The 57671-nt window shown below is 29.9% G+C and carries 49 protein-coding genes and 1 riboswitch (2 of these 50 cut by a window edge); of the genes, 8 read left to right on the top strand and 41 right to left on the bottom strand.

What is annotated here, in order from left to right; translation table 11 throughout:
- The 8 genes from OIF33_RS13570 to OIF33_RS13605 form a co-directional block, all read right to left on the bottom strand.
- A protein-coding gene (locus OIF33_RS13570; RefSeq protein WP_322504799.1) for an NAD(P)/FAD-dependent oxidoreductase crosses the window boundary here: on the bottom strand, positions 1-469 show its beginning. 962 nt of this gene lie to the left of the window's left edge; the window shows 469 of its 1431 coding nt (coding positions 1-469); the start codon lies at positions 467-469; its stop codon lies off the left edge, out of view.
- Positions 470-634: 165 nt separating this feature from the next.
- Positions 635-2137 carry a glycerol kinase GlpK gene (glpK, locus tag OIF33_RS13575; RefSeq protein ID WP_322504800.1) on the bottom strand — a complete coding sequence of 501 codons (1503 nt, stop codon included), beginning with the start codon at positions 2135-2137 and terminating at the stop codon, positions 635-637.
- Between the two features lie 19 nt (positions 2138-2156).
- Complete coding sequence (locus OIF33_RS13580; protein WP_322504801.1) at positions 2157-2717, bottom strand: glycerol-3-phosphate responsive antiterminator; 561 nt, start codon at positions 2715-2717, stop codon at positions 2157-2159.
- Positions 2718-2758: 41 nt separating this feature from the next.
- Positions 2759-3466: an MIP/aquaporin family protein gene (locus OIF33_RS13585; RefSeq protein ID WP_322504802.1), complete on the bottom strand. Its 708-nt coding sequence runs from the start codon at positions 3464-3466 to the stop codon at positions 2759-2761.
- A gap of 267 nt (positions 3467-3733) precedes the next feature.
- A complete protein-coding gene (locus OIF33_RS13590) occupies positions 3734-4177 on the bottom strand; it encodes a hypothetical protein (protein WP_322504803.1) in 444 nt (147 codons plus the stop codon).
- Between the two features lie 261 nt (positions 4178-4438).
- Positions 4439-5182 carry a 2-phosphosulfolactate phosphatase family protein gene (locus OIF33_RS13595; RefSeq protein WP_322504804.1) on the bottom strand — a complete coding sequence of 248 codons (744 nt, stop codon included), beginning with the start codon at positions 5180-5182 and terminating at the stop codon, positions 4439-4441.
- Between the two features lie 29 nt (positions 5183-5211).
- Entirely contained in the window at positions 5212-6147 is a 936-nt protein-coding gene (locus OIF33_RS13600; RefSeq protein ID WP_322504805.1) for a TIGR01212 family radical SAM protein, read from the bottom strand.
- Between the two features lie 95 nt (positions 6148-6242).
- Positions 6243-7325, bottom strand: coding sequence for a hypothetical protein (locus OIF33_RS13605; protein ID WP_322504806.1), 1083 nt, complete (start codon positions 7323-7325; stop codon positions 6243-6245).
- 156 nt (positions 7326-7481) lie between these two features.
- Between OIF33_RS13605 and OIF33_RS13610 the strand changes: the two genes are divergently transcribed.
- A complete protein-coding gene (locus OIF33_RS13610) occupies positions 7482-8540 on the top strand; it encodes a GerAB/ArcD/ProY family transporter (protein WP_322504807.1) in 1059 nt (352 codons plus the stop codon).
- A gap of 86 nt (positions 8541-8626) precedes the next feature.
- Here OIF33_RS13610 and OIF33_RS13615 read toward each other — a convergent pair whose 3' ends face one another.
- The 9 genes from OIF33_RS13615 to murI all read right to left on the bottom strand — a co-directional run bounded on the left by OIF33_RS13615 (position 8627) and on the right by murI (position 18537).
- On the bottom strand, positions 8627-9943 hold the full coding sequence (locus tag OIF33_RS13615) for a peptidoglycan-binding domain-containing protein (protein WP_322504808.1): 1317 nt from the start codon (positions 9941-9943) through the stop codon (positions 8627-8629).
- Positions 9944-10038: 95 nt separating this feature from the next.
- A complete protein-coding gene (locus OIF33_RS13620) occupies positions 10039-11808 on the bottom strand; it encodes a S8 family peptidase (RefSeq protein ID WP_322504809.1) in 1770 nt (589 codons plus the stop codon).
- 2 nt (positions 11809-11810) lie between these two features.
- Positions 11811-13517: a S8 family peptidase gene (locus OIF33_RS13625; RefSeq protein ID WP_322504810.1), complete on the bottom strand. Its 1707-nt coding sequence runs from the start codon at positions 13515-13517 to the stop codon at positions 11811-11813.
- Positions 13518-13530: 13 nt separating this feature from the next.
- Complete coding sequence (locus OIF33_RS13630) at positions 13531-15261, bottom strand: S8 family peptidase (RefSeq protein WP_322504811.1); 1731 nt, start codon at positions 15259-15261, stop codon at positions 13531-13533.
- 137 nt (positions 15262-15398) lie between these two features.
- Positions 15399-16070 (bottom strand): XRE family transcriptional regulator, encoded by a 672-nt coding sequence (locus OIF33_RS13635; protein WP_322504812.1) that lies wholly within the window; start codon positions 16068-16070, stop codon positions 15399-15401.
- A gap of 1 nt (position 16071) precedes the next feature.
- Positions 16072-16446: a DUF3783 domain-containing protein gene (locus OIF33_RS13640; RefSeq protein WP_322504813.1), complete on the bottom strand. Its 375-nt coding sequence runs from the start codon at positions 16444-16446 to the stop codon at positions 16072-16074.
- 28 nt (positions 16447-16474) lie between these two features.
- Positions 16475-16987, bottom strand: coding sequence for a peptidylprolyl isomerase (locus OIF33_RS13645; RefSeq protein ID WP_322504814.1), 513 nt, complete (start codon positions 16985-16987; stop codon positions 16475-16477).
- Positions 16988-17227: 240 nt separating this feature from the next.
- Positions 17228-17497, bottom strand: a complete 270-nt coding sequence (locus tag OIF33_RS13650) for an STAS-like domain-containing protein (protein ID WP_322504815.1) — start codon at positions 17495-17497, stop codon at positions 17228-17230.
- A 257-nt stretch (positions 17498-17754) separates the two neighbouring features.
- Positions 17755-18537 carry a glutamate racemase gene (gene murI, locus OIF33_RS13655; RefSeq protein WP_322504816.1) on the bottom strand — a complete coding sequence of 261 codons (783 nt, stop codon included), beginning with the start codon at positions 18535-18537 and terminating at the stop codon, positions 17755-17757.
- A 306-nt stretch (positions 18538-18843) separates the two neighbouring features.
- Between murI and OIF33_RS13660 the strand changes: the two genes are divergently transcribed.
- The gene (locus tag OIF33_RS13660; RefSeq protein ID WP_322504817.1) at positions 18844-20745 is read left to right on the top strand and encodes a glutamine synthetase; all 1902 of its coding nucleotides are present in this window, start codon (positions 18844-18846) and stop codon (positions 20743-20745) included.
- 51 nt (positions 20746-20796) lie between these two features.
- Here the strand turns inward: OIF33_RS13660 and OIF33_RS13665 are convergent, their stop codons facing one another.
- The 4 genes from OIF33_RS13665 to OIF33_RS13680 all read right to left on the bottom strand — a co-directional run bounded on the left by OIF33_RS13665 (position 20797) and on the right by OIF33_RS13680 (position 26944).
- Positions 20797-21081, bottom strand: coding sequence for a hypothetical protein (locus tag OIF33_RS13665; RefSeq protein ID WP_322504818.1), 285 nt, complete (start codon positions 21079-21081; stop codon positions 20797-20799).
- A gap of 248 nt (positions 21082-21329) precedes the next feature.
- Positions 21330-21974 carry a VanZ family protein gene (locus tag OIF33_RS13670; protein WP_322504819.1) on the bottom strand — a complete coding sequence of 215 codons (645 nt, stop codon included), beginning with the start codon at positions 21972-21974 and terminating at the stop codon, positions 21330-21332.
- A 704-nt stretch (positions 21975-22678) separates the two neighbouring features.
- The gene (gene carB / locus OIF33_RS13675; protein ID WP_322504820.1) at positions 22679-25882 is read right to left on the bottom strand and encodes a carbamoyl-phosphate synthase large subunit; all 3204 of its coding nucleotides are present in this window, start codon (positions 25880-25882) and stop codon (positions 22679-22681) included.
- Positions 25883-25894: 12 nt separating this feature from the next.
- On the bottom strand, positions 25895-26944 hold the full coding sequence (locus OIF33_RS13680; protein ID WP_322504821.1) for a carbamoyl phosphate synthase small subunit: 1050 nt from the start codon (positions 26942-26944) through the stop codon (positions 25895-25897).
- 656 nt (positions 26945-27600) lie between these two features.
- On the opposite strand from OIF33_RS13680, the gene OIF33_RS13685 reads away from it, so the two are divergent.
- Complete coding sequence (locus OIF33_RS13685) at positions 27601-28488, top strand: hypothetical protein (protein WP_322504822.1); 888 nt, start codon at positions 27601-27603, stop codon at positions 28486-28488.
- A gap of 223 nt (positions 28489-28711) precedes the next feature.
- Here the strand turns inward: OIF33_RS13685 and OIF33_RS13690 are convergent, their stop codons facing one another.
- The 13 genes from OIF33_RS13690 to OIF33_RS13750 form a co-directional block, all read right to left on the bottom strand.
- Entirely contained in the window at positions 28712-30184 is a 1473-nt protein-coding gene (locus OIF33_RS13690) for a 4Fe-4S dicluster domain-containing protein (RefSeq protein ID WP_322504823.1), read from the bottom strand.
- A gap of 87 nt (positions 30185-30271) precedes the next feature.
- Positions 30272-30889: a DNA-3-methyladenine glycosylase gene (locus tag OIF33_RS13695; RefSeq protein WP_322504824.1), complete on the bottom strand. Its 618-nt coding sequence runs from the start codon at positions 30887-30889 to the stop codon at positions 30272-30274.
- Between the two features lie 203 nt (positions 30890-31092).
- Positions 31093-32370 carry a PTS sugar transporter subunit IIC gene (locus OIF33_RS13700; protein WP_322504825.1) on the bottom strand — a complete coding sequence of 426 codons (1278 nt, stop codon included), beginning with the start codon at positions 32368-32370 and terminating at the stop codon, positions 31093-31095.
- 89 nt (positions 32371-32459) lie between these two features.
- Positions 32460-33788, bottom strand: a complete 1329-nt coding sequence (locus tag OIF33_RS13705; protein WP_322504826.1) for a 6-phospho-beta-glucosidase — start codon at positions 33786-33788, stop codon at positions 32460-32462.
- 435 nt (positions 33789-34223) lie between these two features.
- Entirely contained in the window at positions 34224-35315 is a 1092-nt protein-coding gene (locus OIF33_RS13710; RefSeq protein ID WP_322504827.1) for a DUF871 domain-containing protein, read from the bottom strand.
- 16 nt (positions 35316-35331) lie between these two features.
- The gene (locus OIF33_RS13715) at positions 35332-36228 is read right to left on the bottom strand and encodes an N-acetylglucosamine kinase (protein WP_322504828.1); all 897 of its coding nucleotides are present in this window, start codon (positions 36226-36228) and stop codon (positions 35332-35334) included.
- A 77-nt stretch (positions 36229-36305) separates the two neighbouring features.
- Positions 36306-36611, bottom strand: a complete 306-nt coding sequence (locus OIF33_RS13720; RefSeq protein ID WP_322504829.1) for a PTS lactose/cellobiose transporter subunit IIA — start codon at positions 36609-36611, stop codon at positions 36306-36308.
- A 79-nt stretch (positions 36612-36690) separates the two neighbouring features.
- Entirely contained in the window at positions 36691-36996 is a 306-nt protein-coding gene (locus tag OIF33_RS13725) for a PTS sugar transporter subunit IIB (protein ID WP_322504830.1), read from the bottom strand.
- Between the two features lie 234 nt (positions 36997-37230).
- Positions 37231-39984 (bottom strand): sigma 54-interacting transcriptional regulator, encoded by a 2754-nt coding sequence (locus tag OIF33_RS13730; RefSeq protein ID WP_322504831.1) that lies wholly within the window; start codon positions 39982-39984, stop codon positions 37231-37233.
- Positions 39985-40181: 197 nt separating this feature from the next.
- Positions 40182-41429 carry a glutamate-5-semialdehyde dehydrogenase gene (locus tag OIF33_RS13735; protein WP_322504832.1) on the bottom strand — a complete coding sequence of 416 codons (1248 nt, stop codon included), beginning with the start codon at positions 41427-41429 and terminating at the stop codon, positions 40182-40184.
- Between the two features lie 3 nt (positions 41430-41432).
- Positions 41433-42242 (bottom strand): glutamate 5-kinase, encoded by an 810-nt coding sequence (gene proB, locus OIF33_RS13740; RefSeq protein WP_322504833.1) that lies wholly within the window; start codon positions 42240-42242, stop codon positions 41433-41435.
- Between the two features lie 86 nt (positions 42243-42328).
- Complete coding sequence (locus OIF33_RS13745) at positions 42329-43207, bottom strand: SDR family oxidoreductase (protein WP_322504834.1); 879 nt, start codon at positions 43205-43207, stop codon at positions 42329-42331.
- A gap of 66 nt (positions 43208-43273) precedes the next feature.
- Positions 43274-44047, bottom strand: coding sequence for an SDR family oxidoreductase (locus tag OIF33_RS13750; protein WP_322504835.1), 774 nt, complete (start codon positions 44045-44047; stop codon positions 43274-43276).
- A gap of 182 nt (positions 44048-44229) precedes the next feature.
- Between OIF33_RS13750 and OIF33_RS13755 the strand changes: the two genes are divergently transcribed.
- On the top strand, positions 44230-45522 hold the full coding sequence (locus tag OIF33_RS13755; protein WP_322504836.1) for an NCS2 family permease: 1293 nt from the start codon (positions 44230-44232) through the stop codon (positions 45520-45522).
- A gap of 90 nt (positions 45523-45612) precedes the next feature.
- Positions 45613-45879 (top strand): hypothetical protein, encoded by a 267-nt coding sequence (locus tag OIF33_RS13760; protein WP_322504837.1) that lies wholly within the window; start codon positions 45613-45615, stop codon positions 45877-45879.
- Between the two features lie 74 nt (positions 45880-45953).
- Here the strand turns inward: OIF33_RS13760 and hcp are convergent, their stop codons facing one another.
- Entirely contained in the window at positions 45954-47603 is a 1650-nt protein-coding gene (gene hcp / locus OIF33_RS13765) for a hydroxylamine reductase (RefSeq protein ID WP_322504838.1), read from the bottom strand.
- 305 nt (positions 47604-47908) lie between these two features.
- Here hcp and OIF33_RS13770 point away from each other — a divergent pair, with 305 nt between their 5' ends.
- Positions 47909-49258, top strand: coding sequence for a YjiH family protein (locus OIF33_RS13770; RefSeq protein WP_322504839.1), 1350 nt, complete (start codon positions 47909-47911; stop codon positions 49256-49258).
- Positions 49259-49299: 41 nt separating this feature from the next.
- Here OIF33_RS13770 and OIF33_RS13775 read toward each other — a convergent pair whose 3' ends face one another.
- From OIF33_RS13775 to OIF33_RS13790, 4 genes are all read right to left on the bottom strand, one after another.
- Entirely contained in the window at positions 49300-50589 is a 1290-nt protein-coding gene (locus OIF33_RS13775; RefSeq protein ID WP_322504840.1) for a homoserine dehydrogenase, read from the bottom strand.
- A gap of 32 nt (positions 50590-50621) precedes the next feature.
- On the bottom strand, positions 50622-51488 hold the full coding sequence (locus OIF33_RS13780; protein ID WP_322504841.1) for a homoserine O-acetyltransferase/O-succinyltransferase family protein: 867 nt from the start codon (positions 51486-51488) through the stop codon (positions 50622-50624).
- Complete coding sequence (locus OIF33_RS13785; protein WP_322504842.1) at positions 51489-52775, bottom strand: O-acetylhomoserine aminocarboxypropyltransferase/cysteine synthase family protein; 1287 nt, start codon at positions 52773-52775, stop codon at positions 51489-51491.
- A gap of 137 nt (positions 52776-52912) precedes the next feature.
- Positions 52913-53022, bottom strand: a riboswitch (SAM riboswitch).
- 91 nt (positions 53023-53113) lie between these two features.
- Positions 53114-53896 (bottom strand): staygreen family protein, encoded by a 783-nt coding sequence (locus OIF33_RS13790; protein ID WP_322504843.1) that lies wholly within the window; start codon positions 53894-53896, stop codon positions 53114-53116.
- Between the two features lie 132 nt (positions 53897-54028).
- Between OIF33_RS13790 and OIF33_RS13795 the strand changes: the two genes are divergently transcribed.
- Together OIF33_RS13795 and msrA are read left to right on the top strand one after the other, a co-directional pair.
- The gene (locus tag OIF33_RS13795; RefSeq protein WP_322504844.1) at positions 54029-54622 is read left to right on the top strand and encodes a sugar O-acetyltransferase; all 594 of its coding nucleotides are present in this window, start codon (positions 54029-54031) and stop codon (positions 54620-54622) included.
- Positions 54623-54955: 333 nt separating this feature from the next.
- Complete coding sequence (gene msrA / locus OIF33_RS13800) at positions 54956-55429, top strand: peptide-methionine (S)-S-oxide reductase MsrA (RefSeq protein ID WP_322504845.1); 474 nt, start codon at positions 54956-54958, stop codon at positions 55427-55429.
- Position 55430: 1 nt separating this feature from the next.
- Here the strand turns inward: msrA and OIF33_RS13805 are convergent, their stop codons facing one another.
- A complete protein-coding gene (locus tag OIF33_RS13805; RefSeq protein WP_322504846.1) occupies positions 55431-56918 on the bottom strand; it encodes an N-6 DNA methylase in 1488 nt (495 codons plus the stop codon).
- A 127-nt stretch (positions 56919-57045) separates the two neighbouring features.
- A protein-coding gene (locus OIF33_RS13810; protein WP_322504847.1) for a YhgE/Pip domain-containing protein crosses the window boundary here: on the bottom strand, positions 57046-57671 show its final stretch. It continues 1531 nt past the right edge of the window; the window shows 626 of its 2157 coding nt (coding positions 1532-2157); its start codon lies off the right edge, out of view — the gene reads right to left on this strand; its stop codon occupies positions 57046-57048.

Here is a 57671-nt window from a genome sequence, read left to right on the forward strand (position 1 = left end):
AAAGAGCTATTGTAAATTCATATGCTCCAACAATTCCTCCTGTTTGACAGAATAAAGCACTTTTTACCTCTTTATTTAAGTTTGGCTCCATTTCTAAAACTTCTTTTGAAGTTAAAAGTCTTATACCTTCTACTCCATTTTTAATTCCTCTATTATATAAAACCTCTAATTCTTTTTGGTCATCATCATCAAATCCTATAATTAGTGAACCATTTCTTTTAAAAGGAACGGATAAGTCCTCGCAAAGCTTATCAAACATCTTATTTCCTTCAACATTGTATTTTGCCATTAATGTTCCTGGCTCTGGATCATATCCTGAGTGAACAATTGCTGAATTTGCTTTAGATGCTCCCATAGCAACGTCATTTTCTTTTTCTAATTCTACAACTTTTAAATTATACTTTGTTAGTTCTCTAAATATTGCTCCACCTATTACTCCGGATCCTATAATTGCTACATCATAAATCATTAAATATCGCTCCCTCTTATAAAAATAAAAAAGAGCTGAACTCAAAAAAGACATACGAATATCCTTTTTGTGTTTAGCTCTATTCTCTCTTCTACACAAAATTAAAAATTTTCTATTAACTTCTCTTTAATTATATCACACTTTTGTAAATGTTTCCACACTTTTTTAATCATCAAGTGCCCAGTCTTTTGATTTTTCAATAGCTTTTTTCCATTTTTTATAGTATTTATTTCTCTTTTCCTCAGAAATAGTTGGCTCAAACTCTTCACTTGCAAACCAGAATTTAGCTATTTCCTCTTTATCTTTCCAATAACCAACAGCTAATCCAGCAAGATATGCAGCACCTAAAGCTGTTGTTTCTGTAATTATAGGTTTAATTACTTTCTTTCCAACTAAATCAGCTTGGAATTGCATTAAAAAATTATTTCTACTAGCTCCACCATCTACCTTTATACAGTTTATATCATAACCAACATCATTTATCATAGCTTCAAGAACATCTCTTGTTTGATATGCAATTGATTCTAGTGCAGCTCTTATTATATGATTTCTATTAGTTCCACGTGTTAACCCAACTATTGTTCCACGAGCATACATATCCCAATAAGGAGCGCCTAATCCTACGAATGCAGGTACAACATATACTCCTCCATTGTCTTCTACCTTAGTAGCAAAATACTCAGTATCGCTAGAATCACTTATAATTCTTAATTCATCTCTAAGCCATTGAATAACAGCACCGCCAACAAATACTGATCCTTCTAAAGCATATTGAACTTTTCCATCTAATCCAATAGCTATTGTTGTTAAAAGTCCAGATCTACTTTGAACAAGTTCCTCTCCTGTATTCATTAATAAGAAACAACCTGTTCCATAGGTATTCTTTACATCACCTTTATTAAAGGCCGCTTGTCCAAATAAAGCAGCTTGTTGATCACCAGCAATACCAGCAATAGGTACTCTTATACCGCCCTTTGACCCAAGGTTAGCATAGCCATAAATTTCAGATGAATTTCTTACCTCTGGTAGCATACTTCTAGGAATATCTAATTCCTTAAGCATTCTCTCATCCCAATCAAGATTCTTTATGTTGAATATCATAGTTCTAGATGCGTTAGTATAGTCAGTTACATGAACTTTACCATTTGTAAGTTTCCAAACAAGCCAAGTATCAACTGTACCAAATAAAAGCTCTCCATTTTTAGCTTTTTCTCTTGCACCTTCAACATTATCTAAAATCCATTTTATTTTTGTTCCTGAAAAATATGCATCAAGTACAAGTCCTGTGTTTTCTTTAATATAATCTACAAGTCCATCTCTTTCTTTTAATTCATCACAGATATTCGCAGTTCTTCTACATTGCCAAACTATAGCATTATATATTGGTACACCAGTATTTTTGTCCCAAACTATTGTAGTTTCTCTTTGATTTGTAATTCCAAGTGCAGCTATGTTTTCTTGAGTTATATTGCTCTTAGCCATAACTTCTTGAAGTACACTATATTGAGTTGCCCATATCTCCATTGGATCATGTTCAACCCATCCCTCTTTAGGATAAATTTGATTAAATTCTTTTTGACTTATTCCAATAATATTTTGATCCCTATCAAAAATTATTGCTCTAGAGCTTGTTGTTCCTTGATCTAATGCTACTATATATTTTTCCATAAACAATCACCTCTTAATTTTATATCTTCCATATAGCCTCTTTTGTTGTTGATATACACGTTGCTCCTGACTTTAAAGCTTCCATGACATCTTCTTTATCTGAAATTAAACCACCCACTATTAATGGTTTATTTATTGTTTTTGATAATTCCTTAATAACTTTAAATAATAATCCTGGCAACATTTCCACAGCATCACATTCATCAACTAAGTGATTCTTTGTGCTATGAAAAGAAAGACTATCTAAAATGAAAACCCTTTGAATAGCTATTAGCCCTAATTTTTTTGCATTTTTTACTGTTTGAGCCTTTGTACTTATTATTCCATCAAACTTAGTTTTTTCTTTCAAATATTCTAAAACAATCTCTCTATTTGTAAGTCCATCAACTAAGTCTATATGCAATATCCCAATCTTATTCTTCTCTGATATTTTATTTGAAATTTCTATAATATCTAAAACATTCCCGAATAAAACAAATATTACATCAACATCAGCTTCTAAAGCTTTATCCAATTGCTCCATATCCTTTACAGCTGCCACAATAGGGTTATCCTCAAGTATTCTTTTAAAATTAATCATTATAAATAGCCTCCTTAAAATTGTCTCAAATTAATATCTCCTTAAAATATACTTGTATATACAATTGCTCCTGCTATAGCTCCAACTATCGGTCCTACAACGGGAACCCAAGCGTAAGCCCAATCTGAGCCTCCTTTATTTTTTATAGGAAGCAGGAAATGTGCAAGTCTAGGTGAAAAATCTCTAGCTGGATTAATTGCATATCCAGTCGGTCCTCCTAAAGATACTCCTATAACTAAAATTAATAATCCAACAGCTATCGGCATCATTCCATCTACCATTTTTGCATCACCAAGTCCTAAAATTCCAAACATTAATACAAATGTTCCTATAAATTCTGCAAAAAAATTCCATTTATAATTTCTAATAGCTGGTATAGTACAGAATGTACCAAGCTTTGCTTCTTGATCATCAGTAGACTCAAAATGAGTATAATAAGTAAGATAAACAAGAACAGCACCTATAAAAGCACCTATCAATTGTGCTATACAAAATAAAACTACCTGATACCATGTTAACCCTCCGGTTATACCTAATGCAATAGTTACCGCCGGATTAAATACAGCTCCGCTAACCCTAGCAAAGATATATACTGGAATAGCAACTGCTATTGCCCATCCCACAGTAATAACAATAAGCCCGGCATTATTTCCTTTCGTTTTCTTAAGAACTACGTTTGCAACTACTCCATCCCCTAATAATATCAAAAGCGCAGTTCCAACAAGCTCAGCCAAGAATTGATTTACCATGACCATACACCACCTAGTAATTAATTATATTTAGTTTTAAAAAAGCATAAAATAAAAAAGAGCTAAACAAAAAAAACCTAAATTTTTCTCGTGTTTAACTCTAAATACTCTTACACAAGTTGAATATATACGTATATATTTTTATATTGTTCTTTCACAGTATTTATTTTAACACCTCGTGAAACTGTTTTCAATAAATTAAAAATTTAACAATCTTTCCATAAAATAAAAAAGGAGAGATTCTCTTAAATCGCTCCTTTTAATAAACTATTTATCAAATAATAACTGTTTTATTTGTGATTCTAAATCTTGAATTCCTGTTGGATCTGCTCCACTTCCATCTAGAGAATTTTGATATTTATCTATTAACTGTTCTATATCTGTTATTGCCTGATTTATATTTTTATCAGTTTCTGGAGTCATAGCTTTAATATCTTTTAAATCTTTTAAAGCTTCTGTTTTAGCCTCATTCCATTCATTCATCTCTTTGTTTTGAAGTACTTCTAAATATTCTTCCTTAACATCAAGATAAACCTCAGCAACATCATTAGTTAAGCTATCATTATCTACAACCTTACTTTTATTATCTGTAGTTGCTGCTGGCTTATTATTAGAAGCATTCGCATTTGATGAATCATTGGAATTTCCACATCCAACTAACTGTAATCCCATTATTGCAGAAATAAGAATTACTAAAAACTTTTTCTTCATTCAAAACATCCCCTTTATAAAATATCTCATCATATCATCATCATATATTCATGCCTAGCCATTAACAAACTTGTTTTTTTAACTATTTATTAACAATTTAAACAAAAAATATTAATATTTGAAAATGGATGTATATTTAGAAGTATTTTATTAAGATATCTCTTTTTGTTTTAAAAATATTATATTAAAATTAGTTTCTATTTATAAAATTCTCTTTCTGCAATTTATTCATTTTTTCTAAAAATAATTCATAAAAAAGCTTTATAGAGTTACTTTCACATTATTTTCTACGGTTTTTATTTCTCCATTTTTAAACTCAAAAACTGAATCAATTAAATTCTTAGTTGAACAGTATTTTAAATCTTCTTCTAACCCTAAATTTTTAAGAATATTATAGTGCTTTGCATCCTTTATAAATTCATCTATACTTTTGCTACTCTCATAAACATATTTAGCTGTTTTAGCTATATCAGTAAGTTCAAGTTCTTTATTTTTAGCTAATTCGCTTATAATATATCCTGCACACACGAAATCATCGCTCGAAAATTCACCATTTGTTCCAGAATTAACAAAGACTACTTCTTTTTCTTCATTTTCTAGATATTTAGCCACTGCTTGTCCATTTAAAACAGAAGCTACAACAACTTTATCTGCCTTGCTGCATAGATTTAAAGCCCTTGTTCCATTTGTAGTTGACATTATCACATTTTTTCCTTCTACAATATCTCTTTTATACTCTAATGGTGAATTAGAAAAATCAAACCCATCTATTTTTAATGCTTTTCTTTCTCCCCCAAGTAATACTTCTTCTCCTAGCGCTTTTAACTCTTCTGCCTTATTAAAGGCATCGTCCACGCTTACTACTGGAATAACTCTCTTAGCTCTATTAGAAAGGGCTGTAGTGATTACAGATGTTGCTCTTAACATATCTATAACCACAGCAATCTTTCCTTTAAGAGATTCACTATCTATATAATCGGCTGAAATTATAACATCAATTTTCATAAGTTTTCCCTCCACTTTACTTTTAATAATTATTCTTCAAAGTTCTTTCCTTGATAAATATCATTATCTTCAAGTGCTTTATCAATAGCATTTAAAACTTCCCACTTCTTTAAACTCCACATAGGACCTATTAATAGATTTCTTGGAGCATCCCCTGTCAATCTATGTATAACCATATTTTGAGGAATTCTACTTATAGCTTCACATATTAAATCTATGTACTCTTCTTGAGTTAAAAATTTTAATCTTCCTTCCTCATAGTCCTTAACCATTCTTGTTCCTTCCATTAGATGAAGTAAATGAAGTTTTATCCCTTGAGCTCCGCATCTAGCAACATAATCAACAGTTTCTATCATTTGCTCTTTAGTTTCTCCTGGAAGACCAAATATGCAATGAATAACGGTATCTATCCCTCTACTTTTTAATCCTTCCATTGCTTTATCAAATACTTCTAAATCATATCCTCTATTAAAACTTCTAGCCGTGTCATCGTGAATAGTTTGAAGTCCTAGTTCAACCCAAGTATAAACTTTTTTATTCATTTCTTCTAATAAATCTAAAACTTCTTCATTTATACAATCTGGTCTTGTTCCTATAGATAAAGCAACGACACCATCTTTACTTATAGCTTCCTCATACTTTCTTCTTAGTTCTTCTACAGGAGCATATGTATTAGTATATGCTTGGAAATAAGCTATATACTTTCCTTCTTTCCACTTCTTATTCATCATCTCTTTTACATTATCAAACTGAGTACCAATACTTAAAGTTCTCTGTCCTGCATAATCTCCAGATCCCTTTGAACTACAGAATGTACATCCGCCTTTAGCAACTTTTCCATCTCTATTAGGACATGTGAATCCACCATCTAAACTTATTTTAAATACTTTTTCCCCAAATTTTTCTCTTAAAAATCTATTTAAAGTATTATATCTCTTATCTCCCCATATTTTTCTTTTTTCCATGTATATCACCTTTTCATTAAAATCAAATTTCTTTAAAATAAAAAAAGTTAATCATAAAACTTCTAATATTTATGATTAACTTATCTTCTATTATACTATAGTTTTTGAAGTTTAAAATCTTTTAAGGATATTTTATATCTTCCAGTTAATTCATTTCTAGCCTCTCCTGAATTATTTGTAGGTGTAACATTCATAATAATATTATTATCTTTTATTTTTTCATAAATTAAATTATATTCATTTTCAGCAAATATATCATCTAACTCTAAGGCTACAATATCTCCTCTACTTTGATAAACCTTAAATCTTGTAGAATTTCCTTTTACATAGTTTGCAACCACATAGCCATCATCATCTGAAAAATTCAAACTAGAAATCTTACATCCACTTAATATGTCTAGGGTAGTAAGGTTTTTTCCTAATGGTTTGCCCTTATCCTTATCTTCTTTTTTCCCTTCATCCTCGCCCTCAGAAGCAGCTGTTTTTTTTGCATCATCAACATCAATGACTCCTATATACGAATCCTCTCCTTTATAGGTTGATATAGCCACCTTATCTCCAGAGAATGCTATTTCTACAGCTGAAAAAGCATCTTTTGGCACATCTACTTTAGTAATGTCTATAACATTTACCTTAGGATAAGCCTTATCTGGTATGCTTTTAATATCTATAAGTGTATTAACTTCGACTTCATCATCTTTCCTTAACTTTAACTTTTCCTTCTCTTCAAATACATTGTAAAGCTGAGTAGCTTTCAACTTAGAGACTTTATATTCCTCCTCTTGATTTTTTTGAACCTCTAAATAATATTCTTCTAATTCTGCTATAGGCTCACCTCTTTTAGCCCTAGTAACCTTAAACTTAAACATAGCTTTGTTTCCAAGCTGTGATAATCCAATTTGTTGTATTCCTGTAATTTCAGGCTCCTTGCTTGGTTCGATTATTATCTTCTTATCAATTTCTTTATTAGATAAACTTTTTATAGTATTTAAATCCTTACTTTTAAGAGCCTCCATATATTTTTCAGCTATAGATTTTGCTATTTGATTGTCAAAATATATACTCTCTACACTTTTTCTTAAATCTTCACTCTCCTTAATTGTAGTATTTACCTTATTACATCCTACTGAAAAAAACATTAATCCCATAATTAAAGTTGCAATAATTTTTCTTACCATTTATAATCACTCCTACTCTAAGAATAAGTCCTATTTTAGGTTTTCCAAATAGCTTAAAAGTATTAATAGAATAATCATTTTAAAACTAACTTTTCCTCTTCATTTAAGAATAAACCCTCTCTACATTTTATATATTTAGTTAGGGGAGGTGATTTAATGAAAAATATTATAAAAGTTTTTCAAGTAGCTTTTGTTTTTATTGGAACCATAGTAGGAGCTGGACTTGCTTCTGGTAAAGAAATAACAAACTTTTTTACCGTTTATGGCTATAAAAGTTTTTTTACTATTTTAATGACAGGCTTATTTTACATTGTGCTTTGTAACATAATTTCTAGAATAAGCATGAAAAATAATCTGAATTCTTATAATGAAGTTATAAACACTGTTAGTCCTAATATTTTAGGTAAACTTACTGGAATAATAACTACTTTTTACTTAATATCTAGTGCATCCATAATTCTTGCAGGTAGTGGTGCCTTATTAAATCAGTATTTTGGAATTCCTAAAATTATAGGCTCAATAATCATGGCCATCATTGCTTCATTAATACTTCTTAGAGAAACTAATGGTCTTGTAGAAATAAATTCAATTATAGTACCATCTTTAATTATTGTAACAACTACACTTATGATTCTTTATGTTTCCTTTGCCAATGATCCAATTACTATAAATTCATTAACTGCTTCTGAGCCAAAGCTATCTAGCGGATTTTTTACTTCTGGAGTTCTATATTGTGGATATAATATCCTTTGCTGTTGCGGTGTAATTGTTCCTTTAAGTAATGAAATAAAAAACAAAAAAATAATGACTTGGGGAATAATTTTAGGCTCTATTTTATTAACTATTATATGTATTTTTATAAACTCAATGCTTATGGTAAACCAACCTCAAATATTCCGGTATGAAATTCCATTACTTTATATTGCAGATAGATTTGGAAAGCCAATTCAAATAATGCTTTTAATGATAATATTAGCTGAAATGTTCTCAACAGAGGTTTCAGATGTTTATTCAATAAGCAAAACTATTAGTAAAAGTTTTAAATTAAAATATAAACATGCTATTTTTTTAGTACTAATAATCGCTCTTCCAATTTCACTAATAGGTTTCTCTAATCTAATAACTACCTTATACCCAATGTTTGGTGTTTTAAGCTTAGTATTTATTGTTCAATGTATTTACTTTTATTTTTTTAAATTTAAAAAGCAGGCTTAAATATTATAAAAATACATTTATTAAGTTAAAAGCTGTACTAAGCATATTTTATTGTTTTAAAATTATGCTTTGTACAGCTTTACTCTTTAATAAATTATTTTAGGAACATTACTTTTTCTATCCATTATTGTTGGAGGATAGAATATTTTTTTCTCTACACTTGATCTAAGTTCTGCTATTTTAGTTACTGCAACAAATACATTTGATAACTTGTACCATGTTGCATAATCAACCTCTCCTGTTTCTGGAAGGTTAAATATCTTTTGAAAAGTTTTAACTGCCTCTCTAGTTTTTTCACCATAATTTCCATCTAAAGCAACCTTAGGTATTAAAGGATAAGCCCTGGATACAGCATTTAACTGTTCTTGTATAACTCTAACAGGCTCTCCTGAAGAACCAATAGTTAATGTGAAGCCTGGAAAAGACTTTGGACTTCCTGTCACCTTTTTAGCAGTTACTAACTCTATATTATCACCATAAAAAGAAGTTAAAATTTCATAAGGTACCTTACCTTCATCTCCTAAATACTTACTTCCCCATTGAGTCATCCATCCTGGGCATTGAACATTTATACCATCGCAGTATTGAGTTAATAATGGTTGCTTAGCATTAAACCTTCTAATGTATGTTGCAAATATTTCATCTACGATTCTACTTATGTTGTCATAAAAGTTTCTTCCATAATTAAATGCATGATCAAAAGCTGTTGAGCTAGTTATATCAAAATTCTTACCTTTTCCTCTATACCATTCAGTATATATTCTATTTAAAGTAAATGATATTATGGCATATACGTTAGCCCTTATAGTATTTTCAGACCAAGTTGAAAATATTTCACAACAGGCAACATTTTTTATATACTCCCTATAATCAACTTTATAGTTAGCAGCTGAATTATCGTCTGGTCTCCCATTGTGAACCACTATATATTCAGGAACTACTGGTTCTGGTAAAACTACAGTTCCCTTTGGAGGTGGTAACTCTTTTTCATCTGCTTCTGGAATTTTAGGAGGAAAATTACCAACCAATCTATTAGCTTGTATGTCAATAGTTACTTCCTGTCTGTAACTGCCTCTACTCTCTCGCAACCGAGCTTGTTGTAAAGCAATCCTAGATGGAAAAATTTGAACACCATTTATCATAGTAGGTAAAAAGCCTTCTCTTTCAATAGTAACTTGTGCAAAACTATAAGGTAATCTCCCTGGTTCACTTGAATATTCTAAAGGAGGTGCATCAAGTTCTATAGTATCAGTACTTCCTGTTGCATCAGTGTACAATTCAGTAGGATTTCCTAAAGCTAATCCCTCTTCTGAAGTTGGTGTTATTGTAACTTTACTTTTATCAATAGGTATATATCTCTCTGTTTCACTAAAACATTGAACCTTTAATCCACCTAAAGCCATAAAATTTCTCCTAATTATAAATTAATACATTATAGTTTATGAAATCCAATCTATTTTTGTTAATAAATACTTATATATGAAATAACATCAAATATTTACTTTATATTAAAAAGCGTATTTGCCCTTAAGCTATCAAAAACCTTAATCATATTTATGGTTCCATATCCCCATTCTTCATTTGGATATATATCCCCCTTTCTCGTATTAACTCCTCTTATTAAATATGTTTGCAGCTTAGATACATATAATGTTGGGTCATTATTATAAACAATTCCCCATTGAAAAAGCATAGCACAGCATCCACTAACTATAGCAGCAGCTACACTTCCTCCACTAACGTAAACCTTCTCTCCTTTATTATTAACAGTTAAAGCATTTATTCCACCTGCTGCAATAAGAGGTTGAATAAATTGATTTCTTGGAAATCCTCTTCCGGACTCTGAAACTATAGCATTATTATTCTGATCATAAGAGGCTACAGTTATCATTTTTTCTGCGGCTCCTGGAATTGTTAAGGTAGTATACGGAGAAGAAGTTATAAACTTTGTTCCTTTAGCTAATAATTCCTTTTGCAATATATAAGCATCAAACTTACCAAAAGTTATATATTCACCTGTTAACCTAAATCTCCATATTCCTGGCTTTAAATTTTGTGCTCTTATAACAATTCTTTCCCCTCCAGTAAGTTCATCTGGAGAATCATAAAATATATCCATAATAGTACCCTCATATATAAAACTTATCTTATATCCATTTTGAATAGCTAATTTACTTCTCCCTGCATAGCTAGGTAATGGATTTGCATTTTGAATGATCTCTCCAGAAGGTGATATTATTGAAAGCCTGAACTTGTCTGGTTTATAACCTAAAATAATCATCATAAGACCATGCTGACCTTCTCCAACTTCTAATTCCATGGTTTTACTAAGTCCTACTTCTGTTATAATTCCATCAGCATGAGTATCAGTATTCCCCTGATTTCCAGAGGAAGCTACAACAGCAATTCCTCTTTTATTAGAAATTTCATCTATATACCGTTCTAAAATACTACTTCCATCGTGAGCTCCAAAATTGCTTCCTACAGGTACATATATAACCACTGGCTTATTATATTGAAATGATAAGTTATATAAATATTTTATTGCTAAAAGTATATCTATGTTTCTATACTTTGCAGTATCTCCCTTTGCAAAGAAATAATCTGTATACTTTTTAAATGCTTGGTCTAATCTAACTACCGCAATATCACATTCTGGGACTACACCAGTTAAACTTGTATCCTTTCCACTTCCAGCAATTATACAAGTCATTTCTGTGCCATGTCCAATATCATCTTTAGATGGAACTATAGTATAAGGATCTCCACCATTCCTTTTTAATTCTATAGCTGCATTAATTTCATCTTGACTATATTCAGTTCCATAAACCATTCCTTTAGGATGCCTACCTGTTTCTATTCCTTGATCCCATATGTTTAATATTCTAGTTTTTCCATCAATTTTCATAAATTCTTGGTTTAAATAATCTATTCCAGTATCAATTATTCCAACAATTACATCTTTACCCGTTAGTTGTAGATATGAATCTTTGTGAAAAACTTGAGCATTTGATGCCTCAATTGGCGTCGTATTACTTAAAGTATATATTCCTCCTAACTCTATATAAACTATACCTTCTATTTGTTGTATAACTTGATCATAATCAACATTTTTCATTGACAATATTGCATAAGTATCATCAATGAGAAAAACACCAACTCCCTCCATATCTTTAACTTCATTTTTTATATCCCCAGTATATTCAATAAGAAAGTTAATACTTTCTGGATCGTTTATTAAAAAATCTTTATTTGATGTACTCTCCATAACTACCTCCTATTAATCAATAGTTCCATAGTTTTATCTAAACAAACAAATCCATATCCTATATCTGGATTTGGATAAGCATTTCCAAAAGTTATTCTCTTAGCCCCCCTAACCAAATAATATTTAATCCTTTCTCCAAATAAAAATGGATCATTATTTTTTATTATTCCCCATTCAAAAAGCAAAGCACATATTCCTGCAACCTGTGGTGCTGCCATTGATGTTCCACTTTTAGTATCAAATCCCTGTTCCTGGGCAGTAGATACAATATTTTCTCCTGGTGCAGCCAAATCAGGTTTTATTATCCATTGAGGTCTAACAACTCCTCTACCAGAAAAAGGTGACAAATTATTATTTATATAATTATAACTTCCAACTGAAATTACTCCCTGTACCGTAGCTGGTATTCCTAATGTATTATAAACATCAGGTTGCAAAAATTTTGTTTTTTCATTTAACCCTTCTGATATAGGAAGCCAAATATCAAAATATCCTTCATAATCATTTAATTTTCTTAAAATAATTCTCCATTCACCAGGAGTTATTGTCGTATTTAAAGGTAAAATAGTTACGGTAGTTTCTCCTTGTATATCAAAAGGTTTAGGTCCAGTACTATAAATAACTACTTTTTCTCTTCCAACAAATCGTTCTTTATATGCTTCGGTCACAGGTACCTGGCCTGTGCTTATACCAGTTGGTGATATTACCTCAATTGATATATCAACAAGAACAGGTTTGAATAAATCAAGTATAATTCCTCTTTCCCCATCAGAAATATTTAAATCTATATTCTCTTCTTTTCTTATCATTCCACCAACATGATGAGCAGCATTTCCTTCATTTCCAGCAGCCACGACAATAGCAGCTCTTTGTAATTTAGTAAATGTTTGAATATATTGTTCTAACAAACTACTCCCATTATGAGAACCATCATTTGTACTTAAACTTATATTTACAACTAATGGTTTATTAAGTTCATTACTTCTATCTATTAAAAATTTTAATCCTCTCATGAGCTGAGTACTTAAAGCTGCTGTTAAACGTTTTTCTCCTGTTATTTTTACCATAGCAATACTGCTATTGTACGCAACTCCATAACGATCATAACTTATATTTCCACCAGCACAAGCAATTCCAGCAACATGGGTTCCATGTCCAGATAAATCCTGTACTGGAATAATACTATATGGATCTTCTGCTTTTAAAGCCTCATTTATCTTTGTTTTATCATATACAGTTTTATTCTCAAGGTCATATATATATTCTATTCTAGTGTTGCCATCTGTATCTTTAAATGCATTATGAGTGAAATCTATTCCCGTATCTAAAAATCCAACTAACACATCCCTACCAGTTAAACCATAATTACTCCAAACAGACGGTATGCAGGATGCTCTATTGCTATCGTAATCTGATGTATATAAAACTTTAGGTAATTCTATATATTGTAGACCTTCAAGTTCTTTTATCCTGTTTAAATCACTAATTTTTATAGTCAATATTCCATATCCATATCCTAAATCCTCTACCGTAGCTCCTATTTTTTCAACTGAATTTTTAAACCTCAAAAAATTACTTCCATATAAAACAACTAACTCTATTTCTCCTGTACTTAAGGTTCCAGGAGAGAAAACATTAACAATGTTATATAATACCTGTTCTGGTATAACATTTATAAAATCTATACCAATACTAGTTTTAGTTTCCATAATAAATCTCCCTTTATTTGTTTATTAAACTATTAAAAATTCCCTGTATATCTAAAATTCCATATCCCCACTGTCTATTTGGATAAATATCTCCAGCTCTTTTTCTTGCTCCCCTAATAATATATGATTGTAGTTTTACAGCATGCATTTCTGGATCATTTCCATCAGCAACAGCCCACTGAAGAATTAAAGCACAACTTCCAGCTAGAACGGCCCCAGCGACACTTGCTCCTGAAACACTCACAACTCCACCTCCTGGCTTAGTAGTTAAAGCATTTATTCCTCCAGCTGTAATTATAGGCTGTATGATATTATTCCTTGGATACCCTCTTCCAGATTCTGATATTGTTGCACCATTATTTTGGTTATAATATGAAGTATTAATAATAGTTGAAGCTGTTCCTGGTATAGTTAATGTGGTATATGGTGTTGGCCCTAAGAACCTTGTATCTTCTGAAAGCAATTCTCTCTGCAATATCCAAGCATTGTATATTCCCTCAACTATATAATCACCGGTTAATGTAAATTTCCAAATCCCCTCTTTAATATTATTCATTCTTATGGTAATTTTTTCATCACCTGTAAATTCATCTGGTGAATCATAAGCAACATATACACTAGTTCCTTCATAAATAAAAACCCAAGGTGGTGAATCACTTAAAAGTATATGTTTTGTTTTATAGGGATTAGTATTTTCAAAAGTTTCACCTGATGGTGAGGTTATTCCCAATTTTATTCTACTAGGTCGTTTAGCATATATTTGTAGGAATAATCCACTTTGTTCTTTTCCACAATAAAGCTCTATTGTTTTACTATCTCCAATTCTTTCTATTTCTCCTGATGTATGTGTATCAGAATTTCCTTCATTACCTGTTGATGTAACTGCAACCAATGCATTTTTATTTGATATCTTTGTATCAATATATCTTTCTATTACACTACCACCTGAGTGATCACCCATGTTGCTACCTAAAGGTAAGTATATTACCATAGGTTTATTTAAACTAAAAGATAACTCGTACAAATATTTAAGAGCCATAAGTATATCAGTGTTCCTATATTTAGGCTTATCCCCTTTTGCAAAATAAAAATCTACATATTCTTTAGCAGCCTCTTGTAATTTTATAATTATAAATTGACAATCAGGAGCTACGCCAATAATATCTCTGTTTATACCTCTTGCACCCACTATTCCAGCCATTTTAGTTCCATGACCATATTCATCTTTTGAAGGAACAATCTCATATGGGTTTAGTCCCTGCTTTTGAGCCATTATTGCCTTATTTATTTCTTCTTCTGAGTATTCACTACCATGAATAAATCCTTTAGGTACCTTTTCACTAGTTATTGTCTGGTCCCAAATCTTTAATATTCTAGTTGTGTCGTCTTCTCTCATAAACTCTTTATTTAAATAATCTATTCCTGTATCAACTATAGCTACAATAACACCGGTTCCTCTAAGATTTAAATGCGGGTTTTTATGAAATAGTGTAGCTTTCGAATCATCTACTGGACTTTCACTTAAAGTATATATTCCATTAATTTCTATATAAACTATACTTTTTATACTTTTAATTTGTTCCCTATAATCCTCAATTTTTACAGAAATAATAGCATAAGTATCATCGATTAAAAAAACACTAACATCATTTAAATTTTCAACTTCTTTTTCAATATCCCCATCATAAGCAACAACAAAATTTATATAATTTTTATCATTATAAAAACTTTTTTTATCTACCAAACTCTAATCCTCCATACCCACTATATTGCTTATAGCTATTTTATTCAGATTTTCTCTTTTTTGATAACCTTAGTAGAAACTATTTAAAACATAAAAAGGACAGTTCTAAAATTAGAACTGTCCTTTTTATTTAAGTATTATAAATCAAATTCTATTCTATAAAGTTTAGCTATAGCTTTGATTTCTTTTATATTAGCTGTTTCTGTTCTCATGCTACCGTTATTGCTTACTAATAAAGCTTTAACATTATCAAGTTTTTTAATCTGTCTAACAACTCTTTTACCATTAAATTCAACTAAACAGATAGCATTATTTTCTATCTCCTTTATTGAATAACATAAAGCTAAGTCATTTTCTTGAATTCTATATCCAGTCATATCATTATTTTCTATTTTAAGATAGAAAACTTTATTTGCTGTATGACCATCTATTTTATTAGAAGCAGTAGCAAGCTGTTTATATCCCTTAACTTGAGACAATGAGTAATCATAAATTGGAACATTTTTTAAAACTGATCCGAAAGCTTGATTCCAAACTTCATTAACTTCCGCTGGCTTACTTTGTCTTACTTGTTTTTCAGCCTTAAGCTCTTTTTGAAGTTCTTCATCTGTAACAACCATATTTATATCATTTAAATCAGTATTTAAAACCTTTGATATTTTTGATATAAGTGATTCGTTTATAATCTTTCTTCCAGTTTCAACTTCATTTATAAATTTTTCAGCTACGCCTAGCTTTTTAGCTAAAGCTTTTTGTGTCATTCCACTTTTACTTCTAGCCTCTTTTATTCTTTCCCCAACTCTACTCATTTTAAGCTCTTCCTCCTTGCATCTTTCTATGCCATTCTCTTTCTTCCATCAAATGCTCAACAAGGTAGTTAAATTGCCATTCTTTAGAGGTTTCTGTAACCACAGCCATTATAGGATTTTCTGCAATAACCTTAGCTATTGAAACCATCATTTGTAATTCTTCATCAGGGAAATTACTGAATATAACAACTTTTTCATCAAAGTTCTTGTTTGAAACAACTTCAAATTTTAAGCCTTCTAAAATATCATTAACCTTCATAGAAGTCATTTCATCACTTATATTAATAACTTTATGCCCTGTTGCTTGAAAGTCTTTTATTTCTTTTTCATTTAAACCATAAGTTAGAATAGCCTTGCTATTATTAAGCATACTCATGCTAATCTACCTCCCATACATTTATAAATTAAAGTATTTCTGGCTCTTCTATACCATCTGCATTTTCTACAGTTACCTTTGCCATAACTTGTGGCTCATCTGGCATATCATTATAGTCTGTTTTTACATTTGCTATCTTATCAACAATATCCATACCTTCTATAACTTTACCAAATGAAGCATATTGTCCATCTAGATGTGGTGAATTCTCATGCATTATGAAGAATTGGCTTCCTGCTGAATCAAAATTCATAGCTCTAGCCATTGATATAACGCCTCTTGAATGCTTTAAGTTATTTGGGAATTGATTTCTTGTAAATTCACCTTTTATTCTATATCCTGGGTTACCCATTCCTGTTCCTTCTGGGCATCCTCCTTGTATCATAAATCCAGGTATTATTCTATGGAATGTTAATCCATCATAAAAACCTTTCTTAACTAAACTAACAAAGTTTCTAACTGTATTTGGTGCAATTTCTGGATATAATTCTATTTTTATTTTTTCTCCATTTGCCATTTCTATTGTAACCATTGGATTCATATGAATAATTCTCCTTTCAAATTTAACTATTTAGTATTATTTACTTAAACTAAAATGTTAATCCTTCTTTGTATAAAATTATATATTATTTCCGTTAACAATGGAATATTGCTTAAATATTTAAATAAAAAAATAAGACAACATAAAGAATCCTCGTAAACAGATTCTATTATGTTGCCTCTTCAGAGTTCAACTTAATATAAAATTTTATCTTTTCTATATAATTCATATTCTTATTTATTATGCAAAAGTAGTTCCAGCTACAACTCTTGAATAATCAGTATAGTTTGATAAATTCTTAACATTGATTTTTGAAATAATATTATCTCTTCCAACTTTATTTATTATATCAGTAAATAAGCAAGTTAAAAAAGTTGTTGAAACTCTATCTATACCATTAAAATCTAACTCTACATTTCCATCTAAATTATTTTCAATATAATCTCTTAAGATTATAGCATCCTCAACGTTTATTTTATCTCCTAATAATTCTTTTACATTTATCTTCATAGTTAAATCCTCCCTTTTTAATAACTCCCATCAATCTTTGTTTAAATTTTCTGAAAATTCTCTTTTCATTTATTATAATATCAACCTCTAATTAATTTGTCAACATTTTAACAAAGTTTTTATAAAAAAATTTTGCTAAAATAAAAAAATCTAAAAACATAGTAAAGATAATACTATATAAAATAACTATTCTACTAGCAAAATAGTATATATCTTCATATGTTTATAGATTTTTTTAATTATTAAGGATTAATTATCTATTTAATTTCTATAAGTTTTTCACTTAATTCTAATATTTCCTTATCATCTAAAGAATTTATTATCTCTAATGTACCTTTTTCTTTTAACTCTGATTTAATATTATTTTCTTCTAGTCTTCTATTAAGCTCTTTTACTGTACCTTCACTTCCATCTATTATGTCTACTTTTTCTCCAACAATTTCTTGTATAACATCTTTAATAAATGGATAATGTGTACAACCTAGAACTATACTTGAGATTTCTCTATCCATATAAGGATTTAATTTTTCTCTTAAAAAATTCTTTACATCTTCTCCATTTAAATTTCCTGATTCTATGAATTCAACGAGTCCTGGACATGGAAGAGGTATAATATCTCTATGTTCTCCATAATTATCCATAAGTGTTTTGAATTTTTCTTGAGTTAAAGTTGCCTTTGTTGCCATTACTATAACCGCACCAGTTTCGTGTAGCTTTATTGCTGGCTTTAAGGCAGGTTCTATGCCTATTATAGGTATATCTTTATAATATTCTCTAAGATCTTTTGCTGCTGCTGAAGTTGCAGTATTACATGCTATGACAATTGCTTTAACGCCCTTTTGTATTAAAAATTCAATAGCATTAAATGAAAGTTCTGTTATCTCTTGTGGAGTTTTCTCTCCATAAGGTGCATGCTTAGAATCCCCATAATATATATAATTTTCATTTGGCATCATTTCTAAGGCTTTTCTTAAAACACTTAAGCCTCCTAAGCCAGAATCAAAAAAACCTATAGGTGCATTCTTTAAATCATCTTGCATCGCTATCCCTCACTTCTAAGTACTTGATTTAATCTTAAGATAATTTTATAACTTTCTATTAAATAAATCTATAAAATTCATATTTTACACTTATATTAAAATATAAAATATATTGACAGTACTATACTATTGTAATAAAATCTTTTTAAGAATATCTACATAACGAATATTTTATTCTAAAATTCACATTATTATACGTGTGTAAACAAACAAAATAACTATTAAGTCATAAAAATGAAAGGATGTGAACAGGGGGCTATTACAATTATCCTAACTTTTTTATAATTGTAGTACTTCTAAATAATTATGAACAAAGATTTATTATTTACAATTCCTAAGAAATATCATAATAGAGAAAGCTTGATTTCGATCTTTGAAGATCACCCAGAAATAAAATTTGTATCTTTAGTTGGGGTTGACTTAGCAGGTAATGATACCGATGAAAAAATTCCTTCTAAGTTATTTTTAAAAGATATAGATTCTTTCCTACATGGCACCGCTGTACAAACAGACGGTTCATCAGTTGTCCTTCCAGGAATAGCGACTCTAAACAACGCTAAAGTAGATATGATTGCCGATTTAGATTGTAAATGGTTTATAGATTACAATTACGACTTCATAGACCCTTTGACTAATAGACCAGTAGGAACACTTAGAATACCTTGCTTCTTAATCCACGAAGATAAACCAGTCGACTCTAGACATATCTTAAAAAACTCAATTGACACATTCAAATCAAATTTATTCTCACTATTAAAAAAATATCCAGAAACACTAAATGATTTAAATATAACATTCGATGATATAGAAGATCTTTTATTAACATCTGCAACTGAATTAGAGTTTTGGGTTAAAACACCAAATGATAAAGCTTTAATTGAAGAACTTTCAACATCAGAAGTTTTACAAGAACAATATTGGACTAGAACTAAGGGAAATGTTAGAACTGCCTTAGAGAAGAGTTTATTATACATGGATGAGTATGGATTTGAACCTGAAATGGGACATAAAGAGGTTGGGGGAGTAAAAGCTAAACTTACTTCTTCAGGTCAATTTGATCACATAATGGAGCAATTAGAAATAGACTGGAAATTCTCAGATGCTATGCAAGCTTCTGATAATGAATTATTTATAAGAACTTTAGTTAAAGAAACATTTAGAAGAAACGGATTAGAAGTAACATTCCTTGCTAAACCAATAGATGGCGTTGCTGGTAATGGAGAGCATACTCATTTAAGTTTAAGCTTAAAATTAAAAGACGGAAGAATTATAAACTTATTTAATCCAACTAAGAATCATTTCTTAAGCAAAATAGGATATGGCTCTATAATGGGTATATTAAAGAACTACGAAATAATGAATCCATTTATATCAGCTACAACAGACTCTCTTAAGAGATTAAAACCAGGATTTGAGGCTCCTGTTTGTATAGTTACATCATTAGGACAAAGTCCTGAAATTCCATCTAGAAACAGAACTATATTAGCTGGATTAATAAGAGATCCTCATAATCCGCTAGCAACTAGATTTGAGCTTAGATCACCAAACCCATTCACAAATACTTATCTTTGTATAGCATCAAGCTATATGGCAATGCTAGATGGTATTAAGTATGCCTTAGAAAGCAATAAGACTGAAGATGATCTTTTAGCTGAGTTATCTAAAAAACCAGGCGAAGATGCAAATTACTTAGAAAAATCTAGAGCATATAGAAGTGAAGAAGATGTCTTTGAAGATTTTACAGATTCTCAAAGAAATGAATACTTTGGAATAGCTCCTGCTACTGTTTATGAAAACTTAAGTGCTTTTGATAAATATCCTGAAAAACTTGAGGTATTAAAAGTAAACTCAGTATTTACCGATAAACTTATAAACAGTTTCAAAATAGCTACTATAAAGAGATGGACTACAGAAATTACAGCTAGAATAATTCCTTCATATATAAAAGATATAAGAGCGGCTAAACAACTTCACTGTTGTGATAAAGCATTAGATCTTGATGTTTCAACTTGGATGACTATTAATGAGTTAAGACATATAACAATGAAAGACTCTTATCATAGAAGAAGTTTATTCACTCAATTAAAAAATGCTATAAATGAATCTGATTTTGAAAAAGCTTCAGATTTACAAATAAAAGTTGATAAAAATATGAGTGAATTAGAAGAACTTTACTCAACTTATAAGAGAAACTTATTAGATATATAGTAATTAAAATAAAAAGAAACCAATGGATCTCATTGGTTTCTTTATTTTATATTAATGATATGTATTTCCTAAACTTATTGAGTTTTTACTTAATATCTCAAATGAATAGTCTTCGTAAAAAACAAATGGATTATTATTTATAATATCTTCTGCTTCTTTAAAGTTATTAGCATGGAATATTATAGTTCCTCTATTTCTAAAGCATGATCCACCACATAATACATACTTGCTTACAGCCGTATCTTTATACATTTTTGCTTTATGCTCACTTTGGAACCTATTAGCTCCATTCATTTTATAATTTATTTTTACAAACATACCGCTGCTCTTAGTCATATAAATTAACCCCCTAAAATTTGTTATATGCTATTATATTATGTTAATGCCCTATATATTCCTAATCTATCTAAAAAAATATAAGAACTTATGTTCCCTTTTCCTTTTTTAATTCTACAAAACATATGTTCGCTTGTCAAGAAAAAAAAGGGATGTAAACATTCTTTTTACATCCTTTTTTCTATAAAATTCTTTATTTTTATGTATATTTCTCTATTTTTTTACTTATAACAAATTTTATTTTGTGTTTATTCAATCTCTTCTACTTCATCGACATCTCTTTCAGAAATACTATCTTTAATAAAGTAAGCGATTTTACAAATGAAGTAGGCAATAAATATTCCAACTAAGTTTATAAATATATCACCTAAGTCAAAATATCCTCTTTTAAATACATATTGAGCAAGCTCTATATTAAATTCTATAGATGCAGATAATATGAAAGCTAGTACAAAGTTATATTTTCTTAGTATATAGCCTATTGGCATAAAGAATAGAATATTACCTATTAAGTACAATTGACCTGTCTTATCGCCTCTTAGTCCGTGTAGAACGGCAAATGGATCTAATTGGAATCCTCTAGCCATTTTCGGTCTAGCAAATAGAAGTATAAACATAGTTCCTGCATACAACCCGAATAAAAACAGCTTAAATAATTTTGAAGTTTTCATTCTAGTTGTTGTTAAGAAAAGTTGATAAATAAGCATAACACTTGTTAATTTAAAAAAGTTATATATTATAAAACCTTTTTTACCACTCAAATCTATTTTTATAAAAACGCCTATACATTCTTTTACTATTAGCTTATAAAATATCATTGCTAAGAATACTGAAATTATAAGCAAAATACTTTTTATAAAAAAATTTTTTACCACGCTTTTAGCTGTTTCCATAAAAATCACCCCCAATAATTTATAAATTTGTATTGAATATTAATATTTTTATAGTATAATATCTAAGTGCTTTTTAAAACAAGCCTCTTATTCTTAAATTATAATTTAATCACATTTCTAAAATCAAAAATTTATCCACAGAATTATTCTTTAAAAATTATCCACAACAACTTAAAAATATTTTTATCCACAAAAGAAAAACATTTTATTTTTTCACATCTTTTTTGTTTCAAAATAAATTTTAATACATTTTATCCACAAAAATACTACAATTAGATTAACATTTAATTTTCTATTTGATTTATTCCTAGTTTTGCTTTTTCCAAAGCCTAAAAATCGAAGTTTTCAGCGCCAAAGGGCTCAGTTAGAATAAATCAATTACTTTTATTAAAATTATCCACAAAACAATTATCTTTTCTTCACATATTTTAAAAACTAACTGAGCCCTAACTAAAAGGAAAATTTTAAACAACATATAACTAAAAAGCATATTTAAAACAAAATAACTTTAATTTTAAACTCTGTTTTAAATGAATGTTGATGTTTAACTAACCCTTAAATTCCTAATTTTAAAGCATTAGTGACACAAACTAAATCAAAATAATTTATTAAAGTAAAAGTTCATATCAATAAAATGAAAAGTCCCATTAAACTTTAAATACCATAAAGTTCAATAGGACTAAATTTTTATATTATTAATTTTCTTATACTAAGTTAAATACCTCTAACTCTCTCTTATCTGCTCCTTCTTTTTGTAAATCTACTAGAGCCTTAAGAGTATCTAGTGAAGTCATAACTCCTATATTTCTTTCTATTGCTGCTCTTCTTATATGGAATCCATCTCTCTTAGAGTCATTAGCTTTAGTTGGTGTATTTACAACTAAGTCTATCTCTTTATTCTTGATTAAATCCATAATGTTTGGAGATTCTTCTCCTATTCTTCTAACTTCTTTAGCATCTATGCCAGCCTCTCTTAATTCTTTAGCTGTTCCTTCTGTTGCTACAAAGTTATATCCTAACTTATCTAAGCCTTTAGCAAGCTCCATAAACTCTGGTTTATCATGTTTTTTTACTGTAGCTAAGATTGTTTTACCATTAGCTCCAGTGTACATTCCAGCTGCCATGAAGCCTTTGTATAATGCTTCCCAAACGTTTCTTCCTACTCCTAAGACTTCTCCTGTTGATCTCATCTCTGGTCCTAAACTAACCTCAACATTAGGAAGTTTTTGAGTTGAGAATACTGGAACCTTTACTGATACTAATTCAGGTTCTTTGTAAACTCCTGTACCATATCCAAGGTCTTTTAATTTTTCTCCAAGCATTATTCTAGTGGCTATATCTACTATTGGAACTCCACTTACTTTTGATATATACGGAACTGTTCTTGAAGCTCTTGGATTAACTTCTATTACATAAAGCTTTCCTTCAAACTCGATGAACTGAATGTTTATCATTCCTTTTATTCCTATGCTTAAAGCTAATTTCTTAGTGTAATCTAGAACATCTGCTTTTATTTTTTCTGAAATATTTTGAGCCGGATACATAGTTATACTATCTCCTGAGTGAACTCCCGCTCTTTCTAAATGTTCCATTATTCCAGGTACAAGAACATCTTCTCCATCTGATATAGCATCAACTTCTATTTCTCTTCCCATTAAGTATTTATCTATAAGTATTGGATTTTTAGAATCTTTTTCAAAGGCATTTGTTAAGTAGTATGTTAACTCTTCTTCATCATGAGTTATTTCCATACCTTGTCCACCAAGAACGAATGAAGGTCTAACCAAGATTGGGAACCCTAATCTTCTAGCTTCCTCTAATCCTTCCTCTAAATTCCATACACCTTTTCCTTTTGGTCTTGCTATATCAAGTCTTTCTAATAAATCATCAAACTGCTCTCTATCCTCAGCTAGATCTATTTGATCTGAAGTAGTTCCTAATGTAGGAATGTTCTTTTCTTTTAAGAACTTAGCAAGTTTTATAGCTGTTTGTCCTCCAAATTGAAGTATAACTCCATCTGGATTTTCTTTATCTATTATATTTAAAACATCTTCTTCAGTTAATGGTTCAAAGTAAAGTTTGTCTGATATACTGAAGTCTGTACTTACTGTCTCTGGGTTATTGTTTATAACTATTGTTTCAATTCCTTGCTTTCTCAGTGCCATTACACAGTGAACTGATGCATAGTCAAACTCTATACCTTGACCTATTCTTATAGGACCTGATCCTATAACCACAACCTTCTTATTATCTGAAACAACTACCTCATCATATTGTTCATATGTTGAATAGTAGTATGGTGATATGGCTTCAAACTCTCCACCACAAGTATCAACCATCTTATAAGTAGGTTTTATATGCCATATATCTCTTAGTCTATAAATTTCATCTGGAGAAACTCTTAACATATCAGCTATTGCTTTGTCTGAGAATCCTCTTCTTTTTAATTTATATAACCAATCTCTATTTAAATCATCTATTGTGCTTTGCTTAAGCTTTTGTTCTTCTTCAACTAACCATCTGAATTTTTCTAAGAAGAATATATCTACACCAGTTATCTTTGAAACCATATCGATTCTGTATCCTCTTCTTAGCATTTCAGCTAAAGCAAATATTCTCTCATCATCTGGAGAAACTACCCTTTCTCTTAACTCATACATTGAAAGATTTTGGAACTTTTTATGCTCTAATGAGTATTTTCCTATTTCTAATGATCTTATCCCCTTTAAGAATGCTGCCTCGAAGTTACTTCCTATAGCCATTATCTCTCCAGTAGCCATCATCTTAGTTCCTAAAGCTCTATCTGCTCCATGGAATTTATCAAAAGGCCATTTAGGAATCTTAACAACTACGTAGTCTAATGAAGGCTCAAAGCAAGCATATGTCATTCCTGTAACTGCATTTTTTATTTCATCTAATCCATAACCTAAAGCTATTTTAGCTGCAACCTTTGCTATTGGATAACCTGTTGCCTTTGAAGCTAATGCAGAAGATCTTGAAACCCTTGGGTTAATCTCTATTACTGCATATTCAAATGAATGTGGGTTTAAAGCAAACTGAACGTTACATCCACCCTCAATTCCTACTGCATTTATTATATCTATTGATGCACTTCTAAGCATTTGATATTCTTTATCTGATAAAGTTTGACTTGGTGCAACAACTATTGAGTCACCAGTGTGTATTCCTACTGGGTCAATGTTTTCCATGTTACAAACTGTTATACAGTTACCAAAAGAGTCTCTCATTACTTCATACTCGATTTCTTTCCAACCCTTAACACTCTTCTCTAAAAGAACTTGTCCTATAGTACTTAACTGTAAACCTGATGATAATGTTTCTATTAACTCTTCCTCGTTATTAGCTATTCCACCACCAGTTCCTCCAAGTGTATAAGCTGGTCTAACTATTACTGGGTATCCTATTTTTCTTGCGAAAGCTATACCTGCATCTAAATCAGTTATAATCTCACTTTGTATAACAGGCTGATTGATTCTATTCATCATATCTCTGAATAGTTCTCTATCTTCACCCTCTTTAATAGATTCTACTGATGTTCCTATTACTTTTACGTTATATTTATCTAAAATTCCCTTTTCATAAAGTTCAACAGCAAGATTTAACCCTGTCTGTCCACCCATTCCTGCTAAAAGAGAATCTGGTTTTTCTTTTTTAATTACTTTTTCTACAAACTCAACTGTTAAAGGCTCAAGATAAACCTTATCTGCGATTTCCTTATCAGTCATTATTGTAGCTGGGTTTGAGTTTACAAGTACAACTTCAATCCCTTCTTCTTTAAGAGCTTGACAAGCTTGAGTACCTGAGTAATCAAACTCTGCTGCTTGTCCTATTATTATTGGACCTGATCCTATTACTAAAACTTTTTTTATATCTTTATTTAATGGCATATTATTTCCTCCTTATAATGCGTACTTCATAAACTCATCAAAGATGTATTCGCTATCCTTTGGTCCCGGACATGCTTCTGGATGGAATTGAACTGAGAATATTGGTAACTCTTTATGCTTCATTCCTTCAACTGTTCCATCATTCATACTTACATGAGTTATTTCCATATTTTCTGGTAAAGTAGCAACATAGTATCCATGGTTTTGTGATGTTATATGAACTCTATTTCTTATTAAATCTTTAACTGGATGGTTACATCCTCTGTGTCCGAACTTAAGCTTCTTAGTTTCTCCACCTAATGTTAAAGCTAATAATTGATGTCCTAAACAAATTCCTACTATTGGTTTCTTTCCAACTATCTTCTTAATCTCATTTACCGCAGTCCCCATATCTTCTGGGTCTCCAGGTCCATTTGATAAAAATACTAAGTCTGGGTTTATTGCTAAAACTTCTTCTGCCTTCACGTCATAAGGGAATACTGTAACATTACATCCTCTTTTAACAAAATTTCTAATAATGTTTTGTTTTATTCCGAAGTCGATTATAGCTACATTTTTTCCTTCTCCTGAGATTTCGTACTTTTTATCAGTTGAAACTATTGAAACTGCATCTCTGTTTGAGAAAGCCTCTAACTTGTCCTTAACATCTTCTAGGTTAGAGTTATCTAAGACTATAATTCCCTTCATTGTTCCGTTATTTCTTAAGATTTTAGTTAAGGCTCTTGTATCTATACCATCAAGTCCTAAAATCTTATTTTGAGCTAAGTAAGTTTCAAGCTCTAACTCACATCTAAAGTTATTTGGATACTGACATTTTTCTCTAACTATGAATCCTCTTACCTTCGGTTCCTTAGATTCTAAATCCTCTAAGTTAATTCCGTAGTTACCTATTAAAGGATATGTCATAGTTACTATTTGTCCATAATAAGAAGGGTCTGTTAAAACCTCTTGATATCCTGTCATTCCTGTGTTGAAAACTACCTCTCCAACACATTCCTTTAAATATCCAAAGGCTTTACCTTCAAATACCACGCCATTTTCTAATATAAGCTTTGCTTTCATTTCTAGACCTCCTAGTTAAAATCATATTTTAAAAACACACTTTAAAAGGTCTTAATTCCATTGCCATCGTCTAAATGTTATTTAATTAAAAGAAAGAGGTATTAGAGCGATTGCGTAAAAAAATCAATCACTCTACTACCTCTTTATCTCTCTTATATGGAATTGTATTAAAATACAAAGCTATTTCATTTTTTAATTCTATCTGTTTTTTTGTACAACAAAAAATTCTATTTAACATAATTATACCTCTTTCTGGCCTCACGGGACCAATTTAAAGTGTATTTTATCTTATTGATAAATTCTTATTATCAATTTTAGTTTATTAGATTTATATAGTCAAGCATATTTAATAATTTTAAAAAAGTTTTAATAAGAAAATTTATTTTCAAACAAAAAGTTAAGGTGCTAGATGTAAAACACCTAGCACCTTAACTTAATTTCAAACCTATACCTACTTCATTGTCCTATTGAAGCAATTATAATTATTATACATATAGAGCGTTTTGTCAATGGAATTCATTGAAATTCTACAATTATTTCGTCAATTCTCTACATTTTTTGTGATTATTAAATTTTCCTAAAAGCTCTATAAAATTCACCTTTATATAATAAAAAGCATAGTTTAATACTAAATAAAAATTTTATAGGAGATACTTATGGAAATAATCTATCCAAATGATTTTATTAGGTTTTTTAATGATAATGAAGAAATAGATGAAGTCGGTGAATTTGAAATTCTTCCAGAAGAAAGTCAGGATTTTTTTGAAAGATATTATAATGGTCCTGTAGACATAGGAGATATAAATAATAATTATATTGAAGATTATAACCCTGATTATAGATCTAATTATAATTATATTGAAGACTATAGCCCTTATTATGGATTAAATTATGATTATTATGATTATATTGAAGATTATAGCCCTGATTATAGATCTAATTATAACTATATTGAAGATTACAGCCCTGATTATTGGTTTAATTATAATTATATTGAAGATTATAGCCCTGATTATGAATCTAATTATAATTATATTGAAGATTATAGAGCTAGAGAAAGTGAATCAAATTCAAAATTTTCAATAATTCCTCCAGCTGTTAAGGATATACCAGACAATATTGCCAATATCCCTGCAGTAGTTCAGGATTTACCTTACGCAATAAAAGATATGGGACATGATTTTGTCCACAGTGCACCTGTAAGCTATGTAGCAAACATGTTACCTGCACCTACTAATTGGCAAAATCCTCAATCTCCTTCACCACTGGGACCACCACCATCTCATATACCATCTAAACAAGATGCTGGAGTTCAACACGCAACATTTAGTAGTGGAGGCGGAGCTACAAAAGCTGTTAGCCCAGGATCTATAAGAAATTGTCTATTTAGATTTACTTATATTTGGCAAAATAATGGTCGTAGTTACTGGGCTTATTTGACTAGAGTTGATAGAAGATCAGTTTCTGGTTGGAGATGGGCTGGATTCAGATGGGTCTTCTTTGGTGTTGATTTAAGGAGAATTGATTCTTTTGTTTGTTTCTAAATAAGATCTTAATAGAATTCATTCAAGTTATCTTTATTTTATTTCAAGCAATTAAATTTTATTATTCAAATTTTAAAAGCCTTTACTCACTAATTTTAAAACTAAAAGGATTTTATTTACTCTTACATCTTAAATATAAGAGTAAACTCCTTATAGTTATTAAAACTTATCTAAGTAAAGGCTTTTTTATTTTTAATATTTGCCTCAATTGTATTCTAATATTTTATTTGTTTTTTTCCAGATTTAAATCCTCAAACTTAATATCAGCTAATGTATCCTTTATTTTTTCAAAGGATGACAATTGACTATATTTATCTACTTCTTTACTATTTTTCATATCATGGTTTAAAGATCCTGGTCCATTTATACATCCACCTTTACAAGCCATTCCTTCAAGGAAATTCCCTTGTGCTCTCTTTAGTTTAGCAAGTCTAAGTTTCATATCACAATCCTTGATTCCATCACCTATTATTGGTCTAAAATTAATATCCATACCTTCACTATCTATAAGATGTTTAACTGACTCAGTAACACCTCCACTTCTAGCAAAAAGTCTCCCATAAAAAGAGCCATTTTTTGTTTCACTCTCCTCACACTCATCTATTTTTATATTTCTAGAATCAAGTAAAGCCAATAACTCTTCAAAAGTCAAAACATAATCTACATCTCCATCTACGTCTTTTCTAGTAGCTTCCATCTTTTTTGCAATACATGGCCCTATAAATACAGTTTTCGCATCTTTATTTTGTGATTTTACTAACCTTGCCATAGCAACCATGGGAGATACAGTTGTAGATATACATTCTTTAAGTTCTGGATAGTCTTTTTCTATATAAGACACAAATGCTGGACAACAACTAGTTGTCATAAATTCAACTTGCCCCTTTTCTTTAAACTCATTACATTCATTTACCGCTACCAAATCTGCTCCTAAGGCAGCTTCAAAAACATCATTAAATCCTAATTTCTTTATAGCCGTAATCACCTTACCAATTTTATTATGATTAAACTGAGATGATATAGCCGGTGCAACAATAGCATAAGTTTTTTCTTTGCTTTTCAATAATCTTATAACATCAACTAAATAAGATTTATCCATTATAGCACCAAAAGGACAGTCTACAACACAGGCGCCACACTGAATACACTTAGAATCGTCTATAACAGCCTTTTTACTATCAACATCGTATGATAAAGCTTTAGGAATACACGCCCTCATACATGGTCTTTTAACCTCTGCTATAGCATTATAAGGACAAACCTCCTTGCATTTTCCACATTCTTTACATTTTTCATAATCTATTTTACACCTTCTATTATCAAAGCTTATGGCTCCAAAGTTACAGTTATCTCTACATTTCTTTGCTAAACATCCTCTACATGCATCAGTTACTATAAATCTATTAACAGGACACTCATCACAAGCTATATCTATAACTTCAATCATATTTTCTCTATTCTTATGTCCACCAAGAGCAAGCTTCATTCTCTCCTCAACTATGGCTCTCTCTTTATATATACAACATCTTACATTAGGTTTTAAATCATCGACTATTTCCTTAGCTATATTAAGTTTTTCTTTTTCTAAAACACCATCAAATTCTTTTTCTGCTATCCTTTTTAAAACCTCATATTTAAGAACCTGAACAGAAGTATCAAATTTTATATATTGCTTATTAGCATCTTTTATCCCCATAAAAATTCCCCCATAAATATTTTAATATTATAGCGTAGATGCCTTTTTGTTAAAACTTAAATCAAAGATAAAAATCAAATTTAATTATTATTTCTTAGATATAAATTTATTATCCTTAATATAAAATCTCCATAAAAAATCTTTTGCCTCCTCAGCATAATCTATTCCTATTCTTTTAGATTCAACAATAGAAAATACTTCTTTATTTGAGGAATCTTCTTCAACATAAAGTTCTTCGCTACTAATAGTATTTATGCAGTTATCCCTCTTATCTATTCCTAAAGCCATACATAATTTTGATGGTCCATTAGAAAAATTCTTTTTTTCATAATTTGATAGTTCTTCATAAGTTTTTTTATATCTTAACTTACTCATTTCTTCAATTCCCTCTAAAGGCTCAATTCCTCTAATAAGAACCCCTGCTGCTACATCTTTTTCTTCACTTATTAAATTTAAGCAATAATACATACCATATATAGAATATACATAAGAAGTTCCAGGCTCCTCATAAAGTGTCTCTGTTCTATTAGTTCTCCTACCTCCATAAGCATGAGAAGCCTTGTCTATAGCTCCTATATAAGCCTCAGTTTCAACAATTTTCCCCTTTAATATAACTCCGTCAATCTTTCTAACTAAAATCTTTCCTAGTAATTCTTTTGCTACTATTAGTGTATCTCTATTAAAAAATTCTTTATTTAACCTCATAATTTGCCTCCAAAATTAATAATCGTAATTGATATTGAACTGATTTTTATTTTAAAATATCCTAAAAATCAAAACTTTTCTAAGAATCATTTTAAATTTAGTTTATCAAAAATATAATAGATTATTAAATATAAATAATACTCTTATTCTAAAAATAAAAAAGCACCTTGATTAAAATCAAAGTGCTTTTTCTTATATTTGAATTAGTTGTTTTGTGCTTGTTCTAATTTTAACTCTTCTCTTGTAGCAATCATTACAAATGGAATGTAAATTAATACTGCTACTGCTATACAAATAAGTGCTGTTAATGCACCCATTAATGAGTTAGTTGATAAGAATGCTCCAAATACTGGTGGCATTGTCCAGTTAGCCATGATTGTTACCTTAGGAACAAAACCTATAGCTGTTAAGAAGTAAGCAATTGAACCTGTAACCATTGGTGCAATTACGAATGGTATGAAGTATATTGGATTTAATACTAAAGGCATACCAAATATAACTGGTTCGTTGATGTTGAAGCATCCTGGTGCTGCACCAAGTTTTGCTATCATCATTTGAGTCTTACTCTTTCTACCTACTAAGAATATAGCTATTAATAATGCTATAGTTGTTCCTGATCCACCCATATTTACATATGAATCTAAGAATTGGCTGTTTACTATGAATTCTGGAGTTAAACCTTGAGCAGCAGCATGCATATTAGCCTCTGTTAAAGGTAATAATACAGCGTTTATAACTGGTGCTAAGATGTTTGAACCGTGTAATCCAAAGAACCATAATAATTGTTGGAAGAATACTAATATCATTAATCCTGGATAACTTGAAAGTGCTCCTTGTAAAGGTGCTTGTATTAGCATGAATAATGATTCATGAATGTTATTTATTCCAAATCCAACAAAGATATACTTAACAGCTGCAGCTATTACTAATACTATGATTGATGGGAATAAAGCTGCAAATGATTTAGCTACTGCTGGTGGAACACCATTTGGCATCTTAATAACTAGCTTTGGATTTCCAAGTAATCTAGTAAATATTTCAGTTGCAACGATTGCAACGATAATTGCTACGAATAATCCTGATCCACCTAAATAAGTCATTGGCATAGCGCCATCTGGATTAAATGTGTAAAGTATAATCAATGATCCTAAAGATACCATAGCTGAAGCCATACCATCTTTATCATATGATCTAGCTAAGTGATATGATATTGTACATACTACTAAAAGTGACATTATTCCGAATGATGCATTCCAAATTGATCCTCCGAAATCCTTCCAGTTAGCCGGTAAGAAAGAGTTCATAAAGTTTTGATACCATTCAAAACCTAAGTTGTTTATTAATACTGCGAATGATCCTGCTATAACTAGTGGAGTGATAGTTACGAAACCATCACGGATTGCAACTAAGTGTCTTTGACCACCTATTTTAGCGGCAACAGGAACAAAGTATTTTTCCATAAATTCAAAAAACTTCTTCATGTATAATTCCTCCTTTTTATTTAATCCAAGCCATCTACAAAAATTTATAATAATTTCTAAAATCCTAGATGGCTTAGAATATTACTTAATTACTTTTCAAAATGATCTTTAAATTGTGGTAAATAATCTTTATGAGCTTCTAATAACTCATCTACTAAAGTTTTTGCTAATTCATCAGATCTTACTAATGGATTAATTGTTAAAGCAAGTACAGCCTTTTCATAGTTTCCTTCTACAGCTGCTTCCACTGCTAATCTTTCGAAGCTCTTAATTTCTTGTACTAATCCATTTACGGCTACAGGTAATTTTCCAACTGCTAATGGCTTTGGACCATCTTTAGTTATTAAACATGAAACCTCTACTGCTGAATCATCATCAATTCCCTCTATAGCGCCATTATTTCTAATATCTACAGGTTGTATATCACATTTATCATTATAAATTGAATGTATTAATCTACAAGCTGCATCACTATAGTAAGCTCCTCCTCTTTTTTCTAATTGAGGTGGTTTAATATTTAATTCTGGATCTCTATAAAGAGCAAATAAATCGTCTTCAACTCTCTTAACAACTTCTGCTCTAGTTTCACCTTTTGAAAATTCTTTTAATTCATCTTCAAGCATTTTTGAACTTTGATAGTAGTATTTGTGATATGGACAAGGCATAACACCTAAACCTCTTATAAAATCTTGATTCCATGAGAAATCTGAAATGTTTTTAACTATTTGTCCTATTTCACCATTTGCTAATGCATCTATAAGCTTATCAGTAACTTTTTCTCCATCAACAAATACATCAGTTCCAAATACCATGTGATTAAGTCCTGCAAAGTTCATTCTTAATCTATCATGTTCTACACCTAAAACCTTTGCAGCTGCTTTTTCCATTCCTATTGGTACATTACATAAACCAATAACCTTTTTGTTTCTTCCATATCTTATTAAAGCTTCAGTTACCATTCCTGCTGGATTTGTGAAATTTATCATCCAAGCATTAGGACAAAGCTCTGCCATATCCTTATCTATATTTAAGATAACTGGGATAGTTCTTAGTGCTTTAAATAATCCACCAGCACCGTTAGTTTCTTGTCCAATAACTCCATGACTTAATGGAATTCTTTCATCTTTTATTCTTGCATCTAGTAATCCTACCCTCATTTGAGTAGTTACAAAATCTGCATCCTTTAACGCTTCTCTTCTATTTAAAGTTAAATGTATCTCCATTGGTACTCCAGCTTTTTCAACCATTCTCTTTGCTAAATTACCAACTGTCTCTAGCTTTTCCTTACCTTCTTCTATGTCAACTAACCATAATTCTCTTATAGGTAGTTCATCGTATCTTTTTATAAAACCTTCTACTAATTCAGGAGTGTAACTTGATCCACCGCCAATAGTTACAATTTTTAAACCATCCTTCATTTCTCCTAAACCTCCTTATTTTTCTCTTTTGACTACACTAATTATTAAAGCAATTATCGTGCCAAAACTGAAATAATTTAAAAATCACCTTAATCCTCATTTTTACTAGAATTTTTAATAGAAATTGATTACACACTAACTTTTTTCTGTGCAAAAAACCTTTACACACATAGTCATTTGTAGTAATTTCTTATATTCTGTGCATTAATTCTAGTATTTTTACACTAGTATTTGGAATTTAATCAATTTTAAGTAATAATAACTATAAAAATTAATTTAATTATTTAAAATTCATATATCTTAATTCAAATTTAAATAAACTTATATTCTAATTATTAATAAAACTTTCTATCTATATAGTTAAATTAAAAAGAAGTGTATTAAAAAACTTTAATACACTTCTCTATATTAGGAATAATACAATTATTGGGGAAACTATTTTTTTAATCTAAAACCAAATGTCATCCATGGTTTTATATAATCTAATAAGAATATCTCATCTTCTTTAATTCTACCTACTACATTAGTTTTTCCAGCATTCTTCATATCCTTAAGTGCCACTTGAAGTTCACCAGCATATCTAGTATATAAATCAGAATCAATTAAAATATCTCCTCTTCTTATATCTGGAGTGTTGAATGGTGGGAAACTATGAACTTTATATTTAACTCTACTTTGAGTTGACCTTATCATATAAGCAGAAACATCTCCTCTATTAAAATGAGGTTCCTCCAATACTATTTTTCTTTCTATTTCTGGTATATCTGAAACAAGTTCAACATCTAAAGTTATCATCTCTTTATTTATTTCGCTTAATGCTTTTAATTCTTCTTCTGATGCAAAAGCATTAGCTATTATTACATCATCAATTAATCCAGTTGCAAAAAGATGCTTAGCTTGAACTTCTATTGGAAGATTTCTATGTTCTTCTAAAGTACATAATCCTTCTGAAACTGGCCATGGACCATGGTCTGCACTTGGTGAATTAACAAAAGCTGCAGTCTTTAATCCAAACTCTTTAAACTGTTCTGAACATTTTATAAAATGATTGTATTCAAGTCCTGTATAAACATGAGGATAAAAATTATGACATCCATATAAGTTCTCCTTATTTGGCATGTATGACATTATATTATCTACATATTTAGTTCCATTACTCATGTTAAGCTCTATTTTTAAACCATACTTATTGTATGTCATTAAAGCTTCTTCTTGTCCACTGAATCCCATATCTAGTCTTATTCCACTTAATCCCATATCCTTAAATACTTTTAAATCATTTATTGAAGCATTTAAACTTTTAAATACTGTTGGATCTAAGTCAGCAATTACTTCCATACCCTCTTCATTGGCTGCCTTTAACATTATTTTAAACTCTTCTATAACTTCTTCAGTACTTTTATCACTTGCTGATATAAGACAAGTAAATATTCTCTTAAATCCATATTTTCCTGCTAAATGTATATAATCAACAATTTCATTTATTGGACTATGACTTGGGTAAACTGATATTCCTAATCTTCTCATTTTGACTCCTCCTCTATTATTTATTTCTTTCTTTTAAATTTATATAATAAGCGCCTTTTGCCGCTGAAACACTTTCATCTATAAAATCAATAACATTTATATGCTCCTTTAAGCATTTCTCAAATGTTTCTCTCATAATTTTGCTTTTTCTCACAACACCGCCAACTAGACCTATTGAACATTTTTCAAAACCTAGTTTTCCATAAACATTTTGTGTTGTTTTTGCTAAAGCAATAGCCTCTTTTTCTAATATTCCTATTGAGAATATATCTCCAGCTTCAGCAAACTTTGATACTATAGGAGCTACCTTAGCTATTTCATCCTTTGATGATGAATAAACAAACTCAACTATATCATCAACAGAATCCCAATTGAATTCCTTCATTATTGCAAGACTTAAATCTGACTTCTCAAGAGAATTATCTTCTTCAAAAAGAATATTCTTTAAAGCATCTATAGATATTTTATATCCACTACCTTCATCACCTAGTAGATGTCCGTATCCACCGCACCTAGCCACTTTCCCATTATTTATTCCAAAAACGATTGAGCCAGTACCTGCAATTACAAGTATTCCATCTTCACCTTTTAACATTGCTTTTAAAGCTAATTCACCATCATTCATAAGTGATGCCTCTATATCAAAAGCTTCTTTAACTGCATCCAATATGTATTTAGTGTTATCTCCAACTTCCATTCCTGCAATACCAAGATAAACACCCTTTAACTCATCTTTTCCTAATTCATCAATAAGCTCTTTTATAGAATCTACTATATTATTTAAAGCCTCATCCTTACCATTTAAAAGATTTGCAAATCCTTTTAATGATGTTTTTAGAACCTCTCCTTCTAAATCATAAGCAACAGCTTCTGTTTTGGTTCCGCCACCATCAACACCTATAATATAATCCATTGAAACTCCCTCCTTATGAATATATTTAATAAGCTCTAATGCTAAAACATTAGAGCTTATTTATGTGAGTAATAGAATTATTTTTCTTCTATTTTTTGATATAAATCAACTATCTCATTTGCTAAATCCTTTAATGTCATAGTAGTCATTAAGTGGTCTTGTGCATGAATTAATAGCATTGATATTTCTGCTTTTTCTCCACCAGCCTCACCTTGGATTAGAGCTGTTTGTGATTTATGAGCTTCACCTAATTGAACAGCTGATTTTTCTATTAGGTTTTTAGCACCCTCTATATCTCCAGTTTTAGCAAGTTGCATAGCCTCCATAGCATAGCTTCTAGCTTCTCCACTGTGTATTATTAAATTCATAATTATTTCTTCCATTTTCACACTTCCTTTTGCCTTAAATTCCCGTCTTTCTATTCATCAATAACCTAATATTTTATACGTTAATCTTTTTATACTATTTTGCGATTTCTAAAGCTCTGTTTAATACCTTTTCACCGTTCATAGTACCATAAGCTATTGTATCTATAACTTCTACTGGAACTCCTTTAGGAGCTAATAATCCTTGGAATTTTGATAATAAGAATCTAACTTGTGGTCCTAATAATAATACATCGATTTCATCAATTCTATTTTTAGCTTCTGCTTCTGCAACTGCATCTATTTCACATTCTATACCTTTAGCTTTTGCAGCTTCTTGCATTTTGCTTACTAATAAACTTGTTGACATACCTGCTGAACATACTAATAATATTTTTTTCATAATGAATTCCTCCTTGTAATAAACAACTTAATCTATTATTAATTATTTTTTTAATTTATTTTTATCTTATGCTATATATTAAAGCAATTATCATGCCAACTTTTCTGTGTTATTTTTAAATTAAAAAAATATTATAAAAGCTAGTATTTAAGCCATTTTTAGATAGTTTAACACATAAAAAAAAGTGTGTACACACTATACACACTTTTTTAAATTTAGCACACTAACTAAATTTTATACTCTATTATTTAAAATCATCTTAACTATATAAGCAATTTCATCGTCACCTATATTTATATTGTAATCAACTTCTATTATTTTTAATGCTCTCTTTACCATAATGAAATCTTTATTGTGTTTAGCTCTATATTCATTTAAACCATTAAACATTGTTTCTTTACCTTTATTTCTTAACTTATCAACTAAGAAAGAAACATGCATTAAAATTCCTATTTCTGCAGCTGGTTCAACTTTCATATCTAAACTATTCTCTACATTATTTATAAATGTTCTTATATCATTGACTAAATTATAGCAGTTAACTCCTTTAATTTGTGTTTTTAAAGATTCACATATTTTATTAAAATCGCTCTCTCTATCAACTATACCATCTAATCTTTCTATACCCTTTTCAGTAAATACTTCAGCCGCAGATATAAATGGAATATCTTCAACAAACATATTAACAGTTCCAACTATAGCTGCTACAATATAATCTCTTCTTACACTCTGTAACTTTTTGAAGAATTTTTCCTTATCTAAAATATCTAAAGAAATTATATTTACATTATCTATATTATGAAGTTTTTCACCTATTATTTTCTTTAACCTTTCAGCTGATCCTTCTCCTGTAAAACAAGTTGTAACTATAGCTATTTCTTTCTTATCCTCCTCTTCTTCTTTTCTATCGCTTCTTACACCATATTTATTTATATCTACACATGATTGATATATTGATTCTAAATCTCTTCCACTTAAGGCTTTTCTTCCTGCTTCTATTACAGAAAGTGTACTTACCATATCTACAGTTTTAATCTTAATATTTAATTCTTCTTTTAAAATTTCACCAAAATTAACCAAAGAACCCATATCAGCTAAAATTAAAACACCTTTACCTCTATCAATCTCTTTAGTCTTCTTTTTCACATTTTCAAACATATCCTCTGCTTTCATAGATAAAGGCATATCTAAAGCTTCAACATGCTGTTCTCCAATTAATGTATTAGCAACTTCCGCCATAGAACTAGCAGTACTTGCTCCATGCATTATTACTAAAACTCCAACTTTACGATTATCCTTTTTGTTAACAGTATCTGAATCAGCTGCTAAGAACATTGTTATATATCCTATTTCATCTAAAGATACTTGTACTCCAAATTCATCTTCAATCATTTTAACGGCATTCATAGCAATAATGAATTCTCTATTATATTCGGCTCTTATACTATTAAGTTTCGGGTGATAAATCTTATTTCCATTTATTATACGCTCTATACTTCCTTGAAGATGAAGTGCTAGTCCATAATAAACCTTATCATCATATTCTCTGCCTAACTTCTCTGAAGCATAAGCTAATATTTTTTCAACAATATCAACAATTCTGCTATCAACGATCTTTAGTATTTCATCTTTTCTGAAGTTTCCTTTTAGGTTTTTCATATATTTTCTGAAATACTCTTCTATATCAACATTTAAAATATCTGTTATTTCTTCTTCTTTAACACCTTTACCTTTTAAACTATCTATTTTATTTTCTATAGTTTCATAAAAAGATTCTCCGTCTTCCTTCTTTTCACCACTTAAATTTTTATTATTTAAATTCTCCTTATAGGAAAAGCGTAATACATCTTCAACACCATCAAAAAGTCTGTTTATTTCATCTCTATTTTCCTTAAGTTTCATTATTCCTTTTTTAACTATAGATTGAAGATCCGATTGCTCTATTATTATATATTTCTTCTTATTAAATTTATAATTTAAAAATGCTTTTGCACATGATAATTGAATATCACTCTTTAATTGTCCTATATTATTTGGACAATCATATAATAAGAAAGAAATTAATGCATTTTTATTTATATATATACTTTCCTTCAATCTTAGAGATTCTGACTTTATAAACTCTTCTAATAAATCGTATCTTTCCTCAATAGTTCTTTCTCTTAATGGTGGTAAAACTATTGTCATAGGAATTCTTCTAGTAAATGTCTGTAATAAGTATGATTTAGGATCTTCTGTAGTTGCCGCTATTATTTGAACTCTAACTTCTTCTTGCTTTTCTGTTTCACCTAAAGGTCTAAAAACACCTTTATCTATGAATGTAAATAACATCTCTTGCCCCTGTGGAGAAAGTCTGTGTATTTCATCTAAAAATAAAATACCGCCATCAGCCTTTTTTAGCAGTCCATCTTTATCCCTGTCGGCCCCAGTAAATGCACCTTTCTTAACACCAAATATCTGTGCTATAACTAACTGAGGATTATCTGCATAATCTGCACAGTTAAATCTTACAAATGGAGAATTCTCATTTAATACATGTGATTCCTTTGCAAAAAAATACATAGCTTCTGCAAACATAGATTTACCAACACCTGTTTCTCCTAAAATTAATGTGTGTAATCCTGAAGGTGGATAAAGTATAGCTGCCTTTGCTTGTTGTATAGGTATTTGTAATGATTGGTTTGCTCCGACTAAATTATCTAAGCTATTCTCAACTTCAATGCCTAATCTTTCTTCATGAGGCTCTTTGTCATTCTCGATAATCTTAATATCTTGCTCAATTTTTTCCTCTTCTTTTCCAACCTTATAAAGTACAGGTCTTCCTTCTATTTTTTTTATTTTATTTTCCTTGTATAACTTATTTAAATACCTACTTACATTTGCTCTATCTAAGTTTAGGTATTCTCCAACTTCACTTGCCGTTACTCCCTTATCTTCTTTTCCTTCGAGTAAAATAACCGCTTTTAAAACATCATCGATTTTTCTCATCTAAAGCCTCCAATTTAAAAAATTATAACTTTAAAATTTAAAAGCTTTTACACCATTAAATAATTATTATCATCGTATATTAATTTTTACAAAAAAATATTTATAAATATTATACAATATTTAAAAGTTAATTATTTAGTAAAAATTATTGATTTTATAAAACAAAAGGGCTTTAATTTAAAAAGCCCTTTTTTAACTTACCTAATTTGTCCATTTCCATAAATTATATACTTACTTGTTGTTAATTCCTTAAGTCCCATTGGTCCTCTAGCATGTAGCTTTTGTGTACTTATCCCAATTTCAGCCCCAAATCCAAATTCTCCACCATCCGTAAATCTTGTTGAAGCATTCACATATACCGCAGCCGCATCAACTCTTTGAAGGAATTTTTCTGAATTAAAATAGTTCTTAGTTACTATTGACTCTGAATGTTTTGTTCCATATTTATTTATATGATCAATAGCTTCATCTAAATTTTTAACAATCTTAACACCAAGAATATAATCTAGATATTCTTTTCCCCAATCCTCTTCAGTTGCCATGTTTATATCCTTAACGATTGCTTTAGTTTTCTCACAACCTCTTATTTCAACACCTTTTTCTCTTAAAGCTTTTATTGCTAATGGTAAGAATTTCCCTGCAATTTTTTCATTAACTAATAATTTTTCTGCAGCATTACATACAGCAGGTCTTGATGTTTTTGCGTTAATAATTATGTCTACTCCCATATCTATATCAGCTTCATCATCTATATATATATGACAGTTTCCAACTCCAGTTTCGATTACTGGAACAGTAGCATTATTTACTACAGCCTTTATAAGCCCTGCTCCTCCTCTTGGAATTAAAACATCTAAATAATCATTTAATCTCATGAAATCTGTAGCAGTTTCTCTTGAAGTATCTTCTAATATTTGTACAGCTCCTTCAGGAAGTCCAGCTTCCTTTAAAGCATCACTTATAATTTCAACTATCTTTAAATTAGAATTTATAGCCTCGCTACCCCCTCTTAAAATAACAGCATTCCCTGTTTTTAAGCATAAAGCAGCAGCATCAGCAGTTACATTAGGTCTTGCCTCATATATTATTCCAACTACTCCTAATGGCACCCTTTGAACTCCTATTCTAAGCCCATTAGGTCTCTTAAACATAGATGTAACCTCTCCTATTGGATCATCTAACTTAACAACATCTGCAACAGCATTAGCTATAGATTTAACTCTTTCCTCATCTAGTTTTAATCTATCTAGCATTGCATTAGATGTTCCCTTTTCAATAGCTTTTTGAAGATCTTTTTTATTTTCTTCTAATATTTCATCACATCTTTTTACTAATGCTTCACTTATTTTTAATAGCCCATTATTCTTTTCATTAGTAGATGCAAATGAAAGTTCATAAGAAGCCTCTTTTGCTTTCTTACCTTTTATGATAAGTTCATTATTCATTCTTTATTCCCCCTTTTTAGCAACAAACATAGTTCCTACATCTTCACCATTTAATATGTTTACTAATATTTCTGGATTTTCTCCATTAGCTAAAATCATATCTATTCCTTGGCTAGTTGCTACTTTAGCTGCTGAAAGCTTGGTTACCATTCCGCCTGTTCCTCTATTACTTCCAGCGCCTCCTGCACACTCTTCTATCTCTGGAGTTATCTCACAAACTTCTTTAAGCATTTTGCTATCTTTATTACTTCTTGGATCCGAATCGTAGAATCCATCTATATCAGATAATATTATTAATGTATCTGCTTTTACTAAAGTGGCAACTGTAGCAGAAAGACTATCATTATCTCCAAAATTTAATATATTCTCTATTTCATCAATTGAAATAGCATCATTTTCATTAACTATTGGTATTATTCCTTTTTCTAATAGAGTGTCAAAGGTATTACATACGTTATTTTTCATTCTTTCATTCTCTAATACATCTCTAGTTAAAAGAACTTGTGCCACAACGTGACTATACTCCCCAAAAAACTTATTATATATATGCATTAAAGCACATTGTCCAACAGCCGCAACAGCCTGTTTTTCTCTTATACTTTCTGGTTTTTTCTCAAGTCTAAGCTTTCCAACTCCAACCCCAATAGCTCCTGATGAAACAAGAACAACTTCTTTTCCCATGTTGCATATATCAGAAATTACCCTAGATAACTTCTCTATTCTCATTAAGTTTGTACTTCCATTCTCATAAGTTAATGTAGAAGTTCCAACCTTAACAACTATCCTCTTACTATCTTTCAATATTTTTCTCATTTGTAGGTTTCCCCCTTTTTATTTACAAATATATTTTCTTCCTTAAATTATAAGTATATTATATTCTAATATTTTAAATCGTGAAACTACCCATTTATAATTTCTCCACCATTTATATGTATTGTTATACCTGATATATATGATGATTCATTACAAGCTAAGAAAACATAAGCGCCTGCTAATTCTACTGGTTGCCCAGCTCTTCCCATAGGAGAATCACTTCCAAAGTTAGCAACCTTTCCTCCACCCATAGTTGAAGGTATAAGAGGTGTCCATATAGGTCCTGGGGCAACTGAATTTACCCTTATTCCTTTTGGAACAAGCATAGATGATAGAGTTCTTGTTAATGTTGTTAAAGCGCCTTTTGTACATGAATAATCAAGAAGAGTCTCATTTCCTCTATAAGCAACAATAGAAGTTGTGTTTATTATGCTAGCTCCACACTCCATATGTTTTAAAGCAGCTTTAGTCATATAAAAGGTTCCAAAAACATTTACTTTAAATGTATTTTCAAACTGCTCTGGTCCTATATCATCTAACGTTTTAGAATCATGTTGAACAGCAGCATTGTTAACTAATATATCTAGTTTTCCCCACTTATCAATAACCTTTTTAACACTTTCATTACAGAATTCAATTTTGGATATATCACCCTTTAAAACTAATACCTCAGCTCCTATATTTTCAATAAGCTCCTTAGTTTTGTTTGCATCTACATCCTCTTTATCTGTTAAATAAATAATACAAACCTTAGCACCTTCTCTAGCATAAGCTAAAGCTACTGCTCTTCCTATACCACTATCTCCTCCAGTGATTATAGCTACCTTATTTTTAAGCCTTTTTCCATCATTTATATATTCAGGCAACTCATATATAGGTAGAGGATTCATATCACTTTCTACTCCTGGATGAACACTTTGATTTTGAATTGGGAATTGTCTTGGGAATAAATTTTCATTACTCATAAATAATTTCCTCCTTAATATAACATTTAACTTTAACTCAATTATTTATAAGCTTATTATTCTCAATTATTTTTTACTTATAGCTTTACTTTGTATTTTCTTAACGATTTTTGCATTTAAAGTTATAGGTGAAACCTTAGATAAGAAAACTAATATTTTATTCATAAAACCTGGAATACATATAGCTTTATTTTTCATTAAAGCTTTATATCCTATTTCAGCAACTTCCTCGGCACTCATTGCCACATCTAAATCTCCTTTTCCTGCTCTCTTTGAAAAGCTAGTTTTTGTTGCTCCTGGACACAATGTAATCACATCAACACCTTTATCTTTAACTTCTTCTCTAAGAGCTTCTGAAAAGGATAAAACATATGCCTTACTTGCATAATAAACAGATATTAAAGGACCTGGTTGATATGCTCCTGTAGAGGCAACATTTAAGATTTTTCCACTTCCTTGATCTATCATATCCTTTAAAAACAATTTCGTTAATTTTGTTAAACTTATAATATTTACGTTTATTACATCTAATTGCTTTTGCCAATCTATTTCATTAAATTCTCCATTGAATCCTATACCAGCATTATTAATTAGTATATCCACTCTTCCTACATCATCTTTTATTTTTTTATATAAACTATCTATGCTCTCATTAAGACTAAGATCAGCCTTATATATGTAAGCACTTACAGATTTTTTCACTGAGAACTCTTGTAATTCTCTTAATTTTTCTAAATTTCTTCCTACTAAAATTGCATTATATCCATTTTCTATGAATATCTTAGAAAATTTATATCCAATTCCACTAGTTGCTCCTGTTATTAAAACTGTTTTTTTCATAAAAAATTCCCCTCTAAAAAATCCTTAATAAAACAATTATTATGTTTTTTACTAAATTGTCAAGTTTTTTCTGTAAACCTTTATTTTAAAAAACTTTATTAAACGTTTAACATATGATATAATAACACTTGCATCTATGATGTGGGAGGGTGAGGGCGCTATTTTTTTGAAAAGGAGAAAGGATGAAAAACTTTTTTAAACTTAAAGAACATGAAACAAATATAAGAACAGAATTACTTGCTGGTCTTACCTCATTTTTTGCTGCAGTTTATATAATTGTAGTAAATGCTAGCATACTTAGTGATGGAGGTGTCCCTGTTGAACCTCTTATAATAGCTACAGTTTTAGCAACATTAATTGGATGTGTACTAGTTGCACTACTAAGTAATGCTCCACTTATTATAATGCCTGGTATGGGGATTAATGCACTATTTACATATACCATAGTAACTACTATGGGTCTTACTTTCCAACAAGCTCTAGCATCTGTTATAGTAGCTGGATTATTGTTCATTGTGGTAGCGGTTACACCTTTAGCAGAAATTCTAACTAGCTCAATACCGAACTCATTGAAAGAAGCAATAACTGTTGGAATTGGTATTTTTATTACTTTCTTAGGATTACAAAAAGCTGGTCTAGTAGTAGGAAGCAGTTCAACACTTGTTGCATTAGGTGATATTTCATCTAAAGAAGTTATTGTTTTCTTCATAACTATGATAATAATGCTAATTTTATTTATAAAAAATGTACCAGGTTCATTCTTAATAGGAATTTTATCTGGAACTGTAATATCAATATTATTTGGAATCGTTGATTTATCAAGCTTCCAATTTTCACTACCTAATTTCAATGAATACAAAGAAGTCTTTATGTCAGCTGATTTTAGTGAAATATCTTCAGTTACATTCTGGGTTGCAACATTCTCACTAACTTTGGTTTTAGTATTTGAGAATATAGGATTACTTCATGGACAAATTGATGGTATGTTAAAACAACCTAGTAAAAGACAAAAGGCTCTTAATGCTGTTGCTTTTACCACTATAATTTGTGGTATTTGCGGTACTAGTCCTTCAGTTTCAACTGTAGAAGGTAGTGCTGGAATAGCTGCTGGTGGTAAAACAGGTTTAACTGCTATATTTGCAGGATTATTATTCTTAATATCAATCTTCTTTATACCAGTTATATCACTTATTCCAAACGCAGCAATAGCACCAGTATTAATAATAATCGGAGGATTAATGATTCAAAATATAGTTTCAATAAACTTTGAAGACTTTACAGAATCATTCCCTTCATTCATTACCTTAACTATAATACCTTTAACATTTAGTATAGTTGATGGTATTGCTTTTGGATTTATAGCTTATCCTATTTGTAAGTTAGCAACAAAGAAGTATAAAGACGTTTCAATCCCTATGTACGTTATATCAGCAATCTTTTTAATATATTTTATACTTCATGCAACTCAAATATAGCTTTAAACTATAAATTAAAATCCCTTATTGATATCAATAAGGGATTTTTTTTATATAATAGTTATATAGAAAAATTTAGGAGTATATTACATGGAACTCTTTAACTTATCTCCTGATCAACTTAATGCTCTTTGTATTCTAATAGCTAAAGATTTCTCTACTAAATATAATGCTGATCAACTCAATGTTTTAGGTAACTTTTTTATTGCTCTAGGTTCTAACATAGTAGTATATTCTGCTAGCTTTTCCTATTTTGATAGCTTAAAAGCTAAATCAAACAATAATTCAAATAATAATTCAAATAATAATTCAAACAATAATTCAAATAATAACTCAAGTAATAAAAATAAAGACTAGCATATGTATGTTAGTCTTTATTCTTTATTAATTTAACTAATGTTAAATATCAAATCTATATATTTTCTTCTTAACTATTCTCCTAGGAACATCTTCATATCATCTTCTACGTTTGTGATTCCACCAATACCAAAGTTTTCAACTAAAACTTTAGCTACATTTGGTGATAAGAATGCTGGTAGAGTTGGTCCTAAATGAATGTTTTTAACTCCTAAGTGTAATAATGATAGTAATACTATTACAGCTTTTTGTTCATACCATGCTATGTTGTAGCTTATTGGTAATTCATTTACACTACTTGTTCCAAATACTTCAGCAAGTTTTAAAGCTATTACAACTAATGAATATGAGTCATTACATTGTCCTGCATCTAAAACTCTTGGAATTCCATTTATATCTCCAAGTGGTAACTTATTATATTTATATTTAGCACATCCAGCTGTTAAGATAACAGTGTCTTTTGGTAATTTTTCAGCGAATTCTCTATAGTAATCTCTTGATTTAGCTCTTCCGTCACATCCAGCCATTACGAAGAATCTTCTTATTGCTCCTGATTTAACAGCATCTACTACTTGGTCTGCTAAAGCAAGAACTTGGTTATGAGCAAATCCCCCTACGATTTCTCCTGTTTCTATTTCTGTTGGAGCTTTGCAAGTTTTAGCTAACTCTATTATTTGTGAGAAATCTTTATGTCCATTTTCATCAGCTGTTATATGAGTACATCCTTCATATCCTACAGCCCCTGTTGTGAATATTCTTCCTCTATATGAATCTTGAACTGGTGTTATACAGTTTGTAGTCATTAATATAGGTCCATTGAATGATGCAAACTCTTTATTTTGTAACCACCATGCATTACCATAGTTTCCTGCAAAATGAGCATACTTTTTGAATTTTGGATAGTAGTGTCCTGGTAACATTTCACCATGAGTATAAACATCTACTCCAGTTCCTTCAGTTTGTTCTAATAACATTTCTAAGTCTTTTAAGTCATGTCCTGATATTAATATTCCTGGGTTATTTCTAACTCCTATATTAACTTTTGTTATTTCTGGATGACCATAAGTTGAAGTGTTAGCTTCATCTAATAATGCCATTCCATCAACACCAAATTTACCTGTTTCTAAAGCTAAAGCAGTTAATTCATCTGCACTTAATGAATCATCTAATATTTTAACTAAAGTTTCTGCCATGAATGCATGAACTTCTTCTTTATCATGTCCTAAGTTCATAGCGTGCTCCATATATGCAGCTAATCCTTTTAATCCATACATTATAAGCTCTCTTAAGCTTCTTATATCTTCGTTTTCTGTAGCTAATACTCCTACTTCTGAAGCTTTTGCTATCATTTCTTCGCTAGTTGTAGCTGTCCAAGTTGCACATCCTTTAAAGTCTGCTCCTACTGGATTTCCACCTTTAGCTTGCACTCTTTCTTTTAACTCTTCTCTTGCCGCTAAAGTATCTTTAACTCTTTTTTCTATTGCTTTAAAGTCAAAGTTTGCATTAGTAATAGTAATAAATAAGTTATCTATTATCATTCTATTTACTTTATTATCTACTATTCCTACTTTTCTTCCTTCATTAGCTACAGTAGCTAAACCTTTAGTAACAAAAATTAAAAGATCTTGTATTTTCGCTACATCTTCAGTTTTTCCACAAACACCTCTTACAGTACAACCTTTGCATCCTGCAGTTTCTTGACATTGAAAACAAAACATACTCATTATTCATTCCTCCATTTTTTTAATCTTTATATGTAAATTCTATTTTTAAGTTTCTTTTTATTAGGCAGCTCTCTTAGCTACCTTACATTTACGATTATACAATGTACATATCATGAACTCGGTAACTTATGTTACACCTTTAATAAATTTATTTAATAATAGAAATTTTTGTATAAAAACAGTTAGTTTCTGAATATTTATACATTATTCATTATTTTTATGCACATTTTTATTGATTTTATACATATTTTTATATATAATAAGCCTTGTACTAATTTATTTATTTAATAAAAGGGGGACTAATTTTGAAAACTAAATACAAATCGTCTGATTTACTAAAGTTTATAATTCCGTCGTTATTAGGAGTAATTCTTTTTATGGTTCCTATAAACGATGGTGGAAATATAACAATACCAGTAGCATTTTTCACAACTAGACTTAAGGATGTTATCGGAGATTATTTACCTACTTTATCAATGATAGTTGTTGTAATAGCTGCTTCATTAACAATAATAACTAAAGCATTTAAGCCAAAATTTATAATAGAGAATACTTTTTTAAACTCATTATTAAATGTTAACTGGATCTGGACAATCGGAAGATTATTAGGTGGATTATTTATAATATCAGCATTCACTGGAATAGGACCTGAAATAATAAAGTCTGACTCAACAGGTACATTCATATTAAATGATCTATTACCAACACTTATTGTTGTATTCTTCTTTGCAGGATTGTTCCTACCACTTCTTTTAAACTTCGGTTTATTAGAATTCTGTGGTGCTCTACTTACTAAAGTAATGAGACCATTATTTAAATTACCAGGTCGTTCATCAATTGACTGTATGACTTCTTGGTTAGGTGATGGAACTATTGGAGTATTACTTACTTCAAAGCAATATGAAGAAGGATTTTACACAGAAAGAGAAGCTTGTATAGTTAGTACAATGTTCTCAGTTGTTTCAATAACTTTTAGCTTTGTTGTTTTATCACAAGTTGGATTAGAGAATATGTTTATTCCATTCTACTTAACAGTTACTCTTGCTGGTGTAGTTGCTGCTATAATTCTTCCAAGAATTTGGCCTCTTAGTAAGAAACCAGATGCTTATTATAACAACTTAGAACCTAAGAATGCAGAAGATGTTCCAGAAGGATTTACTCCTTTTACTTTCGGACTTGCTAAGGCAGTTGAAAAAGCACAAAATGAAAGTAGCTTAAAGAAATTCTTCACTGATGGAATTAAAAATGTGCTTGAAATGTGGATAGGTGTTTTACCTGTAGTTATGGCAATGGGTACATTAGCTCTTATGGTAGCTGAATATACTCCTGTATTCCAATGGCTTGGAGTTCCTTTCATTCCTCTATTTAAGATTTTAGGAATTCCAGAAGCTGCTGCTGCATCTCAAACTGTTATAGTTGGATTTGCTGACATGTTCTTACCATCAGTTATAGCATCAAAAACTATTCTTAGTGATATGACTAAATTCGTAGTTGCTTGTGTTTCAGTAACTCAACTTATATATCTATCAGAGGTTGGAAGTGTTATTTTAGGATCAAAAATTCCACTAAACCTAAAAGAGTTATTTATGATTTTCTTAATGAGAACACTAGTTACTCTACCAGTTATAGCACTTGCAGCACACTTATTATTCTAAAAAGCAAAAGAGATTGTCATATGACAATCTCTTTTTTGTATTTAAAAATCCTCTATTCTTATAACATTATGAACTGTACAGATTTCTTCTAGTCTTTCTAACCCTTTGATTGCTTGCTTTATATTTTCTTCTTTTGTTTCATGGGTAGTTAATACTAACTTTATAAAATTATTTTTAACCTCCCTTTGAGCAATAGACTTAACATTCACATTACTCTTTCCAAATACATTAGTTACAGTTCCTAAAACTCCTATTTTATCTTCAACTGATATCATCATGTAATACTTGCTCTTTATTTCATCAAAACTTCTTGTTTCTCTAACCCAAAGATTATTCTTAGTTACTAATCCTTCTGCTTCTAAGCTTATATTATTTCTGATTATTGAAATTATATCACTTACTACAGCACTTCCTGTAGGTAAATCCCCTGCTCCCTTTCCATAAAACATTAAATCTCCCACAGCATTTCCCTTAACAAACACAGCATTAAATGAATCATGGACGTTAGCTAATGGATGTCTTTTAGGAATCATTGTTGGATGAACTCTAAGTTCTAATTCACCTTCTACCTCTTTAATAATTCCTAATAATTTTATTACATATCCAAATTGGTTTGCACACTCAATATCACTCTTTGTTATTCCTGTTATCCCCTCTCTATATACATTCTCTGTACTTATCTTTGTTCCAAAAGCCAGCGATGCTAATATTGATAGTTTGTATTGCGCATCATACCCCTCTATATCTGATGTTGGATCTGCTTCTGCATATCCTTTTTCTTGAGCCTCTTTTAATGCTTCATCAAAACTACTTCCCTCAAATTGCATCTTAGTCAAAATATAATTTGTGGTTCCATTTATTATTCCATAAAGACTTTCTATCTTATTGGCAGTTAAACTCTCATTTATTCCAGCTATTATTGGAATTCCCCCTGCAACACTAGCCTCGTAGTTTAGTCCTACACCCTCTTTATCAGCAATTTCATAGAGTTCATCTCCTTGAATTGCTAATAACATTTTGTTAGCAGTTACTATATGCTTTTTTCTTTTCATTGCATTAATTATATATTCTTTAGTTGGTTCTATTCCCCCCATAAGTTCAACAACAATCTTAATATCATCATCACTTAAAATATCATTATAGTCTGTAGTTAAAAGTTCCTTTGGAACATCAACACATCTCTTCTTATTGATATCTCTAACTAATATTTTGCTAATTTCAATATTATAACCAGAACGTTTTACAATCTCCTCTTTATTGGCATTGAATATCTTCCAAACTCCGCTGCCCACATTACCTAGCCCAAGTAATGCAATTTTTATACTCTTCATAAAATATTCCCCCTTAAAATATGCTTATTGCTTTAATTAAATGCTATACCCTGAATCCAATTCTTATATATTCTTTCAGCAGTCTTTTCCCAAGAAAATATTATATCCTTGCTTTCATCATTTCCTTGGAAATAATTTGTAGGAATCTCTATAAATTCTCCTTTAGCTTTATCTCTTAAGTACTCCTTTTTTAGCACGTCTTTACCATACTCTAAGTGTCCTAATATATAATAATCATTAGATTTTCCTTTTAAAAAAGTAAATTCCCCTAGTTCATTTTCAGCCAAAACCTGAAGATTTTTATTATTTAAAACATCTTCCTTACTTAAAGTTGAATGTCTTGAATGTGGTGCCTTAAATCCATTTTCTATTCCCTGCAAAATATCTCCTTTTTTAAGTATTTCATGCGAAAAAACTCCGAAGACCTTATTATCTAAAACAACTTTTCTAATTCCATAAAAATAATTTAAAGCTGCCTGTGCTCCCCAGCAAATATATAGAGCTTTCTTCTCATATTTTCTTAAGTAATCAAAAATTTCAATTAGCTCTTTAATGTATGAAACCTCACTAAACTCCAACTTCTCCAAAGGAGCTCCAGTTATAATCATTCCATCTAATCTATCCTTAATCTCATTAAAAGTTCTATAATTTTTCTCTAAATACTCTTTAGAGGTATGTTTTGATTTATGTGATTCTAATCTTATAAAATCAATATCTAAATCTTCTCCACATTTATATAGGATATTTAATATATGAACCTCAGTTTCTCCTTTAATTGGCATTAAATTTAAAACACCTATTCTTTTCCTTTTCTTTTTGCACTCCTTCTGAGAGAATATCTCATTAAGTCCTAATATTTTTATCCCCTCAAGTTCCAATGATTTAAAAAATAAACCCATTTATTCATCACCTAATTTACTAAAAGCTTGTTCAAAATCTTTTATTATATCTTCTATTCCTTCTATTCCTACAGAAACCCTAATTAAATCTTCAGTTACTCCAGCTTTTATTAAATCCTCTGAAGAAAGTTGTCTGTGTGTTGTACTAGCTGGATGTAAAAGAGTAGTTCTAACATCTCCTAAGTGAACTACCAACTGAGCTAACTGTAAGTTATCTATAAACTTCTTAGCAGCCTCTCTTCCTCCTCTTATTCCAAAAGATAAAAGTCCAGAAGCACCCTTTGTAAAGTATTCTCTAGCTAGCTCATAATCTTTATGAGATTCTAAAAGAGGATAGTCAACCCAAGTTACATTTTCATTTTTTTCTAAAAATCTAGCTAATGTTAAAGCATTTGAACTATGTCTTTCCATTCTAAGATGTAATGTTTCTAAACCTATATTAGTTAGATAAGCATTAAATGGACTTGTTGTGCATCCTAAATCTCTAAGCAAAGTAACTCTAAGCTTAGTTATATAAGCTGCCTCCCCAAAAGTTTCAACATACTTAAGTCCATGATAACTTTCATCTGGTTCAACTAAACATGAAAACTTTCCATTATCCCAATTAAAGTTCCCTCCATCAACAATTATTCCGCCAAGAGCTAATGAATGACCATCTGAATACTTACTAGTTGAATGAACAACTATATTAGCTCCATGTTCTAGTGGATTAAATAAGTATGGTGTCGCAACTGTATTATCTACTATTAATGGAATTCCATTTGATTTGGCAACCTTAGAGAATTTTTTCATGTCTAAAATCCTTAAAGATGGATTTCCTAAGCTTTCCCCAATTATAAGCTTAGTATTATCCTTTATGCTTTCTTCTAACTCACCTTCACTACAATCTGGAGATACGAAGGTAGTATCTATTCCTAATTTCTTTAATGTTGTTCCTAAAAGATTAAATGTTCCTCCATAAACCGTTGATAAAACTACTATATGTTCTCCTGCCTTACAAATATTCAAAACTGCTAATAATACTGCAGATTGTCCAGATGATACTGATACTGCACCTACACCAACTTCTAAAGCTAAAAACTTCTCTTCTAAATTGCTAACTGTTGGATTACTTATTCTAGTGTATATATGTCCATCTTCTTTTAAATCAAAAAGATTAGCTACCTGATCACAACTTTCAAACTTATATGATGTACTTTGTACTAATGGCTGAGTCACTGGCTCACCTGATTTAGGATTAAATCCTCCTCTTATACATAATGTGTCCTTACTAAAATTTTTACTCATTTTAAAGCCCCCTCTTTTATTAGCTAGCAATCTTTTATTAATTAAATATCTCCAAAAATAAAAGCTATTCCTCAGTCCTTAAGACAAAGAAATAGCTCTAAATGCATAATAAAAAATCACGCAAATATCTCTACAATCTCTTATCTCTCAGGATTTCTCCTTGCAGGATTTAGCACAATTCTGATCTATGATGATCAGCTGTTGCTAGGCTTCATAGGGCCAGTCCCTCCACCGTTCTTAATAAAAGATATATACTAGTTTTTTTAATTTTAAAACAATTATAATGTATTAAAATTCCATTTACAATATTATTATAAAATTTAAACATTAAATTTTATTTATCTAGGATTTTTAACGCTTATAGTTGTAACTTTATTAGGTGTTACTAAGAATTCAATTATAAGATTATTATATACTGGTTGCATTTCACCAACTTTAACTCCAACATAAATTTTATAATTAAATTCACACTCATTATCTGTTCTACCCTTAATTAGCTCTAGAACTTGTACATCCTTTAAACAATAATACATGTCCTTTTTATATAACTTTACAACCTCTTCCTTGATATATGGATTTAAAAGAGTAACTATAAATTGATTTGTTAGAGGATCTTTATCATTAAAAATACTCTCTTCCATATAAGTCTCTTCCTTATTGTTAGTAGATTCCATTCTAACATTATAATCATTAATGGATCCATAATTTTCAATCTTATTAAACTCTTCATAAGCAGATATGAATCTTACTAGTATTCTACTATTTAATAATTCCTTATGATCTTCTAAGAATTTTCTATCACCATATCTTATTGCTGATAAAGCTAAAGGCAACTCTTTTCTAAAAATCATATTTCTCTTTGCAGCTTCGTCTCTACCTCCCATTCCATCAACATAAACATATACCTTTAAAATAAATCTATCATCTATTCTCTTCCAGTCACCAAAAACCTCATCTCTTTTCATTGAATTTATTTTATCATATGCGTATGTTAATGCTGTTGTTAGAAACAATTCTCCTGTTTCATCACTATGAACTAATGTGTACTTTCTCCCCTCTATTGGTTCTTCATCTTTAATTCCATTCCTAAATTCTAAATTTAACATCTTAGGATTAAACATTATCTAACACCTCAAAAAAATAATATTAGCTATTCACTATATGAATTTTTAACTATATTTATGCCTAAATGGTGAAAAATAACTAGTTTATTGCTAAAATGAACTTGAGAATATACTATGGAGGAATTATATATGATTATGACAGAAAAAGAAAAAATGTTAGCGGGATTACCTTATGATCCTCAAGATAAAGAGTTAACTAAAGGTAGACTTAGAGCAAGAATTTTATTTCAAAAGTTTAACAACTTAGATCTTCCTAATAATGAAGAAGATGCTGATGAAGTATTTAAAGAGAGAAGTAATATTTTAAAAGAGCTATTTGGTTCAACTGGTGAAAGTATATATATAGAACCTAACTTTAAATGTGATTATGGATACAACATATCAGTAGGAGATAATTTCTATGCAAATTTTGATTGTGTTATGCTTGATGTTTGTAAAATTACAATAGGAGAAAACTGTTTCATTGCACCTGGTGTTCATATCTACACAGCAACTCATCCAATAGATCCTATTGAAAGACTAAAATCTGAATTTGGTAAACCTGTAACAATAGGTGATAATGTTTGGATAGGAGGACATGCTACAATAAATCCAGGAGTTACTATAGGAAATAATGTTGTTATAGCATCTGGAGCAGTTGTGACTAAAGATGTCCCTAATAACGTAGTTGTAGGTGGAAATCCAGCTAAAATAATAAAAGAAATTGAGGTTAGCCAAGCTTAAATAAAATAGGTTTTATCAAAATAACTTATTAGAAGTTTTGATACAACCTTTTTCTATTTTAAACCAACTTTGTTTATAACACTTTCTACAGGGTCTTTAACATTCTTTTCATAAGAGGTTTGATTTTCTTTTAACTAAAACTACTTGGTAAAAAGAAAACTCAATAACAGTGCATACTATTAAAATAATTAAAAATAATAAAAAAATGAATATTAATATTATATTATCCTCATATTCATTAACTTAATTTATAATAACATTAACAGGTTTTTACACATTATATAACGGTTATTACTCCTAATTTCAACGAATATTTTATAGAGGTGATTTATTATGAAAAAGATTGTATTAGCAGGTGGTTGTTTTTGGGGTGTTGAAGAGTTCTTATCAAGAATTAATGGCGTGATAGATACAGAAGTTGGTTATGCCAATGGTCGTACGCAAAATCCAACCTATGAAGAAATATGTACTAAAAATACTTATTTTGCTGAAGTTTGCCTTGTAACTTATGATGAAACTATAATATCTCTTAAAGAGTTATTAGACAACTTTTGGACAATAATAGATCCAACATCATTAAATAAACAAGGAAATGACGTTGGTAGCCAATATAGAACTGGTATTTACTATGTAGACCCTTCTGATTTAAAAGAAATTTTAGATAGTAAAGATGAAATTCAAAAATCTTATTCTAAAAAGGTAGTAACTGAAGTAAAACCATTAGAAAACTATTATAAGGCTGAAGAATATCATCAAAAATATTTAAAAAAGAATCCTAATGGTTACTGTCACATAAAACTAGACTAAACTAAGTAACTTCAACTAAATGCTTTTTAAATTCTAAAATAAACGCTTTAGACTCTTCTGATATTTTAGCAACATGATTAACTATTTTATCTATGGCATCTAATTCTGCTTCTATACTAAAGTTTTTTTTCCTAAGTTTATAGGATTTTTGAGCTAAATACATAAGTTTATCTTTTTCATCTTTAGTAAAGTTTAATAGCGGTATTCTAGATACATATCCTGAGGTTATCATGTTGCTTCTTATTAAAGCTCCTCTAACAAGATAAGTTACTAAAGATGAGTTTAGATAAGCTAATAACCACCAAACGTCCTCAGATTCACATATTATATTTGGATTAACTCCGAAAGTAGAATCTCTAGGTAATATACAGGCATTAAAAGAAACTCCCATAGATGAACATGTTATTCCACCCTTATACAACATATCTTTATTTCTAACATTAAAATTCGAAACTCTTTTTTCTATTTCTAAAAAATCTTCATGAAGATATATCTCTCTATCTGTATAAAACTTATCCTTTCCTGGATTTTTGTAAAAAGGAATATTAAATTTATTTTCCTTGTATTTAGATAAATACTCTTTATCATTACCTGTAGAAATTCCAGTTATACACTTAAACTTTTCTCCTAATCTAGTATTATTGAATAATTTCCTTATATCACTAGGACATTCTATTATAAACTCTAAATTATCCTTTTTATTATGAAGAATAATTTCTCCTAAGCTATAATACCGTTCCTTAACTTCTTTTCTAATATCCTTTATCAATAGTTCTTTAAACTCTTCCAAGGATTTTGACCTATTATTTACAATAATATCTTTTTGATACTTAGTTCCTTTTCTTAAAATAAGTATGCTTGTCCTAACATCAGCCCCCTGTGTATGAAAAAGCTCTCTAGGACACATAGTTATTTCATATATGGAACATTCCTTAAGTATCTTTTTTCTAAGTTCCTTATAATTTTTAGCCGAAAAAAAAGAATCATTAGTAATAAGACCAATAACAGCCCCTTCCTTAGCCTTATCTATTATTGCTGCCATAAACATGCTATACATGTTATGTACTCCCACCTCATGAAAGTACTCTTTTAACATATCCTTGTTATTCCTTATAAAATCTACCTCATGACAATTATATGGTGGATTAGCAATATAATAATCATAATCCCATTCACCATCATATTTATGAATACAATAATGCTTAATAAAGTTTTCTTTCCTAAATTCACACCTATAATTTTTCTTATATCTTATTAAGTCCATGCCAATTGTCTTTATCCCTAAATCACTAAAATAGTCTGTTAGCTCTTCTTTTCCACAACATGGATCAAATAATGTTTTTCCTTGATTGTTTACTTCCATAATTCTTTTTCCTATATATCTTGCAACGAATGCAGGTGTAGCATAATATCCTATTTCTCTAACATCAATAATATCCTTATACTCTATGCTAATTTGCTTATATAAGCATTTTTCTTTTCTTCCCATAAAAAAACCTCGCATTAACAAGAAATATTTTCCTATTTTATTTTACCACATTTTTCTTGTTAATTATCAATTTCCGATATCTTTACAAAATAAAAAGAGTAAAGATTAAATCTTTACTCTTTTCTTCCTATAATCCTGATTCTCTAAATTTATGATCTACAAATTCAGTTATTTTATGGAATGGTTTTTTAAGAACACATAAAACAAGGAATATTACAAAGAATACACCCAAGGCCTTTATATCTTTTACCACAGCATCCCATATTGGTCCTGCTATAGCCTCTCTAAATCCATCTATAGCATAAGTGAATGGCCATAATGGTTGTAGCACTTCAAATATTTTAGGATTTGTTTGTATTGGATAAATACCACCAGCCCCTGCTACTTGGAATACCATTATAACTATGGCTATCGCCTTCCCTATATTTCCAAACAGTGATACCAGTGTAAATATTATAACTGTAAACACTATAGAACTAATTATGGCAAAACCAAACATTAATGGCATATTCACTGGATTTACTCCTAGTATAAATATATCACCTAAAACTATTATTATTGATTGAATTAATGATATTAATAGGAATAATAACATCTTACCAAAATGTTTTTGAAGAAAATTAAGCTTTGTTCCATCTTCAAAATCTTCACATTCAGCTGTTAATAATGATGTAAGTAATAATGAACCAACCCAAATTGCTAAAACAGTATAGAAAGGTGTAAGTCCTACTCCAAATATTCCTGCATCATATA

Source organism: Clostridium sp. LIBA-8841, from assembly GCF_034439435.1.
GTDB lineage: Bacteria > Bacillota > Clostridia > Clostridiales > Clostridiaceae > Sarcina.

Bases quoted from the DNA above. Each gene is read 5' to 3' on its own strand.
- glpK (WP_322504800.1), bottom strand. From the start codon at position 2,137: ATGGAAAAATATATAGTAGCATTAGATCAAGGAACAACAAGCTCTAGA.
- OIF33_RS13580 (WP_322504801.1), bottom strand. From the start codon at position 2,717: ATGATTAATTTTAAAAGAATACTTGAGGATAACCCTATTGTGGCAGCT.
- OIF33_RS13585 (WP_322504802.1), bottom strand. From the start codon at position 3,466: ATGGTAAATCAATTCTTGGCTGAGCTTGTTGGAACTGCGCTTTTGATA.
- OIF33_RS13590 (WP_322504803.1), bottom strand. From the start codon at position 4,177: ATGAAGAAAAAGTTTTTAGTAATTCTTATTTCTGCAATAATGGGATTA.
- OIF33_RS13595 (WP_322504804.1), bottom strand. From the start codon at position 5,182: ATGAAAATTGATGTTATAATTTCAGCCGATTATATAGATAGTGAATCT.
- OIF33_RS13600 (WP_322504805.1), bottom strand. From the start codon at position 6,147: ATGGAAAAAAGAAAAATATGGGGAGATAAGAGATATAATACTTTAAAT.
- OIF33_RS13605 (WP_322504806.1), bottom strand. From the start codon at position 7,325: ATGGTAAGAAAAATTATTGCAACTTTAATTATGGGATTAATGTTTTTT.
- OIF33_RS13610 (WP_322504807.1), top strand. From the start codon at position 7,482: ATGAAAAATATTATAAAAGTTTTTCAAGTAGCTTTTGTTTTTATTGGA.
- OIF33_RS13615 (WP_322504808.1), bottom strand. From the start codon at position 9,943: ATGGCTTTAGGTGGATTAAAGGTTCAATGTTTTAGTGAAACAGAGAGA.
- OIF33_RS13620 (WP_322504809.1), bottom strand. From the start codon at position 11,808: ATGGAGAGTACATCAAATAAAGATTTTTTAATAAACGATCCAGAAAGT.
- OIF33_RS13625 (WP_322504810.1), bottom strand. From the start codon at position 13,517: ATGGAAACTAAAACTAGTATTGGTATAGATTTTATAAATGTTATACCA.
- OIF33_RS13635 (WP_322504812.1), bottom strand. From the start codon at position 16,070: ATGAGTAGAGTTGGGGAAAGAATAAAAGAGGCTAGAAGTAAAAGTGGA.
- OIF33_RS13640 (WP_322504813.1), bottom strand. From the start codon at position 16,446: ATGAGTATGCTTAATAATAGCAAGGCTATTCTAACTTATGGTTTAAAT.
- OIF33_RS13645 (WP_322504814.1), bottom strand. From the start codon at position 16,987: ATGAATCCAATGGTTACAATAGAAATGGCAAATGGAGAAAAAATAAAA.
- OIF33_RS13650 (WP_322504815.1), bottom strand. From the start codon at position 17,497: ATGAAGATAAATGTAAAAGAATTATTAGGAGATAAAATAAACGTTGAG.
- murI (WP_322504816.1), bottom strand. From the start codon at position 18,537: ATGCAAGATGATTTAAAGAATGCACCTATAGGTTTTTTTGATTCTGGC.
- OIF33_RS13660 (WP_322504817.1), top strand. From the start codon at position 18,844: ATGAACAAAGATTTATTATTTACAATTCCTAAGAAATATCATAATAGA.
- OIF33_RS13665 (WP_322504818.1), bottom strand. From the start codon at position 21,081: ATGACTAAGAGCAGCGGTATGTTTGTAAAAATAAATTATAAAATGAAT.
- OIF33_RS13670 (WP_322504819.1), bottom strand. From the start codon at position 21,974: ATGGAAACAGCTAAAAGCGTGGTAAAAAATTTTTTTATAAAAAGTATT.
- carB (WP_322504820.1), bottom strand. From the start codon at position 25,882: ATGCCATTAAATAAAGATATAAAAAAAGTTTTAGTAATAGGATCAGGT.
- OIF33_RS13680 (WP_322504821.1), bottom strand. From the start codon at position 26,944: ATGAAAGCAAAGCTTATATTAGAAAATGGCGTGGTATTTGAAGGTAAA.
- OIF33_RS13685 (WP_322504822.1), top strand. From the start codon at position 27,601: ATGGAAATAATCTATCCAAATGATTTTATTAGGTTTTTTAATGATAAT.
- OIF33_RS13690 (WP_322504823.1), bottom strand. From the start codon at position 30,184: ATGGGGATAAAAGATGCTAATAAGCAATATATAAAATTTGATACTTCT.
- OIF33_RS13695 (WP_322504824.1), bottom strand. From the start codon at position 30,889: ATGAGGTTAAATAAAGAATTTTTTAATAGAGATACACTAATAGTAGCA.
- OIF33_RS13700 (WP_322504825.1), bottom strand. From the start codon at position 32,370: ATGAAGAAGTTTTTTGAATTTATGGAAAAATACTTTGTTCCTGTTGCC.
- OIF33_RS13705 (WP_322504826.1), bottom strand. From the start codon at position 33,788: ATGAAGGATGGTTTAAAAATTGTAACTATTGGCGGTGGATCAAGTTAC.
- OIF33_RS13710 (WP_322504827.1), bottom strand. From the start codon at position 35,315: ATGAGAAGATTAGGAATATCAGTTTACCCAAGTCATAGTCCAATAAAT.
- OIF33_RS13715 (WP_322504828.1), bottom strand. From the start codon at position 36,228: ATGGATTATATTATAGGTGTTGATGGTGGCGGAACCAAAACAGAAGCT.
- OIF33_RS13720 (WP_322504829.1), bottom strand. From the start codon at position 36,611: ATGGAAGAAATAATTATGAATTTAATAATACACAGTGGAGAAGCTAGA.
- OIF33_RS13725 (WP_322504830.1), bottom strand. From the start codon at position 36,996: ATGAAAAAAATATTATTAGTATGTTCAGCAGGTATGTCAACAAGTTTA.
- OIF33_RS13730 (WP_322504831.1), bottom strand. From the start codon at position 39,984: ATGAGAAAAATCGATGATGTTTTAAAAGCGGTTATTTTACTCGAAGGA.
- OIF33_RS13735 (WP_322504832.1), bottom strand. From the start codon at position 41,429: ATGAATAATGAACTTATCATAAAAGGTAAGAAAGCAAAAGAGGCTTCT.
- proB (WP_322504833.1), bottom strand. From the start codon at position 42,242: ATGAGAAAAATATTGAAAGATAGTAAGAGGATAGTTGTTAAGGTTGGA.
- OIF33_RS13745 (WP_322504834.1), bottom strand. From the start codon at position 43,207: ATGAGTAATGAAAATTTATTCCCAAGACAATTCCCAATTCAAAATCAA.
- OIF33_RS13750 (WP_322504835.1), bottom strand. From the start codon at position 44,047: ATGAAAAAAACAGTTTTAATAACAGGAGCAACTAGTGGAATTGGATAT.
- OIF33_RS13755 (WP_322504836.1), top strand. From the start codon at position 44,230: ATGAAAAACTTTTTTAAACTTAAAGAACATGAAACAAATATAAGAACA.
- OIF33_RS13760 (WP_322504837.1), top strand. From the start codon at position 45,613: ATGGAACTCTTTAACTTATCTCCTGATCAACTTAATGCTCTTTGTATT.
- hcp (WP_322504838.1), bottom strand. From the start codon at position 47,603: ATGAGTATGTTTTGTTTTCAATGTCAAGAAACTGCAGGATGCAAAGGT.
- OIF33_RS13775 (WP_322504840.1), bottom strand. From the start codon at position 50,589: ATGAAGAGTATAAAAATTGCATTACTTGGGCTAGGTAATGTGGGCAGC.
- OIF33_RS13780 (WP_322504841.1), bottom strand. From the start codon at position 51,488: ATGGGTTTATTTTTTAAATCATTGGAACTTGAGGGGATAAAAATATTA.
- OIF33_RS13785 (WP_322504842.1), bottom strand. From the start codon at position 52,775: ATGAGTAAAAATTTTAGTAAGGACACATTATGTATAAGAGGAGGATTT.
- OIF33_RS13790 (WP_322504843.1), bottom strand. From the start codon at position 53,896: ATGTTTAATCCTAAGATGTTAAATTTAGAATTTAGGAATGGAATTAAA.
- OIF33_RS13795 (WP_322504844.1), top strand. From the start codon at position 54,029: ATGATTATGACAGAAAAAGAAAAAATGTTAGCGGGATTACCTTATGAT.
- msrA (WP_322504845.1), top strand. From the start codon at position 54,956: ATGAAAAAGATTGTATTAGCAGGTGGTTGTTTTTGGGGTGTTGAAGAG.
- OIF33_RS13805 (WP_322504846.1), bottom strand. From the start codon at position 56,918: ATGGGAAGAAAAGAAAAATGCTTATATAAGCAAATTAGCATAGAGTAT.